This is a genomic window from Methylomonas albis (genome assembly GCF_014850955.1).
GTDB classification, from domain to species: domain Bacteria; phylum Pseudomonadota; class Gammaproteobacteria; order Methylococcales; family Methylomonadaceae; genus Methylomonas; species Methylomonas albis.
In genome coordinates this window covers 2,132,726-2,187,587 of record NZ_JACXSS010000001.1, presented here as the reverse complement: position 1 = coordinate 2,187,587, position 54,862 = coordinate 2,132,726, and the positions used below count along the sequence as shown (strand labels likewise).

The 54,862-nt window shown below is 53.7% G+C and carries 66 protein-coding genes and 2 pseudogenes (2 of these 68 cut by a window edge); 13 read left to right on the top strand and 55 right to left on the bottom strand.

What is annotated here, in order from left to right; genetic code table 11:
• The 38 genes from EBA_RS10040 to EBA_RS09855 form a co-directional block, all read right to left on the bottom strand.
• Nucleotides 1-768, bottom strand: partial view of a hypothetical protein gene (locus tag EBA_RS10040; RefSeq protein WP_192374597.1) — the 5' portion only. Its footprint begins 15 nt before the window's first position; the window shows 768 of its 783 coding nt (coding positions 1-768); it begins with the start codon at nucleotides 766-768; its stop codon lies off the left edge, out of view.
• 74 nt (nucleotides 769-842) lie between these two features.
• On the bottom strand, nucleotides 843-1,418 hold the full coding sequence (locus EBA_RS10035) for a hypothetical protein (protein WP_192374596.1): 576 nt from the start codon (nucleotides 1,416-1,418) through the stop codon (nucleotides 843-845).
• A 169-nt stretch (nucleotides 1,419-1,587) separates the two neighbouring features.
• A complete protein-coding gene (locus tag EBA_RS10030) occupies nucleotides 1,588-2,577 on the bottom strand; it encodes a hypothetical protein (RefSeq protein WP_192374595.1) in 990 nt (329 codons plus the stop codon).
• A 163-nt stretch (nucleotides 2,578-2,740) separates the two neighbouring features.
• A complete protein-coding gene (locus tag EBA_RS10025) occupies nucleotides 2,741-2,893 on the bottom strand; it encodes a hypothetical protein (RefSeq protein WP_192374594.1) in 153 nt (50 codons plus the stop codon).
• 13 nt (nucleotides 2,894-2,906) lie between these two features.
• Entirely contained in the window at nucleotides 2,907-4,040 is a 1,134-nt protein-coding gene (locus tag EBA_RS10020; RefSeq protein WP_192374593.1) for a methyltransferase, read from the bottom strand.
• 1 nt (nucleotide 4,041) lies between these two features.
• Nucleotides 4,042-4,653 (bottom strand): TetR/AcrR family transcriptional regulator, encoded by a 612-nt coding sequence (locus EBA_RS10015; RefSeq protein ID WP_192374592.1) that lies wholly within the window; start codon nucleotides 4,651-4,653, stop codon nucleotides 4,042-4,044.
• A 181-nt stretch (nucleotides 4,654-4,834) separates the two neighbouring features.
• A complete protein-coding gene (locus EBA_RS10010) occupies nucleotides 4,835-5,449 on the bottom strand; it encodes a hypothetical protein (protein WP_192374591.1) in 615 nt (204 codons plus the stop codon).
• Between the two features lie 4 nt (nucleotides 5,450-5,453).
• Nucleotides 5,454-5,825, bottom strand: coding sequence for a VOC family protein (locus tag EBA_RS10005; RefSeq protein WP_192374590.1), 372 nt, complete (start codon nucleotides 5,823-5,825; stop codon nucleotides 5,454-5,456).
• 69 nt (nucleotides 5,826-5,894) lie between these two features.
• Complete coding sequence (locus tag EBA_RS10000) at nucleotides 5,895-6,185, bottom strand: antibiotic biosynthesis monooxygenase family protein (protein ID WP_192374589.1); 291 nt, start codon at nucleotides 6,183-6,185, stop codon at nucleotides 5,895-5,897.
• 23 nt (nucleotides 6,186-6,208) lie between these two features.
• A complete protein-coding gene (locus EBA_RS09995) occupies nucleotides 6,209-6,853 on the bottom strand; it encodes a glutathione S-transferase family protein (protein ID WP_192374588.1) in 645 nt (214 codons plus the stop codon).
• Nucleotides 6,846-7,316, bottom strand: a complete 471-nt coding sequence (locus tag EBA_RS09990; RefSeq protein WP_225616089.1) for a protein tyrosine phosphatase family protein — start codon at nucleotides 7,314-7,316, stop codon at nucleotides 6,846-6,848. Before EBA_RS09990 ends, EBA_RS09995 begins: the two co-directional genes overlap by 8 nt.
• 71 nt (nucleotides 7,317-7,387) lie before the next feature.
• Nucleotides 7,388-7,837, bottom strand: coding sequence for a tautomerase family protein (locus EBA_RS09985; protein WP_225616087.1), 450 nt, complete (start codon nucleotides 7,835-7,837; stop codon nucleotides 7,388-7,390).
• Nucleotides 7,838-7,892: 55 nt separating this feature from the next.
• Entirely contained in the window at nucleotides 7,893-8,069 is a 177-nt protein-coding gene (locus EBA_RS09980; protein ID WP_192374587.1) for a hypothetical protein, read from the bottom strand.
• Nucleotides 8,070-8,176: 107 nt separating this feature from the next.
• Nucleotides 8,177-8,578, bottom strand: coding sequence for a GFA family protein (locus EBA_RS09975; protein ID WP_192374586.1), 402 nt, complete (start codon nucleotides 8,576-8,578; stop codon nucleotides 8,177-8,179).
• 95 nt (nucleotides 8,579-8,673) lie between these two features.
• Nucleotides 8,674-9,363 (bottom strand): glutathione S-transferase family protein, encoded by a 690-nt coding sequence (locus tag EBA_RS09970; RefSeq protein WP_192374585.1) that lies wholly within the window; start codon nucleotides 9,361-9,363, stop codon nucleotides 8,674-8,676.
• A 23-nt stretch (nucleotides 9,364-9,386) separates the two neighbouring features.
• Nucleotides 9,387-10,562 carry an alpha/beta fold hydrolase gene (locus tag EBA_RS09965; protein ID WP_225616085.1) on the bottom strand — a complete coding sequence of 392 codons (1,176 nt, stop codon included), beginning with the start codon at nucleotides 10,560-10,562 and terminating at the stop codon, nucleotides 9,387-9,389.
• Nucleotides 10,526-11,131 (bottom strand): DUF6624 domain-containing protein, encoded by a 606-nt coding sequence (locus EBA_RS09960; protein ID WP_192374584.1) that lies wholly within the window; start codon nucleotides 11,129-11,131, stop codon nucleotides 10,526-10,528. The genes EBA_RS09965 and EBA_RS09960 overlap by 37 nt, the downstream gene beginning before the upstream one ends.
• A 94-nt stretch (nucleotides 11,132-11,225) precedes the next feature.
• On the bottom strand, nucleotides 11,226-11,381 hold the full coding sequence (locus EBA_RS09955; RefSeq protein ID WP_192374583.1) for a hypothetical protein: 156 nt from the start codon (nucleotides 11,379-11,381) through the stop codon (nucleotides 11,226-11,228).
• 166 nt (nucleotides 11,382-11,547) lie between these two features.
• Nucleotides 11,548-12,021 (bottom strand): GNAT family N-acetyltransferase, encoded by a 474-nt coding sequence (locus EBA_RS09950; RefSeq protein ID WP_192374582.1) that lies wholly within the window; start codon nucleotides 12,019-12,021, stop codon nucleotides 11,548-11,550.
• Nucleotides 12,022-12,045: 24 nt separating this feature from the next.
• Nucleotides 12,046-12,678, bottom strand: a complete 633-nt coding sequence (locus EBA_RS09945; RefSeq protein ID WP_192374581.1) for an FMN-binding negative transcriptional regulator — start codon at nucleotides 12,676-12,678, stop codon at nucleotides 12,046-12,048.
• A 29-nt stretch (nucleotides 12,679-12,707) separates the two neighbouring features.
• On the bottom strand, nucleotides 12,708-13,097 hold the full coding sequence (locus EBA_RS09940) for a tautomerase family protein (RefSeq protein WP_192374580.1): 390 nt from the start codon (nucleotides 13,095-13,097) through the stop codon (nucleotides 12,708-12,710).
• 41 nt (nucleotides 13,098-13,138) lie between these two features.
• The gene (locus EBA_RS09935) at nucleotides 13,139-13,429 is read right to left on the bottom strand and encodes a DUF1330 domain-containing protein (RefSeq protein ID WP_192374579.1); all 291 of its coding nucleotides are present in this window, start codon (nucleotides 13,427-13,429) and stop codon (nucleotides 13,139-13,141) included.
• Nucleotides 13,426-14,115 (bottom strand): CTP synthase C-terminal region-related (seleno)protein, encoded by a 690-nt coding sequence (locus EBA_RS09930; RefSeq protein ID WP_192374578.1) that lies wholly within the window; start codon nucleotides 14,113-14,115, stop codon nucleotides 13,426-13,428. The genes EBA_RS09935 and EBA_RS09930 overlap by 4 nt, the downstream gene beginning before the upstream one ends.
• 19 nt (nucleotides 14,116-14,134) lie before the next feature.
• A complete protein-coding gene (locus EBA_RS09925; protein WP_192374577.1) occupies nucleotides 14,135-14,959 on the bottom strand; it encodes an alpha/beta fold hydrolase in 825 nt (274 codons plus the stop codon).
• A complete protein-coding gene (locus tag EBA_RS09920) occupies nucleotides 14,947-16,443 on the bottom strand; it encodes an amidase (RefSeq protein WP_192374576.1) in 1,497 nt (498 codons plus the stop codon). Before EBA_RS09920 ends, EBA_RS09925 begins: the two co-directional genes overlap by 13 nt.
• Complete coding sequence (gene lspA, locus EBA_RS09915) at nucleotides 16,440-16,931, bottom strand: signal peptidase II (protein ID WP_192374575.1); 492 nt, start codon at nucleotides 16,929-16,931, stop codon at nucleotides 16,440-16,442. Before lspA ends, EBA_RS09920 begins: the two co-directional genes overlap by 4 nt.
• A gap of 26 nt (nucleotides 16,932-16,957) precedes the next feature.
• On the bottom strand, nucleotides 16,958-17,359 hold the full coding sequence (locus EBA_RS09910; RefSeq protein WP_192374574.1) for a GFA family protein: 402 nt from the start codon (nucleotides 17,357-17,359) through the stop codon (nucleotides 16,958-16,960).
• A gap of 14 nt (nucleotides 17,360-17,373) precedes the next feature.
• Nucleotides 17,374-18,099, bottom strand: coding sequence for a class I SAM-dependent methyltransferase (locus tag EBA_RS09905; protein ID WP_192374573.1), 726 nt, complete (start codon nucleotides 18,097-18,099; stop codon nucleotides 17,374-17,376).
• Between the two features lie 84 nt (nucleotides 18,100-18,183).
• The gene (locus EBA_RS09900) at nucleotides 18,184-18,843 is read right to left on the bottom strand and encodes an HAD-IA family hydrolase (protein ID WP_192374572.1); all 660 of its coding nucleotides are present in this window, start codon (nucleotides 18,841-18,843) and stop codon (nucleotides 18,184-18,186) included.
• A gap of 107 nt (nucleotides 18,844-18,950) precedes the next feature.
• Nucleotides 18,951-19,517 (bottom strand): hypothetical protein, encoded by a 567-nt coding sequence (locus EBA_RS09895; protein ID WP_192374571.1) that lies wholly within the window; start codon nucleotides 19,515-19,517, stop codon nucleotides 18,951-18,953.
• Between the two features lie 41 nt (nucleotides 19,518-19,558).
• Nucleotides 19,559-20,041 (bottom strand): GNAT family N-acetyltransferase, encoded by a 483-nt coding sequence (locus tag EBA_RS09890; protein WP_192374570.1) that lies wholly within the window; start codon nucleotides 20,039-20,041, stop codon nucleotides 19,559-19,561.
• A gap of 40 nt (nucleotides 20,042-20,081) precedes the next feature.
• On the bottom strand, nucleotides 20,082-20,765 hold the full coding sequence (locus tag EBA_RS09885) for a class I SAM-dependent methyltransferase (RefSeq protein WP_192374569.1): 684 nt from the start codon (nucleotides 20,763-20,765) through the stop codon (nucleotides 20,082-20,084).
• Nucleotides 20,766-20,801: 36 nt separating this feature from the next.
• Nucleotides 20,802-21,203 (bottom strand): DUF4260 domain-containing protein, encoded by a 402-nt coding sequence (locus EBA_RS09880; protein ID WP_192374568.1) that lies wholly within the window; start codon nucleotides 21,201-21,203, stop codon nucleotides 20,802-20,804.
• 184 nt (nucleotides 21,204-21,387) lie between these two features.
• Nucleotides 21,388-22,191 carry a shikimate dehydrogenase family protein gene (locus EBA_RS09875; protein ID WP_192374567.1) on the bottom strand — a complete coding sequence of 268 codons (804 nt, stop codon included), beginning with the start codon at nucleotides 22,189-22,191 and terminating at the stop codon, nucleotides 21,388-21,390.
• Between the two features lie 39 nt (nucleotides 22,192-22,230).
• Nucleotides 22,231-22,791, bottom strand: a complete 561-nt coding sequence (locus EBA_RS09870; protein WP_192374566.1) for a histidine phosphatase family protein — start codon at nucleotides 22,789-22,791, stop codon at nucleotides 22,231-22,233.
• A gap of 13 nt (nucleotides 22,792-22,804) precedes the next feature.
• On the bottom strand, nucleotides 22,805-23,299 hold the full coding sequence (locus EBA_RS09865) for a GNAT family N-acetyltransferase (RefSeq protein WP_192374565.1): 495 nt from the start codon (nucleotides 23,297-23,299) through the stop codon (nucleotides 22,805-22,807).
• Entirely contained in the window at nucleotides 23,296-24,405 is a 1,110-nt protein-coding gene (locus tag EBA_RS09860; protein WP_192374564.1) for an NAD(P)H-dependent oxidoreductase, read from the bottom strand. Before EBA_RS09860 ends, EBA_RS09865 begins: the two co-directional genes overlap by 4 nt.
• Nucleotides 24,406-24,412: 7 nt before the next feature.
• A complete protein-coding gene (locus tag EBA_RS09855; protein ID WP_192374563.1) occupies nucleotides 24,413-24,844 on the bottom strand; it encodes a GNAT family N-acetyltransferase in 432 nt (143 codons plus the stop codon).
• 234 nt (nucleotides 24,845-25,078) lie between these two features.
• Here EBA_RS09855 and EBA_RS09850 point away from each other — a divergent pair, with 234 nt between their 5' ends.
• On the top strand, nucleotides 25,079-25,789 hold the full coding sequence (locus EBA_RS09850) for an autoinducer binding domain-containing protein (RefSeq protein ID WP_192374562.1): 711 nt from the start codon (nucleotides 25,079-25,081) through the stop codon (nucleotides 25,787-25,789).
• A gap of 96 nt (nucleotides 25,790-25,885) precedes the next feature.
• Here the strand turns inward: EBA_RS09850 and EBA_RS09845 are convergent, their stop codons facing one another.
• The 3 genes from EBA_RS09845 to EBA_RS09835 all read right to left on the bottom strand — a co-directional run bounded on the left by EBA_RS09845 (nucleotide 25,886) and on the right by EBA_RS09835 (nucleotide 27,503).
• Nucleotides 25,886-26,398, bottom strand: coding sequence for a GlcG/HbpS family heme-binding protein (locus tag EBA_RS09845; RefSeq protein ID WP_192374561.1), 513 nt, complete (start codon nucleotides 26,396-26,398; stop codon nucleotides 25,886-25,888).
• A 51-nt stretch (nucleotides 26,399-26,449) separates the two neighbouring features.
• Nucleotides 26,450-26,938, bottom strand: a complete 489-nt coding sequence (locus tag EBA_RS09840; RefSeq protein ID WP_192374560.1) for a cupin domain-containing protein — start codon at nucleotides 26,936-26,938, stop codon at nucleotides 26,450-26,452.
• A 148-nt stretch (nucleotides 26,939-27,086) separates the two neighbouring features.
• Entirely contained in the window at nucleotides 27,087-27,503 is a 417-nt protein-coding gene (locus EBA_RS09835; RefSeq protein ID WP_192374559.1) for a 4-oxalocrotonate tautomerase, read from the bottom strand.
• 129 nt (nucleotides 27,504-27,632) lie between these two features.
• On the opposite strand from EBA_RS09835, the gene EBA_RS09830 reads away from it, so the two are divergent.
• Nucleotides 27,633-28,247, top strand: coding sequence for a TetR/AcrR family transcriptional regulator (locus EBA_RS09830; RefSeq protein ID WP_192374558.1), 615 nt, complete (start codon nucleotides 27,633-27,635; stop codon nucleotides 28,245-28,247).
• Nucleotides 28,248-28,288: 41 nt separating this feature from the next.
• Here the strand turns inward: EBA_RS09830 and EBA_RS09825 are convergent, their stop codons facing one another.
• Entirely contained in the window at nucleotides 28,289-28,837 is a 549-nt protein-coding gene (locus EBA_RS09825; RefSeq protein ID WP_192374557.1) for an MAPEG family protein, read from the bottom strand.
• Between the two features lie 108 nt (nucleotides 28,838-28,945).
• Between EBA_RS09825 and EBA_RS09820 the strand changes: the two genes are divergently transcribed.
• A complete protein-coding gene (locus EBA_RS09820; RefSeq protein ID WP_192374556.1) occupies nucleotides 28,946-29,362 on the top strand; it encodes a winged helix-turn-helix transcriptional regulator in 417 nt (138 codons plus the stop codon).
• A gap of 186 nt (nucleotides 29,363-29,548) precedes the next feature.
• On the opposite strand, the gene EBA_RS09815 is transcribed toward EBA_RS09820, so the two are convergent.
• From EBA_RS09815 to EBA_RS09805, 3 genes are all read right to left on the bottom strand, one after another.
• On the bottom strand, nucleotides 29,549-30,469 hold the full coding sequence (locus EBA_RS09815) for an EamA family transporter (RefSeq protein WP_192374555.1): 921 nt from the start codon (nucleotides 30,467-30,469) through the stop codon (nucleotides 29,549-29,551).
• 273 nt (nucleotides 30,470-30,742) lie between these two features.
• A complete protein-coding gene (gene ada, locus EBA_RS09810) occupies nucleotides 30,743-31,834 on the bottom strand; it encodes a bifunctional DNA-binding transcriptional regulator/O6-methylguanine-DNA methyltransferase Ada (protein ID WP_225616083.1) in 1,092 nt (363 codons plus the stop codon).
• A 100-nt stretch (nucleotides 31,835-31,934) separates the two neighbouring features.
• Nucleotides 31,935-32,693, bottom strand: a complete 759-nt coding sequence (locus EBA_RS09805) for an SDR family NAD(P)-dependent oxidoreductase (protein WP_192374554.1) — start codon at nucleotides 32,691-32,693, stop codon at nucleotides 31,935-31,937.
• Here EBA_RS09805 and EBA_RS09800 point away from each other — a divergent pair.
• Nucleotides 32,692-33,165, top strand: coding sequence for a winged helix-turn-helix transcriptional regulator (locus EBA_RS09800; RefSeq protein WP_223146662.1), 474 nt, complete (start codon nucleotides 32,692-32,694; stop codon nucleotides 33,163-33,165). The two genes, EBA_RS09805 and EBA_RS09800, sit on opposite strands and share 2 nt — an antisense overlap.
• A gap of 183 nt (nucleotides 33,166-33,348) precedes the next feature.
• On the opposite strand, the gene EBA_RS09795 is transcribed toward EBA_RS09800, so the two are convergent.
• The gene (locus EBA_RS09795) at nucleotides 33,349-33,588 is read right to left on the bottom strand and encodes a hypothetical protein (protein WP_192374553.1); all 240 of its coding nucleotides are present in this window, start codon (nucleotides 33,586-33,588) and stop codon (nucleotides 33,349-33,351) included.
• 264 nt (nucleotides 33,589-33,852) lie between these two features.
• Between EBA_RS09795 and EBA_RS09790 the strand changes: the two genes are divergently transcribed.
• Both EBA_RS09790 and EBA_RS09785 read left to right on the top strand, forming a co-directional pair.
• Nucleotides 33,853-34,251 (top strand): YybH family protein, encoded by a 399-nt coding sequence (locus EBA_RS09790; protein WP_192374552.1) that lies wholly within the window; start codon nucleotides 33,853-33,855, stop codon nucleotides 34,249-34,251.
• Nucleotide 34,252: 1 nt separating this feature from the next.
• Nucleotides 34,253-34,738, top strand: coding sequence for an AAA family ATPase (locus tag EBA_RS09785; protein ID WP_192374551.1), 486 nt, complete (start codon nucleotides 34,253-34,255; stop codon nucleotides 34,736-34,738).
• A gap of 10 nt (nucleotides 34,739-34,748) precedes the next feature.
• Here the strand turns inward: EBA_RS09785 and EBA_RS09780 are convergent, their stop codons facing one another.
• The 3 genes from EBA_RS09780 to EBA_RS09770 all read right to left on the bottom strand — a co-directional run bounded on the left by EBA_RS09780 (nucleotide 34,749) and on the right by EBA_RS09770 (nucleotide 37,649).
• Nucleotides 34,749-35,120: a TfoX/Sxy family protein gene (locus EBA_RS09780; protein WP_192374550.1), complete on the bottom strand. Its 372-nt coding sequence runs from the start codon at nucleotides 35,118-35,120 to the stop codon at nucleotides 34,749-34,751.
• Between the two features lie 88 nt (nucleotides 35,121-35,208).
• Nucleotides 35,209-37,026 carry a serine hydrolase domain-containing protein gene (locus tag EBA_RS09775; RefSeq protein WP_225616081.1) on the bottom strand — a complete coding sequence of 606 codons (1,818 nt, stop codon included), beginning with the start codon at nucleotides 37,024-37,026 and terminating at the stop codon, nucleotides 35,209-35,211.
• A 155-nt stretch (nucleotides 37,027-37,181) separates the two neighbouring features.
• On the bottom strand, nucleotides 37,182-37,649 hold the full coding sequence (locus EBA_RS09770; RefSeq protein WP_192374549.1) for an Lrp/AsnC family transcriptional regulator: 468 nt from the start codon (nucleotides 37,647-37,649) through the stop codon (nucleotides 37,182-37,184).
• A 160-nt stretch (nucleotides 37,650-37,809) separates the two neighbouring features.
• On the opposite strand from EBA_RS09770, the gene leuA reads away from it, so the two are divergent.
• The 3 genes from leuA (at nucleotide 37,810) to EBA_RS09755 (ending at nucleotide 44,626) form a co-directional block, all read left to right on the top strand.
• Nucleotides 37,810-39,471 carry a 2-isopropylmalate synthase gene (leuA, locus tag EBA_RS09765; RefSeq protein WP_192374548.1) on the top strand — a complete coding sequence of 554 codons (1,662 nt, stop codon included), beginning with the start codon at nucleotides 37,810-37,812 and terminating at the stop codon, nucleotides 39,469-39,471.
• Between the two features lie 873 nt (nucleotides 39,472-40,344).
• On the top strand, nucleotides 40,345-41,508 hold the full coding sequence (locus EBA_RS09760) for a hypothetical protein (protein WP_192374547.1): 1,164 nt from the start codon (nucleotides 40,345-40,347) through the stop codon (nucleotides 41,506-41,508).
• A 4-nt stretch (nucleotides 41,509-41,512) separates the two neighbouring features.
• Complete coding sequence (locus tag EBA_RS09755; RefSeq protein WP_192374546.1) at nucleotides 41,513-44,626, top strand: tetratricopeptide repeat protein; 3,114 nt, start codon at nucleotides 41,513-41,515, stop codon at nucleotides 44,624-44,626.
• 85 nt (nucleotides 44,627-44,711) lie between these two features.
• Here EBA_RS09755 and EBA_RS09750 read toward each other — a convergent pair whose 3' ends face one another.
• The 4 genes from EBA_RS09750 to EBA_RS09735 all read right to left on the bottom strand — a co-directional run bounded on the left by EBA_RS09750 (nucleotide 44,712) and on the right by EBA_RS09735 (nucleotide 47,433).
• Nucleotides 44,712-45,203, bottom strand: a complete 492-nt coding sequence (locus EBA_RS09750) for a cupin domain-containing protein (RefSeq protein ID WP_192374545.1) — start codon at nucleotides 45,201-45,203, stop codon at nucleotides 44,712-44,714.
• Between the two features lie 34 nt (nucleotides 45,204-45,237).
• Nucleotides 45,238-45,738: a DinB family protein gene (locus tag EBA_RS09745; RefSeq protein WP_192374544.1), complete on the bottom strand. Its 501-nt coding sequence runs from the start codon at nucleotides 45,736-45,738 to the stop codon at nucleotides 45,238-45,240.
• 155 nt (nucleotides 45,739-45,893) lie between these two features.
• Nucleotides 45,894-46,478, bottom strand: coding sequence for an aminotransferase class IV (locus EBA_RS09740; protein ID WP_225616079.1), 585 nt, complete (start codon nucleotides 46,476-46,478; stop codon nucleotides 45,894-45,896).
• A 16-nt stretch (nucleotides 46,479-46,494) separates the two neighbouring features.
• Nucleotides 46,495-47,433 (bottom strand): DMT family transporter, encoded by a 939-nt coding sequence (locus tag EBA_RS09735; protein ID WP_192374543.1) that lies wholly within the window; start codon nucleotides 47,431-47,433, stop codon nucleotides 46,495-46,497.
• Between the two features lie 91 nt (nucleotides 47,434-47,524).
• Between EBA_RS09735 and EBA_RS09730 the strand changes: the two genes are divergently transcribed.
• The gene (locus EBA_RS09730; RefSeq protein WP_225616077.1) at nucleotides 47,525-48,994 is read left to right on the top strand and encodes an aminotransferase-like domain-containing protein; all 1,470 of its coding nucleotides are present in this window, start codon (nucleotides 47,525-47,527) and stop codon (nucleotides 48,992-48,994) included.
• Nucleotides 48,995-49,075: 81 nt separating this feature from the next.
• On the opposite strand, the gene EBA_RS09725 is transcribed toward EBA_RS09730, so the two are convergent.
• Together EBA_RS09725 and EBA_RS09720 are read right to left on the bottom strand one after the other, a co-directional pair.
• Nucleotides 49,076-49,885 (bottom strand): helix-turn-helix domain-containing protein, encoded by an 810-nt coding sequence (locus EBA_RS09725; RefSeq protein WP_324615377.1) that lies wholly within the window; start codon nucleotides 49,883-49,885, stop codon nucleotides 49,076-49,078.
• A complete protein-coding gene (locus tag EBA_RS09720; protein ID WP_192374541.1) occupies nucleotides 49,886-50,098 on the bottom strand; it encodes a hypothetical protein in 213 nt (70 codons plus the stop codon).
• A 187-nt stretch (nucleotides 50,099-50,285) separates the two neighbouring features.
• Between EBA_RS09720 and EBA_RS09715 the strand changes: the two are divergent.
• The 3 genes and pseudogenes from EBA_RS09715 to EBA_RS09705 form a co-directional block, all read left to right on the top strand.
• A pseudogene (locus EBA_RS09715) lies at nucleotides 50,286-50,519 on the top strand (ISNCY family transposase); the annotation flags it as partial.
• Nucleotides 50,520-50,802: 283 nt separating this feature from the next.
• Nucleotides 50,803-52,044: pseudogene (locus EBA_RS09710) on the top strand (ISNCY family transposase); the annotation flags it as partial.
• A gap of 879 nt (nucleotides 52,045-52,923) precedes the next feature.
• On the top strand, nucleotides 52,924-54,862 hold the 5' end (the start) of the coding sequence (locus EBA_RS09705) for a SpvB/TcaC N-terminal domain-containing protein (protein WP_192374538.1). 5,195 nt of this gene lie beyond the right edge of the window; 1,939 of the gene's 7,134 nt are visible here — the first part of the coding sequence; its start codon is at nucleotides 52,924-52,926; its stop codon lies off the right edge, out of view.

The window sequence follows — 54,862 nt, the reverse complement described above, 5'->3', positions numbered from 1 at the left end:
TTTCATGTCGCTGAAAAAAGCCTTGTCGCGGGCATACTGATCCGCGGGTGTCGAGGCTTTGGTGTATTCCAGCCACGCCAGGAATTTATCGACGCCCTCGCGGTAGCTGTCGATTTGGTCGGTCGGTGCCAAGGACTTGCCGGTTTGATCGTTGACGTTAATGCCGTACAGCATGGTATGCATTCGAAGTTGATACGTCATCATTTCACCTTCGTCCATGTTTTGCGTTGCCGTCAGCCAAGCTTGTTTGACTTGCTCCGGCGCATCAAGGGGTGGGAAGGTGACACTTTTTCCGGCACCGACCTCTTGAATACCGTCATGATCGAAATCCACCTGGTAGCCGTCCGGCAGCAACAGATTGTAAGCGCCTTCCTTGCTCATCGTCGCCGGGTTAATCGGATCAGCCAAGCAATGCGCCCGTTGTACGATACCTTGTTCTTGCGGCGTCAGGCTCTGTAAAAACGCCACGGGATCTTTCATGCCGCCTTGGCTATAGGCTCGATTCAAAATGGCGGCATACGCCGTTTGATCGTTGGCACTGGTTCCTCGGACGGCGGCCATTTCGGTGTAGGTCAGCCCCATCACGTCCGACAAACTGGTCGTGGATGGGCTTTGCTTGGCATCCGTCGATGGGTTGCTTGGCGAAGCGGATTGGTAATGGGCATACGCAGTTTTAAAGTCAGAGAAAAAATTCGCGTCCGGAATTTGTATCAAGTGGCGTTGCTGAATCGCGGTTGGCGTGACGTTATTGACGTTTTGTATGCTCATGGCGAACTCCTTGCAAATAGCAGGCTTCAATGAATATAGATGGTTGGCGTTTGCATAGATTCGGACGGCTCAAGTCAACCGGTCGCTGCAGGCCACATCATCACGGCTCGGAAGCGGTCGGGTTGCCGGCCTTGTAAATCGTACAAACGATTGACGCTTTCGCCGGCGCTGACGCCCGCGGCTTTAGCCTCGTCATAAAGCCGAACGGCTGCTTGCCTATACTTGCTGGCCTGTTGCGTGAAATAGGCTTTGCTCTCCTCGGTAACCAACTCGCCGCTAGTGAAATGCAACGGATCGCTGGGCGAAGCACCCAAGCTAAGCAAGCCGCCTCCGCCTTGACCATCCGACAACTCGTCGTGCGCCAGGTCGTAGGCGAGTTTCGCAAAATCACTTGAATCGGGGTTGGCCAATGCGCTGCTGCGCAGAAAGTTTATTCCGGCAGTTTTTTCGGCGATGATCTGCCGGAACGTGGTATCTGCTCGAGTTGCGCTATCGGCTGTCAACGCTAGCCGGCCGGCTGTGCTGATCGTAACGGTGTCTTGCGTAGCCGTCTGGCTGGGCTGGCTATCCTGCGATTGCGCACCGCGCCGGGCGCTGAGCGTGGTGTAATTGGATGCGAAATTGGATACGGCAGGGATGGTCGAAGTCATGGTCATTTTCTGGCAAAGCGGCATGCTCTTAGGATAAGCAATGCTTATGCCATCTAACAATTACCCCAATTACCGCAGCGGCGAAGGAACTTCAGCATCAGACCATCGAAAAAACGGCAATAATTTGCCGGAAGAGGCAAAAACCTAACGTTGACCTGTTGCCGGGATGCTAGGCTCGCATGTCGATCGCTGTCGTTTCGGCAAGCAATTGCTTTAGCACGGTGGAGGCGGTATTTGGATCTCGCTGCATGTTGGCGATGCCGGACAAACGAGACATCTGCTCTATGAGATTGAGATTACCGTCGGCCGAATGCAGTAATGCCAGTTGATAGGCTTCCATGATTTGTTTACGCTCTGTTTTACTGAGATGCTGCCAAGGCTGATCAGTGGTATTTTTTTGGCCGCTGGCCCCGGTCTGCCATTTTGCGCCTTGGTAGGGATGATCAATACGGTACAAGGCCTGAGCCAGGCCTGGATCGGATGGCGTAAAGACTTGCTCGGTTCGGGCTGCCGCATTATCCGCCGATGGATTATCTTGTGAGGTCAATGCAGGAACGAATTTTACCAACGCGGCAAAGCTAACGGCATGTGTCAAACCGCTGATTTGCGGGTTCAGCAAATAGGCCAGAAAGCCTTTATCGATGTCGGTCGATTCGACCGAGGGATCGGTCAATATCCGCTTGACTTGCTCGGCGTCTTGGGAATTGTATTTGCCTACCCAAGGATTGCCTTCCGCATCATAAATACCCGATTGTCCGGCTATTTCCTCGGTGTTATTACCCGTGACCTGTAGGAAACGATAGTTTGCCAAATCAAAAGCCAAATTATCGACTTGTTCCAAATCCATGCCGCTGGATTGCGCATAGTCATAGGCGCGCTCCATCAGTTTTCTATCCGCCTGTGTGAGGAAACTGGCGGAATTGCCACTCAGATTATTCATAGTAAATGCCGTTGCCACCTCGGGACTGGCATTCGGATCGTTAGTATGGAACAACCTCGACAACAATAATGCGTGACCGCTAAAAGTCGCCTTGTCAGTGGTGCTTTTGGATATTACCGCACTATTGTTGCCTTGTATTTCATTCGCTTGCGAAGCCATTCGTTTCTGCGAAATGGCCGAAGGAGATAGCGTGGTGTTCGATGCATTGATACTGGTCATATTCATTTCTCCTATTTCGAGAAAAACTCTAGATCCATAGCTTAGCGGCATACGGTTATTTTTTTTAACACTTAAAAGAGGCGATAGCGAAAACTCATATAGCCCACAGCAAGTCAACGCTATGCGGGGGCCGGCAAAGGGATGTTTGTGCGAATAGTGTCATTTACGCCCCTTTTGCTGTTTGTTCAATATGATCAGCCAGCCTTACCGGTAAAATCCGCAGCAACCAGCCGAACATCCAGTTCGCCGTCCCGTCGTAAAACGACGCAGCCTGCCGGGATTGATCCGGATACCAGTGTAAGCGAACTCTCGCCACGCGGATTCCAGAGTCATACCGGGCTGGCGCAGTGAGCCGCTCGCAGCACCAAAATTTTCCCGAACGTTCGCAAGCTCACCACCTCTTGAAGTACCAATCCGCTGGCATCGAACAGCCGCCGCCATTCGGCCAGCGTCCTTTCCCGGCCGCGCGTGTTGACGAACATCTGCATGTCAAACGAGGCCGTGGCGATGTCGGCCCGGCTGTCAGGCATTACCATCTCCAACACGGCAATGGTAGCATCGCTATCTGTGACGGCTTGCGCGACGTTGCGCAGCACGGCGACGCAGGTGTCGTCGTCGAAGCCGTGCAGCACCGCGCTCAGCAGGTAAATGTCCTTGTCGCTGTGCGCCTTGGGCACCGCTTGCAGCAGGTCGCAGGCTTCGAAGCTCATGCGTTGCAGCGCGGCGCCCACGCCTTTTTCCTTCCAGAACTGCGCCGCGCCGCGAATAACCTGTTCGCGGTCGGCCACCAGCGCCGTCAGGTGCGGATGGCGTTTGAGAATAGCGAGCGATTTTGCCCCCTTGGAGCTGCCAACGTCGATGATGCGCTCGAAGCGCGACCAATCGAAATCGGTAACAAAGCTGCCCCCGGCCAAGGCTTCCACGCTATCCATCGCCTGCGCAAACAGCTGGTCGAATTCCGGATTAGCGTCCAAGTAATCGTAAAATGCCTCCCCGTGCGCCGATTCGAACGGCACGCCGCCGTTACGCACGCCCTGCTCCAGTGTCTCGAACCACGGCCGGCTCATTTCCGGCGAGTTGTGCATCAGCACCATCGCCCGCACGCTTTGGGAATGATCCGGGCGCAGGCAGGACGAAAGCGGGTTGTTTTTGAAGCGCCTGTCGGCCGCTTCCTCGAACACGCCTATCGCCGCCAGCATGCGCAGCAAACGGTAGAGTGCATCGGCGTCGGCGGCGACGCGTTCGGCCAGGGTTTCGGCGCTTAATTCGTCGTCGGCCAGCGTGCCGGCGATGTCCAGCCGCGCGGCGACATACAGCGCCCGCGATTGCCAATAGGCCGAACCGATCTGCATCAGGCGGAACGGCGGCGGCACGAATTTGTTGGGCAGATTTTGCAGCCAAGCGCCGAATCGAGCGAGTCCGGCGAAACGGCGCACCGCGCCAGCATTCTTTTGCAATGTCATGTCACGCTCCTAGCTGTGCGGCAGCCATGCCAGCTGCCAATAGTTTGCCGTTGAGCGCGGCAAGTTCGTCGAGGAAGGCTTCGTCCATCTGCCCGCCCATCTGTTCCTCGAAAATATCTTTCAGCAGCATCGGCATCATGGCAAGGCTGACGAAAGCCATGCGCGCCGCGTCGGGATTGATCGCCTTATCGACCTGCCCGCTTGCCTTCAGTTGTTCCAGCCGCCGTGCGCCACCGCTGCGGCCGCGTTCCAGTAATTGCAGGATGAAACGCCGGCCCGGCCCGTGGTTAAGGGCCAACACTTTGAGGATGAGTTTGGGGAATTCGGGATGCTTGCGCATGGTGTCGTAATACAGGCGCAGAAAGCCCGCTAGGCCCCCGGCCTCGGACAGCGTATCGCTGTCGAGCATGTCCAGGAGGGGCTTGAGCGTCTCGCGTATCATTTCTTCGTAGAGACCTTCCTTATTGCCGAAGTAATAGCGGATCATCGAGATGTTGACGCCCGCCTGGTCGGCGATGGCGCGGGTGGTGACCTTGTGGTATTCGTCGGCGAGGAAACAGTCCAGCGCCGCCTTGAGCAGACGCGCGTAAACCGGGTCGCGAATATCGTTCATCGTAAAAACTCCTGCAAGCCATGAAGGCGGCAGGTTAGCACCGGCGCCGCAGTTGCCCTAGCAAATTTGCCAATCAAGATGCGGGGTTTGATTGAAGCGCAATTGAAGGAAGTCGATATGCCTGTCGCCGCCACGCGTCATGCTTTCTGCGTTTATTTCTACGGGACGGCCACGTTCGCAGTCAGCGCAGCAAGCGCACTCCGAGTAGCATACAGCCCACGGCAAAGGTAAAAATCCCGGCGACAGACACAAATACCGAAATCATCGGCCCCAGCGCATAAACCACGGCGCCAACGAAGATCAATGCCGCTGCCGACTTGGGATAGATCGCCGAACGGTAGATAGCCAGGCAAAACAGCACGATGCCGATCAATATGGTCACGGAAGCCGAAACTCTAAACGCCAACACCGCCGGATCGTTTTTGATGACGGCGTCGCGCAGCAGAAAGGCCGTTTCTGGATAGCGGGCGATGACGGGATAAAGAAACAGCTCCCAAGTCACCTTGCAGACTTGCAGCAAATAAGCCGCCTCGACGAACAAAAAACCGACGGCGCCCTGCACGCCGGCCGTGTCACGCATCTTGGCATAAACCGCATAGAATCCGACCTGCAAGGCTAACACGCCAGCGAAGGCGACCAGCGCTAAAGGCACCCAGCCTGGACTGCGCACCATCTCGGCATAGTCGATGCCTCCTGTTCCTAACGGCAATAATATTGGGAACAAGACCGCATAGGCGCTGAGCAATAGCGATCCCACGATGATGGCGATGCCGCCGAGTTTTTCGAAAATATGCATAGTGTTAGAAGCCTGTATCAGCTGAAATCAGTTCAATTCGGTTACCGAATGGATCGGACGTGAAACAGCGAGTAACGTCACGAATCGAAGTATCCTTCCGCACCTCGCAGCCCGCGTCTGCGAGCTTTTTCAAGAGTTTTTCGTAACCCTCGATCAACAATGCCGGATGCGATTTCTTAGCGGGATTGAAATTCCTATCGATCCCAAGGTGGATCTGCAAGCTTCCACATTGAAACCACACGCCTCCACGCAAAGCAATTTGGGCAGGTTTGGGAATCTCACTCAATTCAAGAAGCCCTCCGTAGAACGCACGAGCTATTGATTCTGCTTCTGGAGGTATAGCTAGCTGCACGTGGTCGATACCAACTACTCTCATAATGCTAAACCTTTCTCCGTGTTCCTTCGAATAAAGAAATAAATAATTTTCCGTTATCTACCACGAGTTCTACATCACCAACGAGTAATGTTCTACCATTGGAAACGGCTCATAGAAGTGATGCAGTAAGGCACGCCATTCGTCGTATTGGACGGAACCTCGAAAGCCTTCGGTATGATCCTCCAGCGAATCCCAATTGACCAACAATACATATCGGTTGGGATGTTCGATGCAGCGCTGTAATTGATGCGAAACATAGCCTTTCATTGAGGCGATAATGCCTGACGCCTGACGAAAGCTGGCCTCAAACTCCAACTCCCGTCCGGCGATGACGTTGAGTATTGCAATTTCCAAAATCATTTTTTCTCTACTTGCCAGCGTCATTAAAACGTTTGCCGAGCATACAGCTCATCGAACGACGTCATGATATGCTCGCGGAAAGCTTTACGTTCGCACAGAGTAGAGTACCATCTGCGAACATTCGGAATTTCCGGCGTCGGAATCCCCATTTCAAAATATCGATAAAGCGAGGTGGCGACGGGAATATCGCCCATACTGAACGCATCGCCCGCCACGAAAGCCTGTTCGGCAAGATGCGTATCCAAGAGGGCAAAATGTTTTTGGCAGCGCAACGAGGCATGCTGAATTTTCTTCTGATCCCGCAGTGCTTCCGGGGTCCGGTAAAATCCCCAAAACAAATCCAGAAAATCGGGCTGCAGTGTTGCCAGCTCCCAGTCCATCCAGCGCTCCGCCAACGAGCGTTTTGCCGGCGCTTCGGCCCACAAATTACCGCGACTGTAATTGGCGCACAAATAGCGGACAATGCTGTTGGACTCCCAGACTGTCAGGTCACCATCGACCAATACCGGAATACGGCCATGCGGATTCATCGCCAGAAAATCGGGCTGATCGAGACCGCCCGCGCTGCCGCCGGCATCGATATGTTGATATGCCAAACCTAGCTCACCAATAGTCCATAACACCTTTTGCACATTGTACGCGCTGCGTCTTCCCCAAATTTTAATCATGCGCCGATGGCCCTTTAATGTGTTGAATAGCCTGGTCAATGAATGCTTGCCAGACGGGATTCGGCGTCCAGATTTCGCTCATCGGATAAGATGCAGCCCCCTCCTCTTCCGCCAGGCACAACCGGCGATAGAGATAAATAAAAGCGGACGCCCGTTTATTTTTTGCGCAATGCACCCAGACCTTATGTCGTTTAAATGCCTTGAGGACAGCAAAGAATTGTTCCAGCTGGCTAAGCCTGGGGTGTTCCCACGCCACGGGAATTTGAATATAAGTGATGCCTTGGTTCGCAACCAATTCGGCTTCGCCTGGCAATGCGTTGCTGGCCGTTGGCGGCGCCAAGTTGATCACTGCCTCTATGCCAATCGCCGGCAGTGTGGCTATGTCGCTCTCTGACAGCTGTGCGGAACACCAAAGCCAGTCGAATACATGATAAACGTTTTCAGCTTCAATGGGGTTATTCAATAGCGAAAGTCGCCTGTATACGTAACACGTTGAAGTAATTCGCTGAGGTTTGGATCGGCGTTGAGGATTTGTTACACGTCAACTTTAAAACCCAGATCAACATCGCAACCCGCTAGCCCGCCTCGAATACCCCAATTCTCTGTGGGGATTTCTCTCAGCAAAATCTTCACATGATCAGGAGGTATGCCAAATGGCTCGAGATTGGTCACTATGGCTTTGTACAGATTTCGCTTGGCATCAAGCGAGCGGCCTGCAAAGGCGTCTATGCTGATATGGGTATAAAAATCCGCTTGCTCTCTCGCAGGCGGATAGGCGAAGCGATGCGGTTCATGCACAATAAGTCGAACATTCTTATCACCCGGGACAATTTTGAACGCTTCGCGTAAAGCCATGTGCACGGCTTCCATCAGGGCAATTCCTTGCGCTGGCGTATATTGGCGACGGACTTCAATCAGCACACTTGGCATTTCTACTCCTTGGCTTTTCAGCGATTTGGCAACCGACGTCTTGTCTGGTTGCAATGATTGATCAAAAGGGTAACGATACCCTTCCAAAAAACGAGACGAAAGACCATTATCAAATCGTCGACGATGAATCCGATTTGGCGGAAGGCCGCTTGATAAGAATCCGAATCCAAATCCAAGTCTCCAAGCTTGCACCAATCGCAAATCCAATGTTGCCGACGCCAGAATAGCCGCCCAGATAACACGCCACGGCTAACACTAAAATTGTTGTGGTGATGATGTGTTTCATATCCTAGTTCTCCTCCGTATTACGCTTAACGAACAACAATAACCTTTTAGCCGACTTACGACGGCCTTGCTTTCAGCATTTTCAAACGCCATGGCGATAAGACTTAATTATCTCTGCCTATCAGCAGGATGATTTATACCATCACCGGTTCGCACTTCCCCCAGTTCAAAGGGATTAACACCTTCCAGGCAGGCGACGTTGTAACCGTACAAGCTAGGCGCGGATCGGCGTTGGTGGTGGGTATAAATTCCGCAAATCGAGCAAAAATAATGCTTGGCGCTCATGGTGTTGAATTGGTAAAGCTTCAAGAACTCTTGACCTTTAACGACCTTTAATCCCGAAAGCGGCACCGACGCCATAATTGCGCCTTTGCGCCGACATAACGAACAATCGCAACGGCGCGGATCGACGATGCCGTCGGGAAGATCGAGTTCGAGTTCCACCGCACCGCAATGGCAGGTGGCGCTGTGTTTGGCGTTGATGATGGTGTTGCCTACTTTTTTGATCATGTCGTCTTGCCTGTTGGTTTTTTGGGATGGTTCTAATGCCTTCGGCTGGGCCGATTCGCGTCTTTCAAGAACTTGCTAAATTCGTGCAGCCGAAGTTATTGACCAACGACGCGAAAGTCGTTCAGCCAAGTTCCGGCGTTTCGGGCCATCTGGTCATGCTCTTCGTCGCGCCATGTCTCGTTGAGTGCCGAGGCATACCAGTCACGCATGGCCGGCAAGGATAGCAAATGGTCGACATACGAGCGCGCAGGCGGATCCATTTCCAAGCCGTAGGTTTGGACGCGAAACGCGACGGGCGCGAAGAAAGCGTCCACGGCGGTAAACACCGGCCCGGCCAGGTAGGGTCCTCCAAAGCGAGTTAGGCCCTCTTGCCATAATTCATTCAGCCGCGTCAGATCCTTTGCCAAGGCCTGCGAAGGCGATGCCAAGCGAATCCGTAATCCGCAATTCATGGTGCAACACTCCCGCAACGCCTGAAACCCGGAGTGCATTTCTGCAACCGCGCAACGTGCCCAGGTACGAGCCATTGCATCGGCCGGCCAAACCGCCGGGCTTCGCTCCGCCAAGTATTCTGTAATGGCCAACGAATCCCAAACGACGGTTTCGCCGTCGATCAGACAGGGCACTTTTCCGGTTGGCGAAAAATGGCGGAAGGCGTTGGCTTGATTCGTTCCGGCAAACGGGACGAGCTTTTCGATAAACGGAATGCCGAGTTCGCGCATCAGTATCCAGGGCCGTAGCGACCATGACGAGTAATTTTTATTGGCGATGTAGAGTTCGAACATGAGCGATAGCTCTCCTTGGTTTGTTAACCATCTATTTTGCCGGTCGGTATAAGCCCGGCGGAAGAATGGTGTTGGCGGTTGCTACCCGATGTCAAATTGAACGCTTTCACGAATTCGCGCACCACGCCGACAAATTCATCGGCTCGATCCTGCATGATGAAATGGCCGCTGTTGCTGACGATGATATGCCGCGAATGGCTGGACAGTCGGGCCAAGTCATCTTGTTCGGCCTGTTGAATTTCGGCAAGCGCCTTTTCCGTTTCGACATCTTTGCCCGATCTCACCGCTTCGCGCGCGACTATAGCCAAATTCACCAGGTTGCCGGCGGTTAGAACCAATAACGGGAGATTGCTTAAACTGCCTGGCGGCGGAGTCGCTGGATCGAGCCCTTGGCGCATCACGGCAATTTCATTGACCACCGCATGAGCGGTATCGGTGCGGTTTTGTATTGCGGTTTTCGCGGCCAGGATTTCAGCCGGTAGCGGAGATGGCCTGCGGTCAGCGTCTACGATGCCCAGCAGCCTGACGATACCAAGCCGCGACAACGGTTCCGCAATTGCAATTTGCAGGGCTTGTTTCCGATAATCCCAGACGGCGTAGGGATACTGATGCATGGGGCTTTGTTCATGCGTCGAATCCACGAGGACGATACCTTGCGTCTGCTCGGGAAACCGGTGATAGAAAGCACGCACGTAAATTCCGCCCCGCGAATGGCCGATCAGCACAAACGGTGGCGCAATGCCGCCGTTGTGCAATAAGGCCTTCAGGTTTTCAGCCACTTCTTCCGGCTGGATGGCGGCGTCGACGGGGTCGCTCCAGCCCAGGCCTGGGCGGTCGTAGGCGCAAACGCGCATAGTCTGGGCAAGCTTGGCGTGAACCGGATACCAGCTCAACACGTTTTCGCCTAGGCCCGCTTCGAGAATCAACGTTGGCGAACCGGAACCCAGGCAGTAAAGATGGAGATTCAAGCCGTTGACCGCAATCATCTGCCCTGGCGGTGGGAATGCGGCCAGGTCGGCTACGGTTGTTCCGGTTTGGTAAACGGCTCCCGCAAGTGCGGTGAGACTGACGATGGCCGAGCCGAAAAAACAGTAGCGTAAACACCGCCGAAAAGTTGGATGGTTCATGCCATGCGAACAATGCCCAAGCCGGTTGCTGGGTTTCAACTTGCGATCCTCCAGCCCACGGAATAAAGCCATGTTTGATATTGCTGATCCAAATCGGGCGGTGTCGGCATATTCTCGCGAGCGCTTTGCGCGGTTAAGTCGGCGGTTCGTTCCTCGAGGGTATTCAAGCCGACCGCAAGCCGTCTATCGTTGACGGATTCCGGATGCTCAATCGGATAAGGTTCGAGTTGCCCGTTTTGACTCGGTTGAAATTGGGTTCCGTAAATTTGCGGCTTTCCTTCGTACATGCGAATACGGTCTTCCAGAAACGCCGCTTGCCAAGGCATCACGTCGTTGCTGGCGGCGGCTTGCTTCAGCAAAGTCAGGCAATGCCGCATCAATGGCGGATTGCCGATGGCATGTTGCGCGATCAACCAAGCGGCCCACGCCCCCTCCTCGCCGACAAGATGGTTTCCGGGCCAACCATATTCTTCGATAATGTCCGCAAGACGAGCGGCATTACCGATATGTACGGCTTCCATGCGCGGATGGTAGAGAGCTCGGCCCAGCGAGCCATCGGCGACCAACGCCTCGCGTACCGACAGGTCGTTTTTTGCCATCGCCACCAGTTCCTGGCTTAAGGTTTCGTTTGAGTGATGCATCGGGGCTCTGTTTTAGCAATTAGTAAGAGGCACTTCAGCTGGTGCCGACCGGTCAACTATCCGTCTGTCAATCAGCGTCCAACATGAAGCAGCTTTAAGCGGACGGACGTTTGATCAACAGCCGAATCCAAAACCACGTCTCGAAGCCTGCACCAACGATGAAAGCGGCGTTACCGATACCGGAATAACCGGCCAGATAACACGCCACAGCCAACACTAAAATCGTTGCGGTGATGATGTGATGTTTCATAGAACTCTTCTCCTACCTAATAAGTGTAAGGAACAACATTAACCAGCATCCCGGCTAATTCTGTACCAGTCCGCATCAATGAATCGTTGAAGGGACCTTGCCAGCAACTGACCACGATAAAAATTTCCCGATTCAAACCAAATCCATCATATAAACCATTCCCGACTTAGTCGTTTAAAGGTTCAATGGCCGGTATCGGCAAATGATAGACATAAAACTGTTCGTCACGCGTCCAACCGGTTCTTCGATAAAGTGCCTGTGCCTCGGTGTTGATTACTGCCGTCGACAAGCTCAGGCGGACTGCCCCTAAGGCGGCTGCATATTCGACTGCCGCAGCCATGAGCCGACCGGCAATACCTTGTCTACGAAATCCGGCATCGACAAATAGATCGTTGAGAATGTAGGTTCGAGCCAGCGAGACGGACGAAAAGCTGGGGTAAAGCTGAACAAAGCCGGTGGCTCTATTGTCCTGCTCGGCCAGGAACAATACCGATTCGCCGTGTTCGAATCGATCCCGCAAAAACGATTTCGCCGCATGCGGATCGCTAGATTTACCGTAAAACCGGCGGTAAGCGTCGAATAACGGAACGAGTGCATCCAGGTCGGACAGCGTGGCTTGGCGAACGGAAAATGGCTTCATGACGGCCTCCATCAATAGTTGGCGTTAGTGTTTAGCAGCATCAGCCACCAAATCGGCCATAGCCTGCTGGCCCGATTCGCGCAACGCTTCGATCACGCAGCTGCGGTTTTCCGGCGGCTGGTTTTGGCTAACTTTCCACTTGCCTTGCAGCCGAGTTACGCTAATTTCGATACCGACAATCTGCGTGAGCAAGCGTTCGGTAAAATCAGCCGGCGCGTCCGCTACCGACCAAGGTTCTGGGAAACCGGCTTCGAACTCATCCGTCATGGCCTGCAATTGCCGGCGAATCCAGGCCGGGTCGTCGATAATCCGTAGCTTGCCGTAAGCATGCACGGCGGCGTAGTTCCAGGTGGGCACCACCTTGCCGGTTTGCGGTTTGCTCGCATACCAGGACGGCGAGATGTAAGCATTTTCGGCTTGAAACACCGCCAGTACTTCGGTTTGCGGATCAAAGTCCGTCCATAGCGGATTCGAGCGGGCGATGTGGCCCCGCAAGCCGCCGTAAGACGAACCGTCCTCCTCCACCCAATGCAGCGGAATGTGGTTGGCGTTCAGGCCGCTGGCGGACAAGGTAACCAAGGTCGTCAGCGGATAGTCGCGCATCAAGGCTTGCATAACCTCGATTCTGGGTTCGTCGAAATGTTTGGGGATATACATTGATGCTTGCCGTTTAAATGCTGATGCCGCTAGACATTGATTTTGTAATTCAAGACCACTTCGTCGCCGTGCATGCCGCGGAATCCCCAATTGCAGGCGGAACTTTCATAGATACAAATTTCGATGTCCTGGTGGGCGATGCCGATTTTTTCCTGAATGCGGTCGAACAGTAAACGAATGAGTTTTTTCTTGGTGGCGACTTCCCGCCCCGTGATCATGCTGATCTCGATGATTGTATAGGCGTCGGTCCTGCCGATGGGTGCGAACAGGTCGTCTTTTTCCAGCGGAAAGAATCTGTGCGCCCTCTTGTCTTGCGGAAACTGCAAGGCTTCCACCACGCAGTCATGAATCACATCGGACAATTGCCGCTTGATGGGATTGAGATGGTCTTTAATTCCGTAGATTTTGATTTGTGCCATTTGATAATCTAACCGTTGTTATGTTGGGCTTTACTGGTGCGTTACAAACATCCATCCACTAAAACGAGTTTACTGGTGGTCGTTTGATGGCGTAATAAAAATAGCGCTTGCGCTTCGGGGTCTTGAAGAAAGCCATTCGCTTGTTCTCGTGATGGAAACTCGATGACAACGACCCGTTCAGGCTGCCAATCACCCTCAATCACGGTAGGCTGTTCGCCTCGAACCACGTACCTTCCGGCATGTTTTTCTATCAATGCCGGTATTTTCAAGATGTATTCTTGGAATCGATCGAAATCATGAACCGTTAGATCCAAAATGAGATAAGCATTCATAGTTTTGCCACGGCTCTTAAAAAAGCCTCAACCAAAGGATGCGGCTGCTCCGGCGTGGATCGGGCTTGCGGCACGAACAGCGTACCGATGAAAAAGGGATGATCCGGCCATTCGATGACCCGAATTTCGCCTTCGGCATCGGCGGCGGTGATACGCAACGGGCCTTGTTTCAATACCTCAATAAATTCCGGGTTGATGCCGAAATTGCAGTAATACTGTTCGGTTGCGGTCAACGCACCGTAGATGTCGGCGACGCGCGAGCCGGGTTCGAAAGTCAGCGGCAACTGCCGCCCAGCCAGAGAACAAGCCAGCTTCGAAATGAAAAGATCGGAGGCATAGGGATCGTACTCGGCATGCTGCGCGTCTTTAAATCCCAGCACATTGCGGGCGTATTCCAAAATCATGTGTTGAAAACCGCCGCAAGTGCCAAAGCATGGAATGCCGTTTTCACGGGCGTAACGAATCGCCGCCAGGGTTTTGTCCAGATTCCGGTACGGGCTGCCGGGCGCCACCCAGATGCCGGCGTAACGTTCGAACAGGGTTTGGTCGATGTCTTCAGTTGAAATCCAGTCGGCGTTAATATCCAAACCGGAAGCCGCTTTGACATGCTCGATGGCGGCATTGGTCGCCAGATGCGGTGGAAATGTCGGCGTATATTCGCCGAGCAAGGCGATTGATAAAGTCATGGCTGGGTCAGTTTCTTGGTTAATTTAGGGTTTCGATTGATCGACAGATCGCCTGTGCGGTTCGATACAGACAAGAATAATGGGAAAGTCCGTCCAGTACCGTGATTTTCGAACAGCCCGGTAACGCCGATGCCAAATAATCCGCCATGGGAAGCGGCGACCAATTGTCTTCCGCGCCGTGCCAGATCTGAGTATCGACGTTGATATCGGCCAGCGCCGCTTTCCAGGGCTGCACGTAGGCAATGACGTCGCGAGCGTAACCTAGCGTATCGCTCTTGAAACAAGTTTTGAGCGTTCGGGTCATGGTGGTCCGAAATGCCTGATCGGCCAGCAACACTTGGTCTTCGCCGGACGCGCTGGAAAATAACATTCGCAACAATAGGCGGGGAAATCTATTCGCCAGCCACCCTTGCATCCGAGCCAACCACAGAAATGCGGAGCGATGATTTTGAGCCAGCCGGAAAACGGCTTTTCCCGCCGCCGCGTCGATAAAGTTGCCGGCATCCGGCGGCGCAGCGGCGGAAACCAAATGCAAACTGCGCCCTTTGCCGTTCATTGCCCGGCAAACTTGCAAGGCAATGAAAGCGCCGATTGAAAAGCCGATAAAATCGACGGGTTTATCGCCAACCTTCTTGGCAATCTCATCGGCAATGCATTGATAGTAAGCATCGCCTTGCAAGCGAGGGGCTATGGTCGAGCGGTCGTAACAAATGATGGTAAGCCGATGTTGTTTGGCAAGATGATCAAAAATTTCGCATTCGTCCGGCGAACCCGGCGTGCCGTGGAAATAAATCACCGGCTGGCCGTCGGCGGCGCCGAATTGGCTGAATTTTACGGATGGCATAACGGCGGTATCCTGTGTTTCCAAGGCTCGATCTGTTCAAGCTGGGCGGCCAGTTGCAACAATAGCCGGTCGTGACCGGCGGCGGCCATGAACTGCGCGCCGTGCGGCAAGCCGTCGCCGCTCCAATACAGCGGCACCGACATGGCCGGTTGGCCGGTGATGTTGGCAAGCGGCGTGAACGGCGTTTGCTGCACGGCTTTGCTGATGATCGCATCCAGCAAGCGGTCGGAGAATAGCTTGTCGGCCAATCCGGTTGCCAGCAGTCCGAGCATCAGCCATCGTTCCACAACATTGGGATCGAGGGCGTCAGACGCCAACGGCGGCTTGGCTACCGTCGGCGTCAGGATAATGTCGTAGCGGCGATGAAAATCCGCCAACCGTGCGGCGATCCGTTGCCAGACAACCAAGGCCTGCTGCAGCTGTTCGTCGCTCACGCCTTTGCCGATGGCTGCTAGCAGCCGGGTGTTCAACTCGATGGCCAGTTCGGGCTCGGTCAGCTCCAGCAGTTGCGCCATGTTGGCGACATCCCGCGTGGTATAGTAAAAAATCACGGTTAGAAAGGCGCGCATCAATTCGCGGCCGTCGAAATTCCAGACCGCCTCCTCCACCACATGGCCGAGTGCTTCGCAGTGTTTGGCGGCTTTGGCTGCAGCGGAGAGACAGTCGCGGTGTATTAAGGTTTCGACAGGCGCTTGCTTGATCAGCGCAATTTTCAGCCGTTTCGCTGGCTGCGTGGCGGCAGATAGATAAGACTGGGGCGGCGGCTTGGTCGCGGAGTAAGCTTGGTCGGTGTTGCCGGACACCCAATCCAGATAGGCGGCGCTGTCGCGGACGCTGATCGTGCAGACATGGCTGACCACAGCCCCGCCCCACGCCTTCGATAAATCTTCGAAGCGGTTCAAGCCTCGGGACGGTTTGAAACCGAAAATGCCGCAATAGGAAGCCGGCAGCCGGATCGATCCACCGCCGTCGCTGGCATAGGCCATAGGCACGATGCGTGTGGCCACAGCAGCGGCGCTACCGCCGCTGGAGCCGCCCGAATTGAGGCTTAAATCCCAGGGGTTGCAGGTGCTACAGAACACGGCGTTGTTGGCCAGCCCCGATGCGCCTAGCTCGGAGTTGTTGGTCTTGCCAAAGGTAATCAAACCGGCGGCATTGAGCCGGGCGGCCATTTCGCTATCGGCAGCGGGACGATAATCCTTCATCGCCACGCTGCCGTTCGACATAGTGACGCCAGCGAAACGCAGCATCAAATCCTTGACCAGAAACGGCACGCCGGTAAACGGTCCACGATTGCCTAGGTTTTTCACCAGCGATTCCGCCAATTCATCCATCGGCGTGACGACGGCATTCAGTAACGGATTGAACTCAGCCAAACGCACCTGAGCAGCCTTCAGCAATTCCCCAGCCGTAACCTCGCCGGATTGCACCAACTGCGCCAGCCCCAAGGCATCGTATTGCGGATATTCGCTGAACGGATTCATTGCTCATGCAGCCGTTTGTTAGCACGGGGAATGCCGGTAAACAACATCAACGCGCCAACGACCACCACCACATCGGCGACATTGAACACGCCGGTGCGGATTGGCCCAATGCCGATGTTGATGAAATCCACCACATATCCGCTGTATATCAATCTATCGATCAGATTACCCAATCCACCTGCCAACAACAGCGCATATGCCAGGATCAAGGCCGGCGAGGCCGATTTTGAAAACAGCGTAAGGAATAGCAAAGCCATTAACATCCCGGCGATACCAAACGAAAATATGCCGTCGCGCACGGTTTCCGGCAATGAGGAACCCAGTCCCAAAAATGCACCGTGGTTGTGGGCCAACTGTAAGCGCACAGTATCTCCCCAAAATGACCAGACGTCGGTCTCGGATAAAAACGATTGGGCTACCGACTTGGTGACCTGGTCGCAACCGACGCAGGACACCAACACAATAAAGACCAGGAGTGCGCGTTTCATCATGCTCATTTCGGTGTTTCCTCAAGTTAGACGTGTTCTTTTAATTCAAGACTTGGATCTACAAAGTCCCAGGGCGGATGGCTTGCGTGCCAAAAAACCGTTTGCGGCTTAAACAAACCAGGATTGTCTAAGGAGGCAGCATGGAAAAACAGCATGCCCGGATAACCCGACGATTTCTTTAAAACCGGATTGCCGCAAGTCGGACAAAAGCCGCTAGTAACGGTATTGCCGCTATCGGCAGTCAGTTCGTAAAATTTCAGCTCTCCTGAAATCATTGTGTCTTTTGCCAATGCCACAAATTCGGCCGAATGGCCTGTGCCGGTGATTCGTTGACACTGCCTGCATTGGCATAAAAAAGACAAACGCGGCTCGGATTTCACTGCGTATTGAACCGCGCCGCACATGCAACCGCCTTTAAATTCGCTCATACAATCTCTCGAAGTTAGGGTTTAATCGCTATGATGGTCGTCATGCGGTTGACGACTTCGTTAAACGTCACCCTTAAGCCAAAATCGGCAAGGATTTTCGCGACATCGTCTGGAGAGACACGGACTTTATAGTAGGAACTCACTGTTTGCTGCCAGCCGTTCTCCGTTTTAATCTGCAACAAATCCGTCACCCGCACCCGGTCTGCCTCATAATCCAGGCAGCAGGTCAGTATTTTGGTGTCGTCACTTTTTACGGGGATAAAGCGTTGATCGCCCGTGAGTGGCGTTGAATAATCTCGAAAAGATAAAACCAGTTTTCCGCTTTCAATTAACGATTCGCAGCAATCGATAATCAATTGCCTGATGTCATCCAAGCTTTCGAGATGCGTCAATGTGTCGCCGCAACAAGCAATCAGTTCAGGTTTGGGATCGGCATATTCTTTCACCTGACGAATATCGTCATTAAAGCCGATAACGGAAAGCCTCTGCGAGTTGTCGATCAATTCGGATAACAGCTGTTGGTTAAAATCGATTGCTTTTACCGTATATCCCAATTTGGCCAAGGACACGCTTTGTACACCATGCCCTGCCCCCAGGTCTAAGGCGATTGAGGTACTCTGTGGCGACAGGTTGTTTGCCGCCAAGAATTGTTGAAATTCTTTTTGCCTGGCGTCGAAGTCTCCAACCATCCATGCATAAATGTCGGCAAGATGCTGATCATAGTGTTCTTTTGCAGTCATACTTTTTTCCTGTGGTCTTTCATTCGGGCGAAATTTTCACATGATTTATGCGGTTGCCTATAACTGACTCTGCAGTCTGAATGGCTAACGGTTGAACTGGATTGTATTCGCAAATTGCTCGAGTAGTTGCGGCAGCTGGGACATGTCATCGAATACAACATGACCCGCGGCCTGATACGAATTGGTCACGCCGGTCTGTACGTAGCAAAGCGGTGTCATACCTGCCGCTAATGCGGCCTCAACCCCCACTTTACTATCCTCAATCACCGCGCACTGATCAGGCACAAAGCCCATCGCTTTGGCGGCATATTGGAATAAGCCCGGATCGGGTTTCCAAGAACCTATCTCATAGGAACTGAATAGATTGTCAGCAAAATAAGCAGCGAGGCCGCTGACTTCCAGGGTCTGACGGATTTTCGCAAGCGGTCCGCTGGAGGCAATGCACTTTGACGCGTTCAGGGTGGCGAGCATGTCCAACACACCCGGCATGGGTTGCAAATCACACGCGAAAAGTTCCGCAACACGCTGGCGATACTGCTGTTCAAACGAATCTTGCAGCGTTAGGCCAAGGCGGTTTTCAAGATCAATCATAATCGAGCTTAGTTTTTGGCCGCGATAGCGTTCGGTCAAGGTTTCCAGTGAATCATTCAATTGCGGAAGCAGATCGAGAAAGGCTTGATTGCCCAGTCCCTCGCTGTCGACCAACGTACCGTCCAAATCGAAGATGACACAAATATTGTTCATAGCGAGAAGCTGGTTACGCGTCTCAAGCGGACCAAGACCGACGATATGTCCGATGTTTGCGGCTTGGACGGATTGGAAATCGGGAATGACTAAGCCTCGACGCCATTTTAAAGTGCCCCGCCCAGCGATTCCTTGAGTGGCATATCGGCATGGCGTTTATGCCAGTCATTGAACTGTCGACGGTAGGATTCAAAGGGTTGATGCAATTCCCTACGCGGATCGTTGCTCAGCGCGTAGGCCATGCCTTCGGTCAGCCACTGCTCACCGCTTAGCAGCACCAAGCTGCCGAATTGATCGGCTTGCCAATGATGGATGAGCTCATGCGCCACGTAGTGTGGCTGCCAACCTCGCGGCGCGATGGCGATAGCAAAACTGCCCAAGGTGAATCCTGCCTTGTTTGATAGGCCGAATACGGACCGGCATTGCTCCGTGCTACAAAAGATGATCTTCGGCTCGCCGATAGACAAGCCCCATTGCGTGGCAAGATAAATTTTCGAGTCGTGGAGTAGTGATTCCGCCTTCGCAAGCTGAGAAAAATCGTCCATGCATAGGTTTTGTGCGTTGCAACGGACGCCGAATGCTTCAGGGACCAGTACCCGAACAGGCTTGAAAAAAGCCAACGCGGAAATCGGCACTAACAGGAAAATCACGGCTATCCATCTACTGTATTTCATCAATCTTCCTCCATGGCAACTAACGCAAAGCGCATGCGTGTTTAGTGATTGGTAGCTAAATTCTGTCTCATTTTCCGACCGCCGACCGGCATAAGACCATTTTGCTGATAAAAACTTAATGTCCGCTCGAATTCCGGGAGTGGCGGTGTGCATAACTCCATACACGACCAACCGCGCTGCCGACCAAGATTTTTGACTTGCTCAATCAGCAGCGCGCCGACACCCGAACGGCGAAACTCTGGAATAACGTAAAACTCTTGAATAACGCCTACCTTGCCGCCGGCATATAAGGCATAGGTTTCGGTCATGGTCGAAACGGCAACGGGAACATTATCCGACCAGCCGACAATAGCCGCATAGTGCCCCGCCGATAACAGCTCGGCACAGCGCTGAACCGTACCCGCCAAGTCAATATCAAAATGCTGCGCATGCGTGCGCTCACAAATTTCCTGGGTAAGCCGGACGACCAGCGAACTTATAATTTCTGGGTGGGCTGGCGTTGCTTGTATAAACTCCAATGTCATTTGCTCACTCACCTGTGGTCGTTGCTTTATTCCTGGCTCGTTATTTAGGCTTGATGACCAACATCTGATTACCGCCGCGTTGAAATTCGTAATCAACCTTAACGATCTGTACGTCAAATCCTCGGCTGGCAAATTCGTCGCAGACCAGGGAAAGATAAGGCGAAATTGCCCCATCCAGCGCCAGCAGCGGGAATATCCGCACCTCCCGGGCTACACGCAACATTTCCTGTAGCGCCTGAAAATGAAATTCTGCCGACAAGTGTGCGCTGTACAAAAACAAAAAATGCGACGACAAGGCCATATCGAATTGTCTGTCTTCAAAAGGCAGCACAGGTAACTCTCCGGCAACGTATCGGCCTTGTTGCTTGCCCAACTCGAAATCGGCGAGGAAAGAATCCATGGCCGACAGGCGGATTTTTCCGAGCGCCTTTATCGATGGTATGGCATCCCAGATGTAGTCGTTTTGATTGATACGCATCTGAGCCATCACAGTTTCGTAGGTCTCGGCAATCCGGCTTTTGATCTGCTCGACATCAAACATGTAGACAGGGTCAAATGAAACGGCATGTCCGCCACGATTGGTCAGTTCAGCATTGAATCCGGCCGGCCTGTCACCGCACCCCAAAATATGACTACCCAGATCGGCCTCGGTCAGGCTAAACATGCTGACATATTCCGCGTATGATCGTCCCCAGGGTACGACCTTGTCGAGTGTAAAAGCCATCCTATGTTCCTTACCTGTTTCGGGTCTTAAGCCCGGTTATTGCGCTTCTGAATGTTTGGCAGCCAATCGCCCGATGCGGCCAAGATGGGTAAAACCGAATCCCGCCGAATACTTGAGTCCATAACCTAGCGCCCGGTCAAAACCGATATGGGCGCACCAAATTAAACCGGCACATTGAAGGGTCGGAGACGGAACCGTAAAACCGATCACCAAGCAGGCAATGGCACCGAGGTATGAGTGTGCGGTGTTATAGCTAATGGCGCCAACCTTGGCGCCGGCGAAATAACCGAACAAAGAGATATCGGGCACCAGGAAATAGAGAGCAAAAGTACTCCAGTCCAGATCGAGTTTTGCGTAAGCGATGCAGGCGGCAACCAGCATGCAAAATCCCTCCAGTCGCAATAAAACACGAACGGTACCTGTTGTTTCACCTAGCATTTAGACTCCAGCAGTTTCTACATAGAAACTGATTATTTTGGGTTAATTACAACTCAGGTTGAGGTCTTCTAACAACTGTCAGTATTGACAGGTTATGGGCGCACAGCTTACTTATGATTCGGCTATCGCTGCAACCGCAGCCGGATTTTCGACATATCGACAAATTCTCTTGGCCCATTGCATCTCACTCGGCTCCCATGAACGCCAACATCAGATGCATTTGCGCGGCCAACATGGGAACGCCGGTATGGATGGCTTTCCCTTGGCCGGACGCTTTCTGGAGTAACGGCGTCATTTCCGGTGCGATGACGCATTCGGCTACCAGATCGCAATGCCGAATCATCGGTTTGGCTATCGGTAGCTCATCATTTGGCTTCATGCCGAGAGAAGTGGCGTTGATAGCGACATCGTAGTGGCAATTCGAACGCACCTCTGTCGATATGTCCACTTGCGGATAGGCATGGCAGACTCTCGGTGACAGCGCACTGGCTCTTTCCGGTGTTCGATTTTGGATGCAAAGTGAAGCGCAGCCGTGTTTGGCAAGGGCAAAAGCAATTGCCGATGCAGCGCCTCCGGCGCCGACCAGAAGGATGTGCGTGCCTTTCACGCTGTAGCCGGCGCCGGCTAATCCGGCAACAAAACCTTCGCCGTCCAGCATTGTGCCAATCAGGCGGCCGTCACCGTTCCGGCGAATGACATTCACGGCACCGACCAGGCGTGCCTCCGGCGTCAGTTCATCAACCAAGTGGGCGGCAATGACTTTGTGTGGCATGGAGACGACTGCGCCCCCGAAGTTTTTCAACGCGCGCAGGCCGGCAATGAATGCGGGAAAGCCTTGTGCCGATACTTGCATGGGAAGCATGATAAAGGCACCCCATAGCCCGCTTTCACCCAGTAATGCGTTTGCCATAGCCGGCGTTCTGGCCTGGCTGACCGGGTCGGCGATGACGCCGAGTATCTTGGTGTTGCCGGTAATCGATGCGAGCATATTTTTGAATGTGGCTTAAACGGATTGTTCCTTTGCGGGTCATGTTGCACGATAGCGATATACCCCATATTCCCAATAGCCGCCGCCCGGCTTCGCGGGACCAACCCAATTTCGGGCTAACAACGCCTGGGCTATGAAGTAATTAACGAAACCATGCCCCGCCAACAAGACGCTTTGATGCTCATGCGCCATGTCTATTAATGTCGATGCCGCAACTTGCGCCCGCCTTTTTGCCATTAACAACGACTCTCCGTTTCGCGAGAATCCAATCACCGACAGACATCGCAACAGCACGCCCCAGGCATCGACCGACATCGTCAACGCCCCCTGTTTGAAATGAGGGGTAGCGATTTCCCGGAACACCGGGTCGCTCAGCAAAATATCGCTAAATCCTAGTGCCTTGGCCGATTCCAAAGAACGGATAAAGTCGCTACAAACGGCGACATGGCAAGCCGATGCGCGCAGCTTGGCGTGTTCCGGCGGTTCGTCCGCGATACCGGATAAATCATAACGGCTGATAATCTCGCCAATTTCTCGCGCCTTGGCTTTGCCTTTCAGCTCGAATCTCGGTTTACCGTGTCGGATTAAAGTAATTTCCATCAGCAGATCTAAGCTACGAAACGGTGTTTAGTACTGAGATTAGCAATTGCATGGGTACAAATGCCACACCTTTATCCTCGATCTTTGACCCCTGCGGCCGAAAGCCCAGCCGTGCGTAAAACGGCACAGAGGGTAGCGAGGCATTCACTGTGAAGATTTCCGACGGGCTTGCGGCCAATGACAACTCGATGGCTCGCAAGGCCAATGTCGTGCCGATGCCTTGGTATTGACAGGCAGGCGCAACAAACAGATGAAACAAATGCCGGGCGTCGCGGACGGCAACGACGCCGGCCAGCTTACCGTTTCGCAAACCGACGAGATAAAGGAAATTAGCATCGGCGATGTAGCACCCAATCGCTTGCGGGCTGATGCTCGAATAAAACAACTCGGCACCGTCTCCAGTTGGGGAAATCGTACAACGGTTGGCAACGCTGCCAATCAGTTGGCTAACGCACTCGGCATCGGTCGCTACAGCGGGACGGATGATTAACGACGAGTTCGTGGTCATTGCTCGGTAGCGGCAACATCCGGCAAGTTGTGATAAACCTGCTCGACGGTTTGGTATTCGGTTAAGGCTTTGACGACGGTCGGCAAGGGTTCCGCATGGATGCCGGGCAAGTCTTGTTCCAAGGGATTCACAATCGGGAACGCCAATTTTTCCAGCGGCGGGCAAAACTCCGCGTTTACGCCTGGCTTATTGCCGCGCGCATCGATCCGGTACCAACCATGTTGCGGCAGGTAAACCGCGTTCAAACCGTGCAGGCAAAAAGGCGGCTGGTCGCCGTCTAGCGTCAAGCGCTGGTAACACAGTCCGGCCGGAATGGCGTTGGCGCGCAGCAGCGCCGCCAGCAAATGGCTTTTAGCGCAACAATAGCCGGTGCCGTGGATCAATACCTCGAAGGCTTTACAGGTCACTGGGTTCAGCCGGTAGTCCCAGCTATGTTTGATTTCGTCGCGAACGAATTCGAAACAGCGTTTGGCGATTTCTTCCTCAGCGGCGGCGCCCTCCGCCAGCTTGGCGGCTTGGGCGACGATAGCCGGGTGTTGGCTGTCGATATAGACACTGCTGCCCAAGAAAGGCTTCATGTCCGGCAACAGCTTTACCGTGCGTTGGATTTTGGTTAATACCCCGCTCAGTAATGAAACGATTTCCGGCGCAGCCAGCATATCCGTTTCGGAGATGTTCGCACTCGGCAAAGGCAAGGTGATCGATGCCGTTTCGATCAGCGTGGCCGACATGGTGACCAAGGTTTCCCGGAGCGCGGTATCGGCATGATGGGCGCGCGGCGTCGCGTTCAATACCGCCACCGGCTTGTCAACAAAACCCTCGAAGGCCACCAGCCAATCCAGCGCATTTTTGATAGTGCCGGTAACGCCGTGCGCATATTCCGGGCTGGCGATCAGCAAGGCATCCGCCGCAGCCACTTCGTTGCGCAATTGCCGGGCGACAGCTGGCGGCGCGTTTTCCAAATCCGGATTGTATAAGGGCAAGTTGCCAAGCCCGGAAAACAGACGGACTTCAATCGAGGCCGGTGCCAACTGTTTTACGGCCCGCAGCACTGCGGAATTGATGGACGCCGCCCGCAAGCTGCCGGATAAGGCCAGAATTTTCATGGCAAAGCTAGGTATTGAAGCTCAGGGAAAAGTGATGGCTGCTCAGTTGAAAGCCCTTGTTAAGATACAAGCGATGGGCGATAAAGCGCTGATGGCCGGAATCCAGATGCACGCCTCGGCAACCGTGGGCTTGGGCATGGGCTATCAGCCAATCGAGCAAAGCGCCGGCAAAACCTTGCGAAGTCTCGCCGCTGAGCGTGGCCAAATCGTCGACGTACAGTATTTTGCCCCAGGCCAAAAACTCGGCCAAACGAAAACCCGCCACGCTTTTAACGGCGCCCTGCTGTCTAACAGCCAGAATTTGGTAGGACTGCAGTTGCTGGCGGCGAACCTGGGCTAGAAACTGTTCTTGCTTGAGGTACAGGCGCAACTCGCTGAACACCGGAAAACAGGCTTGAATTTCCGCCTCGGTATCGGCAATGAAAATATCGAAAGTCATGGCTACGGCTTAATAATCAAAAAACGGGGCTGTTGGCTTACAACATAATACCGGGTGCAGTTTAAACGCCTACCCGCTTTGCCGGATTAGACGCTATTTACAACGGCCTAACAACTGTCAATATTGACAGCTTATATCGCCATTCTGCTTTGCTGGTAAATAGTCCGGACATTTTGTTTCCGTGTGCTCAGGCTTTGGGATAAGCTTTCGAACAGATTTAACGACGGTAAGCCCATGAAAGCCTGGCAAGAAATTCAACTTCACGCATTGCAGACCAGCGATAGTGAGCATCAGCTTTTCCAAACCATTGCGGCGTTGGGTGCAGAATTGGGTTTTGATTATTGCGCCTACGGCCTCCGGTTGGCGCTGCCGTTGAGCAAGCCGAAGATCGTGAAAGTGAGTAATTATCCATCGGCTTGGCAAGCGCAATATCAAGCTAAAAATTATTGCGCGGTCGATCCCACCGTCAAACACGCCCTGCGCTCGTCGCTGCCCATCCTGTGGACGGACGGTTTGTTCGCCTCAACGGCGGCGTTTTGGGAGGAAGCCCGTTCGTTCGGCTTGCGTTACGGTTGGGCGCAATCCATGCGGGATGTCCCAGGCGCAACCGGCATGCTCACTTTGGCGCGAGCCGATGAGCCGCTGAGCGAAACCGAGCTGGCGGACAAGGCTTTTAAAATGGCTTGGTTGACCCAAACTGCGCATATAGCCCTATCGCGCCGCTTATTACCCAAATTGCTGCCGGAAGCGGACGCGAAACTATCGAACCGCGAGATTGCGGTGCTACGCTGGACGGCAGATGGCAAAACTTCCGGCGAAATTGCCAATACCATGAAAATTACCGAGCGGACCGTTAATTTCCATATCAGCAATGCCGCGACGAAATTAAATGCCAGCAACAAAACCGCGGCGGCCATTAAAGCGGCGATGCTCGGTTTTTTGTAAATGCTTTTCGAAAGCCGCCGATTGACAACTGTGACTACCCGATTGACACCAATTTCGATCACGCGTCCAAGCAATGAGTTATTTTGAATAGGATGACTATTCGGGCAATCTACGGCTGATTTTGTCAATACCCGCTTGCGCACAGGCTTCATCTTTATCGCCACCCGGCGCACCGCTGACCCCAATCGCACCTATTATATTTTCTTGCACTTTTATCGCTAATGCGCCGGGCAGTGGCGTGACATTGGGGATGGTGAGTACGGCATTATAAAATGCCGGGTTTTTGCTCATTAGGTCGGCGACTTGACCACTGGTTTCTAAATGATAGTTAGGGCCAAACGTCACGATAGTGTAGGCTTTTCGATAGGCTGTCTCGAAGGTATGCGGCGTACTCTTGTCGCTTTTTAGCTGAACTCTTGGCTGACCGAACATATCGACAAACGCCACCGAGACGTTATATCCCAAAGCTTCGCAGGAGCGAACCGTTTCGCTGGCAGCTTCGACCGCTAAAGTAAGCGGAAGCATATAACTATTTTCCGCAGCATGCACATCGGCTTGCAATAGCAAAAGTATCGAAATTACCTGCAAACCTTTTCGTTGTTTATTCATAGCGTACTTCCGGTGACGTGATGTCCGAAATGCCCAATAAGTGTTTTGGCATTAAGGAACCATCAAAAATGGTTGGCCTTTTTGGGTGGTATAAGCGATTAAATACTTCAGCGGATTGATCCTGTCGGCATTGCGAAAAATCAGGTGTTGAGCGTTCGCCTTGTCTTGGTAGCTATCCCCAGCTCTGAAGGTTAGTATTGGCTCGTCAACGTACTGCGATTCCGCTATACCCTCAAGAATGTAATTGAAACCCACTGAGGGGTGATGGTGAGCTGGCAAGCCCACTCCCGGCGGATAGGTGGTCATGACCAAACGAAATTCGTTGCCTTCATTATCTTCATGGCTTTGCAGGATAGTCCGCACGATACCATCGGCGGAGATTGTCGTCTTATCCTGCGATGTGATTTGTGCGAACAACGGCGTCGCGGAGAATGCGCCTACCGCACCGACCATCCCAGCCAGCAACAGCCGTCGTTTGATATCGCATTCGATGTTAGGTGTCATGACTTCGATCGCTTTCGAGGTAGAACCGTTTGACATATATTTTCCTTTTATCAATGTGCGTTTACTGGACGCTGGTGTGATGTTTTGAGCTTTGCGGGCGGCTTTTTGGCATGGAGCGTCTGCGGAGTTAGTAAACATTGTTACTCGCGGGCCATTAGGGATCGACCCGCGAATTTATCTAAATTTAGCCTGTGGAAAGTGCCTCACCTAACTGTTTATTGGTCAACGCCTGACCAGCGATTCCCCAGGCGCCATCAACAGCATGGACGACATTGGCCCAAATTTGGTGTTTAGGCAGGCGGCCGCCCGAGAGTTCATGAATAATGTCGGTGGCTTCTTCGATATGTCCCTGCTGAATTTCGGGTGTGTTAAACGCAAATGACGGCACCTTCCATTCGATAAAGGCGACATCACTTTCTTGCAATCCTGAGTAGGTTTGTTGTTTGGGCAGCAGATGGATAGCGCCAACGACATTCGGCGTCATCACCTTATTGCAGGACAGCCCGTGCCATTTCAACATTGAATCGCAAATTCTGCGAAAAGCGAGCCTTTCGGTTCCCGCGGGTAATACACCTTCTGTGAGTGTAAGAGTAAGCGGCATGTCGGTTTCCTGTTGTTTGGGGTTACGCGTAGCGGAAGCTACGCGACGAACATTAAATAACGATCGCTACACAATAATATATAACGATCGTTATGTTGTCAAAGGTTCTGATTACATCCATTTGATACAATGCCAATCCAAAATAGCATTGGATATACCCGCGTGAGATATACAGCAGACCAAAAACAACAAACCTGCCAGCGCATTATTGAGGCGGCCGGGCGTTGCTTTCGAAAAGGCGGCTACAGTGGCATCGGCGTCGATGGCTTGGCAAAGGAAGCCGGCGTGACGTCAGGGGCGTTCTACGGACACTTCAGTTCCAAAGCCGATGCGTTTAAAGCGGCGATCATTGCAGGAATGGAGGATTTGAAATCCGGGATCGGCATTTTTCAGCAGAAATATGGCGAAAACTGGTGGGAAGAATTTGCAACGTATTACATGGGTCCAAAACGCACCTGCGATCTGGGCGACAGCTGCATACTTCAAAGTGTGACGCCGGAAGTCTGTCGCTCCGAGGAAGCAATTCGCGCCGCATTTGAGTCGGAGCTGCTAGAGATAGTCAAACTTGCGGCAGAAGGTACGCCCAAAACAACCGATCAAGCGGCTATTGATAATGCGTGGTCTAACTTTGCAATGTTGATTGGCGGCGTAACGTTAGCGCGCGCGGTTGCAGACGAAAAAATCGCCAATGAAATTGCAACGGCCGTTCAGCAAGCGGTGATCACCCGGCAAAAGAGTACTTAAATTCAATGGTATTCGTCCGGTCGTCTGGCTTTCATCTAAGCTTAGCCCAACCCAACCGCCGTCACAAAGCGAAACCAAAGCGTGCCCAGAACGATGCAGCTTGAAGCCCACGTCGCGAAGCGATACGGCACCCAGTTTACGGCCATATAAATGACGGCATGGGCATACCTGAGTACAACAAAAGCCCAGGCCAGCGCGATTTGAACATTGTCGGCGTTTTTCTCGACAAGCATCAATAGACAAATCACATAAAAAAGCGCGGGTACTTGCATTAGATTGTTGAACGTTCGAGCCGGACGCTCGAATCGATCGTCAACTGGCACATCCGCCTTGTAATCCGCGAAATACCTGATCGACGCATGCCCTCGAATAACGGCAATATTGCGTGCGACGACCATCATCAGCCATACCAAAGCCGTCAGCGTAAAGAGCGTGGCCATGGGAGACACAAGCAGCTCCGGTGGAACAGCCCGATGTTCACCGGCTAATAGCCAAAATAACCATGCTGCGACTGATCCGACTATGATGCAAGGAGCCGTGTAAATCCGCGGCAACGAGATATTGGTGACAGTAGAATTTATTGGCGACATATACGATCTCCTGATGAATGTGGTTTGCGGAATCAGCTTCGATTGATATACTTGCAACATGCAACCAATTATCCTGATTCAATTGCAAAACGCAAGTAAATAAGCCAAATGTCCGAATCTCAGCTCAAAAATAGATGTCCAATTGATTATGCCCTTGAAGTATTCGGAGACCGGTGGACGCTGATCGTACTCCGCGATCTGATGCTAAGCGGCAAACGGCACTACCGGGAGTTGATGACTTCGAAAGAAGGAATCGCAACCAATATTCTGGCTTCGCGACTGAAAAAAATGGAAGCGGACGGACTCGTTATCCGCAAGCACAAGCCCGAAGACAAGCGCCAAGTGTTTTATGAACTGACGGACAAAGCGCTCGATCTGGTGCCGGTACTACTCGAAATTAGCCGCTGGAGCGTGATTTACGACCAGCATACCGCAGCCCCTCCGGAACTCATGCGCCGCTACCAAGAAGAGCCGCAGCAGCTGATCGCCGATTTGCAGCAAGCGGCGCGAATTCGGCAATCCTGATCGTTTTGCAACAAAGCAGATACCAGCAATCAGCCAGACCGGCAACAATCGGGACAGCTTGTTAATTCGACGCTTCAAGACACAAAAACTACCAAATCGACCGTTTGATTATAAGCAAGCGGCCTAAACGTATTTCGGCTATTGCCTCCGCCAGGACTCAAAAAGGCTCACTCGTGTTGAGGTGCATCATTTACTCGCGCCTCGATCCGCTGCCGGCTTGGCCCTGGAAAGTTGAGAGCTGTTCATGAATATGATAGCCCCGATGATGATCGCCGATGCACTCAGGATACGCGGCGTGAGCGGTTCTTGCGCGAACCAGTTGCCTAAAAACACCGCCACCAGCGGATTGACGTAGGCGTATGTCGCCACTAGCGGGATCGGCGCATTTTGCAGGAGCCAGGCGTAGGATGCGAAACCGACCATCGAACCGAATCCGATCAGATAGGCCAAAGCCAGCCACGAATCGGTCGAGACTTGGGCAATACTAAAGAGCTGCCAGTTTTCGCTTAGGACACTGACAAGCAACAAGGCAAAGCCGCCGGCCAGCATTTCCGCTCCGGTTGTCATCAGCGCCGTTTTCGGTAGATCTGCGGTCTTGCTGTAGATTGAACCAAGAGCCCAAAGCAAACTAGCGAGCAGTAGCGCTGCCACGCCAGACATGTTTAACGGCATACCGTCCGCAAACACCGACGGACCGACCAGCAGGTAAATCCCCATGAAGCCTATGACCAACCCAACCAGTACGCGTAGCGTGGGTCTGACGCCGTTAGGTCTGAGCGCGTCGGCAATCACCAGAAACATGGGCACGGCACCGATTATTAGCGCGGCGACGCCGGACGGGACGGTTTGTTCGGCCCAACAGACCAAGCCATTTCCGCCCAGCAATAACATAATGCCGACAACAGCAGCCGAACGCCACTGCCTTAAGGTCGGCGCGGCATCGCCGGCCAGACGCCGCCAAGCCAGCAAAATGGCGCCGGAGACGAGGAAACGCAATCCGGCCGATAAAAATGGCGGCAATGTTTCGACGACGAAGCGGATCATCAAATAAGTCGATCCCCATACCAGATAAACCGCCAACAACGCGGCCCAAACCTTAGCTTTCATTCTTTTAACGCCTTTTTGATTTCAGTTGCTACTTGCCCCTCCGCCAGCCAAGGGCATAACGACCAGAACGAATAATTTTTGTTGTTCTAATTGAGGTTAGCACCATAGGAAAGCCTATCGGTTGGAGAGTCGGCTACCAGCGGTAAAAACCGGAGCGTCAAACGGGCCCCAGATGCCTCTTATTCTGAAACGGCCACTCTATCGCTGGCGTGAATATGTATTATGCCCGGTAACAAGTAGGAATCGGCAACATACACAAGAAAATACCGCTGCTCATATTTGACTTTCCCGGCGCAGCAATTCGGCTTTGCGCTCAACGCCCCAACGATAGCCAGACAAGCCGCCGTCCGAGCGAATCACGCGATGGCACGGTATTGCTACGGCCAAGGAATTGGCCGCGCAGGCGCCAGCCACCGCGCGCACGGCCTTCGGAGCGCCTATGCGTTGCGCAATATCGGTGTAACTTACTTTCTCGCCCACTGGAATTTGCCGCAATGCTTGCCAAACCCGTTGTTGAAATACGGTGCCGCGAATGTCCAGCGGTAAATCCAGGCCGATAGCCGGCGCCTCGACAAAACCGACTACTTTGGCGACCCATTGTTCGAACTCGCTATCGCCGCCAAGCAGCTCGGCCTGAGGAAAACAATCTTGTAAATCCCGTGCCAAGCGGTCCGGATCGTCGCCCAACGCAATGGCACAAATTCCGATGGCGCTGGCCGCCACCAGAATGGACCCCAACGAGCATTCGCCCAGGGCAAAACGAATTCGGCTATGAGTACCGCCGGCCCGATAATCGGATGGCGTCATGCCTAACAACTGCGGCGATTGCTCGTAAAACCGGCTGTTTGACTCGTAACCGGCCGCGTAAATGGCGGCGGTTACCGATTGACTTTTTGCCAGTTGCTTCCGAACCCGGTTAAGGAGCTGGGCTGCTGCGTAGGCTTTAGGCGTCAAACCGGTGACGGCTTTAAAAATCCTGTGAAAATGAAAAGGACTGAGTCCGGCAACGACCGCCAACTCGGTAAGACTAGGCTCGGTTTCCGCAGTGTCCAGCAAGCGGCAGATCTCCAAAACTTTAGCGACATGCTGTTCGCGCAAGGCAGGTTGATTCGGTTTGCAACGCCGGCAGGGGCGGAATCCGGCCGCCTCCGCTTCGTCCCGGCTAAGATGGAACAGCACATTTTCCGGTTTGGCGGTACGCGCCGGACAGGACGGCCGGCAATAGACGCCGGTGGTTTTTACCGAGTAGAAAAACCTGCCGTCGGCGGCTTGATCACGGGCGAGCACGGCTTGCCAACGAGGGTCGTTCTCGGTTGGCAAAGCGTCAGGTTTAATCGGGTTTAGCATATCGGCTCCGGATTTCATTCATTCTCACCGTTAATTTACCCAAATCACAGCGCTTGAACACTCCGAGTCTTGCTTTCAAATTAAACATCGAAGAACAGATTGAATACAAAGGAGTCGGTTAATTACGCCCAGCGGTAACGCCTCCGTCTAGCGGCAACACAACGCCTGTTATCCAACCACTGAGCTCCTCGTCGGCAAGAAACAATATTGCTGCTGTCGTATCTTTAACTTGCCCGTTTCGGCCAATAGGATGAAAAGTATTAAAACTTTGCAGTTGCTCTATAGTCAGTAATTCATCAAAGAGCGGCGTTTCAACCAGAGCAGTCGCAATGCAATTGACACGAATTTTATGTGGGGCATATTCTATCGCTAAATTCTTGGTGAACGCATGAACACCCCCTTTCCATGTTGCCGCGCCGCAGCATGGCGTTGCAGCGATCGCATGGTTTGCCCACATCGAACCTATATTTATCACTGTACCTGAACCGCGTTCCAGCATCTCCTTAATGGCATATTGGGAGGTAATAAAATAAGCGCGTAGCAGCTGTAAATAACCATCTAGCTCTTCTTCCGTGTGTAAAAGAAACGGTTTAGCTGCAAAAACCCCCGCGTTATTAATCAAAATATCAACGCCACCGAATTTCAAAATGGCCATTTTAATAAGCTCAGCACTCGTTTCAGTTTTTCGTATATCCCCTGCTACATAGGCAATATTTTGCGAGGTTGGATCCAAGGTTGAAGCTAACGCCGCCAATTTATCTTCACGCCGGCCATTAATGACAACCTTTGCACCCGCATCCAAAAAACCCCGCGCCGCGTCTGCACCCATACCTGTTCCACCACCAGTGATCAATACCACTTTACCTGTTAAACTCATGTTTAGTTCCTCACTTGTCGTTTTGTATTTTAGAAATTTGCCGGCTACAATCCTGGCATTACAGGCCCTTGGCAACAAGCGGGCACTTTTTTGTGAGGTAGGCACTTTTATGACAGATATGGCATCAAACCGGGAGAAAATAAGTAATATCCCTGATGTAGCCGTGACTATTTCTGCTGTCTATGGCTGCAAATGGTCATTAAAAATCCTGGACGCTATTCAGAACGGAATTTGTAGGCCGGGAGCAATTGAAAAGGCATTGCCGGGACTGACTACTCGCGTCCAAAGTTACTACTTTTCTAGGATGATAGAACTGGGGGTAATCGGTAAAACGGCTTATCCTGAGATTCCGCCACGCGTAGAGTATTATCTAACCGACTTCGGCAAACGCATTTTGGAAATATTGCAACACATAAAAGCCGTGCAAAGAGATATTGAATCTGAATTCAGGGCGTCACAGCTAGAAACATAACTGCTGGTTGGTTAGGACCGTAGGACGTGCTGAACAGCGTGAAGCACATCGTTCGCGAACTGAGTGGTTCATAAACTCACCACAGCGTACCCGGCGTTAGGCTGAAAAGTTGCAATTGGCACGTTCGTTTCACCTGATGAGTTTTCGTCGGTCGGCATGCGAACGATTGGCTATGTCAGGATTTCACGCTTTCGCCAGCTCGATGAGCTTGCAAACCGTTCGCCAATTGCGGCCCGTCATCGCCACACCGAGACGCTTTTCGGCCTGGGCCGCCAGTTTCGAGCGGCCGATACCTTCAGGCGCATGCAGGTAGAAAACCTGATCGATCAGGCTAAACCGTTCGCTGTCTTTCTTGATGATGGCCAGCGCGTCGGGAAAGGGATAGGCCCGCACGGCCTGTTCCAGTTCCGCTAGTTCCAGCAATACCAACTGCGGCTCGATCCGTTAGCGTTGTTTTATTGCACGCAGATCCGAATTTCTAAAAATGCTCAGCTAGTTTATCGTTTGATCGGCGCTATGGCTTCTGTTAACATCCCATCATGACTAACGTGCTCCCAACCCTGCTGGCTATTATTACCACCATTACACCAATGGTGGGTTAGCACGTTTACTTTCTACTGCAACCCGCCCTGAGGCGGGTTTTTTATTGCCTGTCTCTTGGTGACTTACCCTACTTAGGAGATCGATATGGCATACCATCCACTTAAACAAGTTATCGAAGCTGCTGACAAAGCAATCACTGAAGAGGACTTCGATACCTTGATGGCTTTCTACGCAGACGATGCAACGCTTGTCATCAAGCCAGGCTTGATTGCTACAGGCAAGGAACAAATCCATAAGGCGTTCCTCGCGATTGCCGAATATTTCAATCATAGTCTTGTGGCCAAACAAGGCGCGATTCATGTCATTCAGAGCGGGAATACGGCTCTAGTGATCATGGAAACCGTTCTGGAAACGGCGGATGCTGCCGGTGTAACGAGTTGCATGTCAAGGCGCGCCACCTATGTCTTTCGGGAAGACCCTGTCGGCAAGTGGCTTTGTGTTATCGATAATTCGTATGGCACTGACTTACTGGGAGCCATATAAAATGCCAAAGCTACTGCCAACATTGCATCTGCTCTGCGGAAAAATCGCCTCCGGTAAATCGACATTGGCAAAAGAACTGGCCAAGACACCAGGCACGGTTATTATTAGCGAGGATGTATGGCTTGCACATCTTTATCCAGACAACATCAAGTCTGTTGCAGACTATGTCAAGCATTCTTCGAGTTTACGTGGAGCAATTGGGCCGCATGTGACCGATTTACTTCGTATAGGTGTCTCTGTGGTATTGGATTTTCCAGCCAACACCGTGGGAAATAGAAAATGGATGAGGTCTATTATTGACAGAGCCGAATCAAAGCATATGTTGCATTTTCTTGATGTGTCGGACGACAAATGCTTGACACGTTTACGTGCGAGAAACGCGTCTGGCACTCACGCTTTTGTAGTGGCTGATACCGAATTTGACCTAATCACGAGTTACTTCGTAGCCCCTCAGCAGGAAGAAGGTTTCAACATTATTCGATATTAGGTATTCTGGATCAGTCTAAATGACGTATCACCGCCGTATCCGTTTTGCTTTTGCGTTTTTTACGTTGGGCTCTACGCGCGGCATCGTACGAGCGGCGCGCCCAGATAGCGGCTAACTCCCGCTCCTCCATGAATTCCGCCGGCGCCTGGTAATAGGACATTTTCGCCAGCTTGCCTTCCCGCTGATAGACGAATGGCGCAAGCCCCTGTTCCTCGAAAAATTTAACATTCTCGGCATCCGCCTTGAGATACAGAGTATCGTCCGCCACCAGCGCGAACATCAAGCCATCGTGGTAGACGCCATAGCCCCCAAACATCTTACGGATCTGAATGGTGCCGAACAGTTCGAACATTTCCGGCAAATAAGCAATAAATTCACTCATCGGCATACCTTATTGCTGGATGATGGCAAGCTTGGGCACACTCATAAAACCCGTTTTGACTGGCAACCGCTAATCCTAAAGGTTTTACTCATTTCTTCCGCAATAAATACCCGGAATAGGCCACAAACTCTTGACCATTAATCGTCTCCAGCCGCACGGTTTCCTGCATGCCGCGTCCCAATCCAAGAATGACGGCGGCGTTTTCCGATACCGGTGCAATCGGGAGGGTCAGGTTATTCAGGTCGAATGCGGGAATGGAATACTCCAGCATCAAAAAGCCGTCCCGCTCGCGTAAAGCGCATTTTTCCGGAACCATCGCCTCGTCTTCGGCAAGATTGACAATTTCGTATTCGCCCAGACGGCTACGCATAGCCGCAGGAATCGGTACGGGTTGGATTTTCTCGCCCAATACAAAGGTTTGACCGTGCCAATGGACTAACGCCAAATCATGGCCGTCGACATGCCGTATCGATACACCGACTTCGGCCAGTTGCTTGGGTTGTATTGGAATCAAACCCAACAGTTTGTAGCGAATGCCGAATTTGCCGTCGTCCCTGCCGACCAAATCCAGGCTTTTGCCGTTCAGTTCGGTGACCAGAGTGTCGCCATCCGCGGTTAACTTGATGTAACCCAGCGCGGTTGCATATTGCCCGGCTGCCGTGTGCTGCTGTTGCGCGGTTAAACCGCGGGTTTCGATTTCAGGTGTTTCGGCGTCCTCCGGCAGCGGCTGACCGGTTTTTATCGCAATCGCCAGTTTTAGGGCCTTATCGGTGACTTTGTCGATCAAATCGCCGGTGGGCGGGGAGTTCGCCAACACCACTACGCCCAATTTATGTTCCGGCAGCACCGTCAACAGGCTACGGTGAAAAAGCGTTGCTCCGCCGTGTGCGGCCACATCGCCGATACCGGGCTTGCTGGTCAAGAACCAGCCCAAACCGGTTTTGTTGCCCACATCCAGCGCCACGTCCTGGTTTTGCTGGCGCAGCATTTCATGTAGGGTTTCCGGCTTGAGTATTTGCCGGCCATTGGCTTTGCCGTCCGCCAAGACCATGGCGATAAAACGGCTTAGATCCAAAACATTGGCATTTAAGCCGCCGGCCGGCATATCGCGCAGTGCCACTTCGGCCTTTTCCTGATCATTCTTATAGGCTTTGGAAGTCAGTTCTCCCGCTATGCCCGGCGCAAATGCCGCATGCGTCATGCCCAGTGGTTTTAATAGCTGCCGGTTGGCATAAGGACTGAAATCCTCGCCGGTCAGCCTTTCCAACATCGTCCCTAATAAGGTGATGCCCAGATTCGAATAGGCCCAGATGCGATTGGGCGGATAGGCGGCATATTCGTCTTTCAGCCGGTCGACAAGCTGACTGAACGGCGCCGGGTTGTTAGTCCACATGCCATTGCCTCTATCACCCGGCAAACCGGAATGATGGCTCATGATGTTGCGCGGCGTTATTGGCCCGGCATCCGGGAAGCGACTTTTGATCGCAAAATTCGGCAGATAGGTTTGTAGCGGCTGATCTATATCCAGCTTGCCTTGCTCGGCCAGTTGCATGACCAGCGTATCGGTGAAGAGCTTGGAGATGGAGCCGGTTCGATAAACCGTTTCCGGTGTCGCGGCAATCCGGTTGTCTTGATCGGCATAACCGAAACCTTGCACCCAAACGACCTGCTGATCGTCCACCACGGCAATACTCAGGCCTTCCACGTCCTGTTCGGACATTTCCTGCTCGATCAGCCAAGTCAGATGGGCTTTGAGGTAACTGTAATCGCCGCGTACCACGGCATCTGGTTTTAGCGGCGGCGAACCGGCGCAAGCGCTAAGCAAAAGCAATATCGCGCTTAAATAAGTCAAATAGGTTTTCATCTGATCCTTGAAGGGGTGGTCATCGATTAGTTCGGCCAGCAAGATTACAAGCCGTGTGTTTGGTGCTTTGAGGCTGTTACCGGAGCTGATTTTGGTGGGTGGATGGTATTAGGCGAGCTGATTGTAGTCAAACGTTTTAACAGAGCCGCCTTGAGCCTACGCGAAGGCAGCCTCTACCAGTATTGGGTTCTGGACGATCATGCTCCGACCGGAAATGCCGTTTTATCCACTACCCGCCGCAACACAAAGCTGGTATGTACCCCGCTGACACCGGCAATGCCGGTGATGCGTTTCAGCAGCAACTCCTGGTAGGCGTCCAAGTCCTTGACCGCGACCTTGAGCTGGTAGTCGGCGGCTTGGCCGGTGATCAGCAGGCATTCCATCACTTCCGGAATCCCGGCAACTGCCGCCTCGAAGGCGCTGAAACGTTCCGGCGTGTGTTGGTCCATCGAGATGTGGATCAAGGCCATCAGCGTCAAACCCAAGGCCTTGGCATCTAGCAGCGCCCGGTAACCGACGATCAGGCCGCCCTCCTCCAATGCACGCACCCGCCGCAAGCACGGCGAAGGCGACAGGCCGATGCGGTCGGCCAGTTCCTGATTGCTGATGCGGCCATCGGTTTGCATGATGTTCAAGATTTGCCTGTCGTATCTATCCAGTTCCATAAAATGCCCGCCATTCTTTTATCAAAACAATAAAACAAAAAACTACCCAACATTACGGCAATATTCTATCAAACCATGATCTTTTATTGGACATAAACGCAATCGGCTGGCGGACGGTTTAGCCTATTCTACCGCCTACAGTTTTGAGGAGTTAAAAACCATGTTGACCGATCCTTCCCACAAATACCGCCCGTTCCCGCCGATAGCGCTTGCCGACCGCCGATGGCCCAACCGCACGATCAGCCAAGCGCCGATCTGGATGAGCACCGACTTGCGCGACGGCAACCAAGCCTTGTTCGAACCAATGAACGCCGAACGCAAACTGCGGCTGTTTCGCACCTTGTGCGGCATCGGTTTCAAGGAAATCGAAGTGGCGTTTCCGTCGGCCTCGCAAACCGATTTCGATTTCGTGCGCCGCTTGATAGACGAGGCCTTGATACCCGACGACGTCAGCATCGAAGTGCTCAGCCACGCCCGCGAACCGTTGCTCCGCCGAACCGTCGAAGCCTTGCACGGCGCGCGCTCGGCCATCGTACATATCGTCAACGCCACCTCCCTACCGTTTCGCGAGCTGGTATTGGGCATGAGCCGGTCCGAGGTATTGGCGATGGCCGTCGATGCGGTTCGTTTGGTCAAGCAATTGACCGCCGACCAGCCGCAAACCCAGTGGCGCTTGCAATACAGCCTGGAAACCTTCACCGCCACCGAGCCGGATTTCGCCGTCGAGGTGTGCGATGCGGTCAGCGCCGCCTGGGGCGCGACACCCGATAACAAGATCATCCTCAATTTGCCGGCGTCGGTGGAAACGGCGACACCGAACGTCTACGCCGACCAAATCGAATGGATGCACCGTCATATCGCCCGCCGCGACAGCGTTATCCTCAGCGTGCATCCGCACAACGACCGTGGCACGGCGGTGGCCGCCGCCGAATTGGCGTTGATGGCCGGCGCCGAGCGGGTCGAGGGTTGCTTGTTCGGCAACGGCGAGCGCACCGGCAACGTGGACTTGGTGACGCTGGCCTTGAATCTTTATACCCAGGGCGTGGCGCCGGGCTTGGATTTTTCCGACATCGATAAGGTGGTGGGCGATTTCGAGGCTTGCACCGGCTTGAGCGTACCACCCCGCCAACCCTATGCCGGCGAGTTGGTGTTCACCGCATTTTCCGGCTCGCACCAGGACGCCATCAAGAAAGGCTTTGCCGCCAGGCAGCCCGATAGCGTCTGGAACGTGCCGTATCTGCCGTTCGATCCGGCCGACGTCGGCCGCGGCTACGACGCGGTGATCCGCATCAACAGCCAGTCCGGTAAAGGCGGCATCGCCCACTTGTTGGAAAGCCATTACGGCGTGGTGCTGCCGCGCCGTTTGCAGATCGAGTTTTCGCGAGTGGTTCAACAACACGCCGACCGCCACGGCGGCGAAATCGGCGCTGAATCGTTGTGGCAGTTGTTTGCCCAGACTTATCTGGATTTGGCAAAGCCATTGAGTTATCGAGGCCATCAATTGTTCGAGCACTCCCAAGGTCAAGGCATACAACTGCAAATCGAATGGGACGGTCAACCGCAGACATTAACCGGCGTAGGTAACGGCCCGATAGCCGCCGCCGTCCATGCTTTGCACGGCCTAGGCGGCGCAGTGTCGGTACGCAATTACGAGGAACGCTCAGTCGGCAGCGGCGGCGATGCCCAGGCCTGCGCCTTTGTCGAACTGGCGGCAGCGAACGGAACCACGGCCTATGGCGTCGGCATGGACGCCAACATCGTTACGGCATCGATCAAGGCGTTGATCAGCGGTTGCAATCGCTTGGCCACGGGTGCGATTTAAACTGAGGAGGAGTCAAAAAAGACGCGAAGCAGGAAAATGCCAAAGGCATGGTTTTTAAATCCCTTCATGCCGCCCCGAGCATCGCAGCTTTTGTCGAGATTTGCCCGACGGGGCGCGACAGAGATGCCGCGCGTTTTTCGCAGGGGCTGGGATGCCCCTTCGAAAAACCCTCGACAAAAGCGAGAAGCGCAGGACATTGGCGGCATGTAGGGTGTCTTTCTTTTGGATACTTTTCTTTGGACAAGCACAAATTCGTCTGGAACGAATTTGAACAGCCGATAGGCTGGCCCGCAGGGCGAAAACCATGGATGGTTTTCGTAGCGAAAGTATCGCGGCTGTCGGTCCGCGAACCGACCTCTAAAATAGGTTTCGCGTAGCGTTTCATCCTGGCTGCCCTATACGCACCGGGTTTCCGAGGCATACCGGGATGCCTTTATCGAAGCGGTTTGTGACGGTTATCTCGATCAAGTGCTCTTGTGCGCGGACGGCAAAGCTCATGTGGCGATGGTCTTGCTTGAGGTTGAAGCGGAGAAATTGGCGAAACGTTAGCCCGCGTAGCCTGGAATAGCGAAGCGTATTCCGAGAATGGGAGGCCTTTTTCCGTACGAATATGCTTCCAAATTCGTACGGTCCTTATGCTCAAACGCTTAGCTGATTGTGTTAGTTCGGCCAAGAACGGCCAAATGAAATGAACCCGCCAATGGCAAATGTCCAGCGAGCGTAGGATGTGGTGAGTTTACGAACCGCACCAATCGCGAACGATGCGGTGCAGGCTGTTTATCTACGGACCTTTAACCTCTCAATATTAAAATAAATTTATTTTAAAACAATTATGTTTTAAAATAAAAAACAACCTCCACAGAAGTAACCTCTATGACTTTAGATTTCGATACCGCCCCATACGGCCGCCGTTGCGAGACCGATTACATTTTCAATCGCTTTGATAACGGTAAAAACCTGCTAATGCCTGGCCCAAGACGTCTGGGTAAAACATTTGTACTGGAAAGACTGGAAGAACGCGGCCCGGAAAAAGGCTACATCGCAGTACGTTTCGACGTTTCCCATTGCCGGGACGAAGCCGCGTTTTTCAACAAACTATGCCAAGCGATAGAGAACAAAAGAGACCATGGCGAAACCTTGCTGGATAACGTCAAACAACGCTTGGATCAAGTAATCAAGGGTTCCTCGAGCGGCTCCGGCCCCTGGTATCAAAGCGCACTAAACGTGAATTGGGAAACCTTCGCCGAACACTTAATCGCCACACTAGCCGAAGACCAGCAAAACCGCTGGGCGATATTGATCGACGAGTTACCGATATTTTTGTTGCATTTGGAATCGGTGCCCAACGGCTTGGCGCAAGTTAAAAGCATTGCCTACCGCTTGCGGGAATTTCGCGAACGCTTTCCAACACTACGCTGGCTGATTACCGGCTCCATCGGTATAGAACCTTTGGCTCGGCGCGGCGAATACATCGGCGCTTTCAACAATTTGGAGCCTTACGAATTACTGCCGTTAACGCCTCAGGCCGCGCAAACCTTGTTGCAAGACAGCGCCAAAGCAGGCTATTTTCAACATCGCCGAGAAGTTAGCGACTGCGAGGCACAAGCCATCGTTGCCGCCTCGGGATGGCTGTCTGCCTTTTATCTGGAAGCCTTTGGCAAACAACTACAAGATGCTCCCGCCAAAGATGCCGAAACCGCTAACCAACGAGTTAGCGAAGCACGCAAACGCTTGCTGGAACCCGCCAATCGCAATTACTTCGAAAGCTGGCCCGAACATGTCCGCAAAAACTTTACCGATCCGATAAGAGGGCGGCTGTTCGCTATCCTGGAACACCTGGCCGAGGCTGAAGCCGGCTTATCCATCGACGGTCTGTTACCGCTGATCGGCGATAACGCACTGCAGAAAAAAGATCTGCAACGCCTGCTGAATACTTTGGCGGAAGACGGCTTTCTTGTCTGCGATTTCGACACCGACCGCCACCGTTTCCGCATGGAACTGTTACGGCTGTGGTGGCTGCGCTATTTGCCGGAGTAAAGACATGACAGAACTCGATGTCATCGCACTATACGGCCCCGGCAACCTGAAAGCGGAAGACTTGGTCGCCGGTTTCGTCGCCCGAGAAACAACGCTGGAATATTTTTTAGGCGAACTGCGCCAGCAAACCGCTACCCATGCCAGCCCGCGCCACCATTTGATCATTGGCCAGCGCGGCATGGGCAAAACCACGCTGCTGCATCGCATCGCCATCGCCGTCGGCGAGCACGAAGACTTAAGCCAAGCTTTCGTGCCACTGACTTTTCGCGAGGAGCAATACAACGTCATTAACCTGCACGTATTCTGGCGCAACGTGATCGAAGCCTTGCTGGAGTGGCTGGAACAAAACGGCCATGACGAACAAGCCAAGAATTTGGAACGACAACTGGACGATGTCGAGCAGGCCTATGAACAAAACCGCAAAGACCAAGCCAACGGCGACTCGGCTTGGCGGATGTTCAAAGCAGCTTGCGCAACACTGGGCAAGCGCCCCGTGTTGTTTTTGGACAACCTGGATTTGATCCTAGATGCCCTGAAAAAACACGACTGGGGCTTGCGCGACATCTTGCAGCAAAGCGGCTGCCCAATTGTGGTCGGCGCGGCGGCGGTTTATCCGAAAAGCCTGTCCGACCGCAAGGCGGCATTTTTCGACTTTTTCCGCCTGACCACCCTGGCGCGCTTAGAAAGCCACGAAGTCCGCGCCTGCTTGCAACGCTTGGCGCAAAAACGCGGCGAAGCCGGCGGCAAGGTTGTCGAGCTGTTGCGCCGCGATCCCGGCCGCATTAATGCCTTGACCGAAATGACCGGCGGCAATCCGCGCACCTTGGCGGTGTTGTACTTATTGTTGGAAAGTCAGGCTGGCGAGGACGCCTTCGCCGACCTGGAAAAACTGCTGGATCGGATGACGCCGCTGTATAAAGCCCGCACCGAGGAAGCCGCGCCGCAGGCCCGCGCGGTGCTGGACGCGGTGGCATTGAATTGGGATCCGATCACCGCCAACGGCATTGCCAAAGTCTCGGGACTGGAAGTCACCGTGGTCAACGCCCAACTCAAACGCCTGGAAAACGACGGCTTTCTGGAAAAAGTCCCGGTCAGCGGCAGCGGCCGCTCCGGGTACCAAATGATCGAGCGCTTCTTCAATATTTGGTATTTGATGCGCCACGGCAGTCGCCGCTTGAAGCAGAAAGTTTGCTGGCTAACCGCGTTTTTGCGCGGCTTTTATACGCCCGGCGACCGCGAGGACTTAGCGCGCGGTTTTTTGCGCAACGGTAACCACAAAGGCCGCGCCGACCTGATGTTGGCGCTATCGGAAAGCGTCGAAGACCCGGTTTACCGTAAGGCTTTGAGTCAAGCGGCTGGGCGGGATTTGCTGCAACAATCCCCCCCCCGCAAACGCATCGAGCAGTTGGTGGATTTGCGCGACATTGCGCCGGAGCTGGCCGACATGGCGGAACTGGAACGCAAGGCTCAGGCAGTGCAACGGGAATGGCCTGAAGGTTGGGATGCCAGAAACTTTTGGGAATTGTTGGGTGGGACGCTGGAAATCAGCGGAGACATAAAGCGTTCGATTATCGAACATCTGTTAGAGTTGGGTAATTTAAACGACTTGATTGATCTGTTAAATTCGGAGTATCTTGAAATAAGCAAGAAGCCTGGTATGTCTTCGCTCGCCATGGATACTTTCAAATCCGCTGTCCGTGATGGAAGCATTAGTCATCGCTACGATTTAGAAGGTATGGCAGCGGCAGCCTTGCAACAGAATAAGCCCGAGATTGCCGCAATTGGTTGTCTAGTGAATTTAAATGATTCAGGCAATCCGGAAGAAGTACAAGCCATCAGAAAACGGTTTAGTGATGGAGAGAATCAATTGTGGGAGCTTGTGGATGCACACCCTGATTTTTGTGGATCCGACACCGCCGAGCGAGGTTATGCCCGAGGACGATATTTAGCGGAATTGGGGTTTTTAAATGAAGCCGAAGCAACACTACGCAAAGCCGGAGAAACGGGAGAAGACAAGGAATTTCGCTCAGAAGCGTGGTATCAACTCGGATATTATTTGTATACCTGGGAGCGTTACCAAGACGCCGAGACCGCATGCCGCCGTGCGATAGAAATTGATCCTGCAAACGCAAATGCCTGGAATGGCCTAGGAAATTTATTAAAAGAACACTTCGGTCGTTTCGACGAATCCGAGGCGGCCTATCGCCAAGCAATAGCCCTTGACCCAAATGATGCCTCCATCCCCTGGAATGGCTTAGGGACGCTATTGCAAAATCAGCTACAGCGCTATGACGAGGCTGAACTGGCTTACAGAAGGTCGATTGAACTCGATCCTAATCTAGCTCATCCCTGGAATAATCTGGGTACGTTGCTACATTACCATTTAGAACGGTTCCAGGAAGCCGAAGAAGCCTATCGAAAAGCAATTGCTTTAAATGAAGACGCTGCAATTTATTGGCGGAATCTTGCCAATTTACTGGAAGAGCCTCTTGAACGATATGAAGAGGCGGAATCAGCATACCGACAAGTGATCGTTCTTGACCCTGAGAACCCGGGAGTTTGGAGCGATATAGCCAATCTATTAACGAATACAGGTCGCTATGACAAAGCGGAGCAAGCTTATCAGCGTTGTATAGAATTACTTGAGCCGGAGTTGAAAAATTATTCTCACGGCATGCTGGCTTATTTATATTGGTTCAACCTAAATCGCCCGAACGATGCCCGGCGACATGCTGAATTAGGAGGTCAAGTAACTGAAAGTCACCTTGCAAATTTATTGGATGCCGCTCGGTTTTTAGTGGAAGACAAACCCGGCCCCGCTTTCAACTCGATTGACGAGGCTTTAGCAAAGGGAAATGACGACTTTTGGTTGCATTACGGCAAACCCATTCAACGTGTTCTGAGTTATACCATCGCCAAAGGCTACGGCCCCAAATTCCTGGAATTCATGCAAGCCGCCGGATACCCGGATCGCTACGCACCATTGTACTGGGCCTTCCTGGCGGCCTTGGAGGGCCAGGATATTTTGCTGAACGTCAACCCGGAAGTGCGGCGCACCGCAGAGCGGATTTACCGAGGCTTGGCTGACCCTACCAAGCCAAGCCGCAAACTCCCGTAGCGCGAGGGAGCGGATGTGTCGAAATTTGAAATACAAAAGGTATAACAGGAATCGCCCATCTTGGCAGCGAAAAATTCCAAAGCATTCAATACGGCGTACCGTCTTTGTGGACGAAGCTGAAGCGATTGTCGACAAACCCTGCCTGCAAGTCGTCGTCCGGGTAGACGACTTGATCACCCACGTTACGGTCGCCGATTTCCAGATACAGCACGTCGTCATTCGATTCGTTGACCAGCCTATGGGCATCGCCGCTGCCGGCTTTGAAGCCGGCGCACATGCCGGGCGACAACGGCGTGGGGCCGGCGTCGGTGTAAAGGGTTGGACAGCCTTGCAAGATGTAGATGAATTCGTCCTGCTGGCTATGCGCATGGCGTAAAGCAGATATTGCCGCCGGCGCCAATCGCGTCAGATTGACGCCAAAATTTTGCAGGCCGAACAAATCACCCAACGCCCGCTTTTCCCGGCCTGCCAGCCGGGCGCCATGCAGGTCCAAAATGGCTTGCGGATATAAGGATTTTCTTGCGCGTGGAGGCACTTGATCCGCTATCGCGGCGATTGGGAAAACTGGCTCAGTCATTGGGAACGATCCGAAGAGGGAAAAAACGCCTAGCTTAGTCGACAAACGGCGCGCAGATGAAGTCGATGGCGCCGTAGTCGCAACCGCATTGGCTCAGCAACGCGGTGATTTGGCCGCGATGGTGGGTTTTGTGGTTCAACAAGGTGTTCAACATAATCGCGACGTTCAGTTCCTTGTCCTGTCCGGTGGACAGGCTGCGGAAGGCGATGCGCCGTTGCAAGTCGTCGGTTTGCAAACCTTTAATCCAATCCAGCAAAGCTTGGTCACAATCGGTTTGCGCCGCCCGCAATTCGGCGAAATCGGCGTACAGTTCCAAATCCAGGCTTTGATACGGCACCGGCTGGCCTTGCAAGCGAGCCAGCCAAACGCGGTCGCCCAGCAGCAGATGATTCCAGGTGCCGTGGATGGAATGAAAAAATACGCCTCGATCCCGTTTGCGGTCATCGTCGGTCAAAGTCGCGCAGGTGTCGTACAAACACTGATTGACCCATTGGCTGTAACGCGCCAGCAATTGCAAATTTTCAAACAAAGTCATGAGATGCCTCCGCATTCGTGGTCTATGGTCCGCCGAAAGGCCTGTTGCAAGCGTTGGAATACCGGTCCTGGGCAACTAGGCAAGGATCGGCAGTCGATACTAGCCACCGCAATCAATTCCGCGCCGGTGCCGGTCAGGAAACATTCGTCGGCAGCTTACAAATCATACACGCCCAACGGCTGCTCACTGGTTTCGATGCCGTCGGCCTGCGCCAACTGTAACACCAATTCTCGGGTGATACCTTCCAGCGCACCTTCGCTGCATGGCGGCGTCAGCAAACGGCCGTTGCGGACGATGAAGATATTATCGGCGGCGCCTTCGGCCACCCGGCCTTGGCCGTTGAGCAGTATCGCTTCGCCGTCGATGGCGATGGCGATGGCGATGGCGATGGCGATGGCGATGACATTGGGCCGGGTACAGCTTTGGGGATTCAAGCCCATCTGGCCGGCGCCGCGCGTGACCATCAAGCGGATATAGCCGTCGTCGGCAAACGATCCGATCAAGCGTTCGATGACGGTCGTCAATTCGTCAGTGGAAAGCGGTATTTCCAGGGCAATCGCCCGCGCCGACAATTGCAGCCGCTGCAAATGTTGCGGCAGTCTAAAGGCGCGGCGCTGGTAAAAGCGTATGCCTTCGAACACGCCGTCGCCGTAGAGTAAACCGTGGTCGTTGACCGGGATAAGCGCTTGGCTAGTGGGCAACAGTTGGTCATTCAGCCAGGTTAGCGAATGAGTACTCATCAAAATTCTCCTGATGTTAACGTTGGTTTTGGGGTTTTCTGCCGGCCAAGACGCAAGCAACGACTACAGAGACTGTTACCAGTTGTTCAATCTCGACGCTTTCGCCGATCAACACTGAACCGGCCGCCATGCTCAGAAACGGCTGCAGTAATTGCAGTTGGCCGATCCGCGCGGTGCCACCCAGCGCCAGACCGCGATACCAGGCAAAAAAGGCTAGATACATGCTGACCACGCTGACGTAGGCAAAGCCTAACAAGCTGGGCCAGCGGATCAGATCAAAGCGCGGCGGCGCGGCTTCCACCACCCACGGTAGCAATAGCGGCGCGGTCATCAGCAATGCCCAGCTGATGGTTTGCCAAGCACCTAGCTGTTTCGACAGCCGCGCACCTTCGGCATAACCATAGGCCGCGCAGGCAATGGCCGCCAGCAGATACAGATCCGCTTGTTGCAATACCTCCGCTCCGGACAGATAGACGAAGACCAAAATGGCCGTGCTGCCCAATGCCGTTGCCAACCAGAATTGCCATGCCGGCCGTTCGCCCGACAACAGCACGCCGAAACCGGCGGTCAACAACGGCGTCAAGCCAACCACCACGGCACCATGCACCGCCGACACTTGTCGCAAGGCCAATGCCGACAGCAGCGGAAAGCCGATCACGACCCCGCCGGCGGTCGCGGCCAACCTCAGCCATTGCCAACCCTTGGGCAAGCGCCCCCCTCGCCACCACAAGGCCAATGCTGCCAACAACGATGCGACAACCGCGCGGCCCAAACCGACGAATACCGGATCGAGTTCCGCCACCGCCAGCCGGGTCGCCGGCAAGGTCAAGCTGAAGCCGAGGATGCCGGCGCAGCCGAACCAATAACCGCGCGTCAGCTCGGAGGTTTGGGAAGTCGTACTAGGGGTTAGGTCGCCAGCGGCAAATGCGGCGCGGCGCAACAAGCGGAGTTTCATAATCTTGCCCTGTTTGATCGGAGACGCTACTTTAGGCTATGATCGGGCAATCGATACAGATGCAAACTCTGTAAATTATATCGATACAATTTTGAGCAAAATTGAATTGTATCGATCACCAAACGCCGAAACTGTATTGCTCGTCGCCATGAATCTTCGCTACGAAAACCTCGCTGAACACTTACTCAACGCCATCGCCCAGAATCTGTACCGGCCGGGGGAACGCCTGCCCAGCGTGCGCCAGCTCAGCCAGCAGCATCAAGTCAGCACCGCGACGGCTGTCAGCGCCTTGCGCTTGCTGGAGGATCAGGGTCATCTTGAAGCCAGGCAACGCTCGGGCTATTACGTCAGGCCGCGCCCGCGCAGTTCGTTGCAGGAACCAGCGATGTCGGCGCCGCCTCGCGAACCAACGCTGGTGACGGGTCAGGAGTTGGTGTTGCGTCTGGTCAAGGCCGCCAACGATCCGAGAATTGTGCAACTGGGCGCGGCGGTGCCGTCGGCGTCGTTTTTGCCGACGCAAAAAATGGCCCAGCTGTCGGCCAACGTCGCCCGCCGTTACAGCCAGCGCATTGCCAATTACGAGTTTCCGCCAGGCGCGCCGGAATTGCGCCGGCAAATCGCCCGACTCATGTCGGAACTGGGCTGTCCGGTCGATCCTAATGACATCCTGATCACCAACGGCTGCCAGGAAGCGATAACGCTGGCCTTGAGGGCGGTTACAAAGCCGGGCGACATCGTCGCCGTCGAATCGCCGACCTACTACGGTTTGTTGCAAGTCATCGAATCGTTGTCGCTACGCGCGATCGAAATTCCGACCCATCCGCGCGACGGCATCGCGCTTGACGCCTTGCAACTGGCCTGCGAGCAATGGCCGATCAAGGCCTGCATCGCGGTGCCCAACTACAGCAACCCCTTGGGCTATTGCATGAGCGACGATCGCAAACGCGCGCTGGTAGAGTTGGTCAACCGCCATAAAATCGCGCTGATCGAAGACGATATATACGGCGACTTGGGTTTCGGCCCGCAACGGCCGTCGTTGACGAAAAGCTGGGACAGCGAAGGCCGGGTGTTGTATTGCTCGTCGTTTTCCAAATCGCTGTGCCCCGGTTTACGGGTGGGTTGGCTGGTGGCGGGACCGTACCTGGAGCAAACCGAGTACCTGAAATACGTCGGCAACTTGGCGACGCCGACCCACGCGCAATTGACGGTCGCGGAAATGCTGGCCAAGGGCGGCTACGAACGCCATCTGCGGCAGGCGCGCAATCAATACCGGCAAGCCGTGGAGAGAATGACGGCAGCCATCGGCGCTTATTTTCCGCCGGGCACCCGCGTGACCCAGCCGGAGGGCGGCTTCGTGATCTGGGTGGAGTTGCCGGAAACTGTCGACGCCACGGCGCTGAGCCGGCGAGCATTGGAGCGAGGCATCAGCATCGCGCCCGGTCCAATGTTCTCGGCGACGCAAAAATACCGCAATTTCATCCGCCTGAATTGCGCGGTGGATTGGGACGAACGGGGCAATCAGGCCTTGGTTAAATTGGGACAGATGGTTGGTGGGCAATGACCAGGATTTTACTGCCCTGCCCTCCGATTCAAAGTGGCCGCATCGAACAGGACTTTGCGCCAGGACTGTCTGGTTCTAAGTCTACGTTGCGGTTTTCAACTCGCTTGGCGACACACCGTATCGCTTTTTAAATACCCGGCTGAAATGCGACAAGTCGTTAAAACCCCAACGAAAGGCAATCTGCGAGATAGTCAATCCCGTGGTTTGCCGTTGTGTGATCGCTTGATGGCAGCGCTCCAAGCGGCGCTGCAAAATATAGCGCATCAGTGACTGCTGTTCCTGTTCGAACAGCGCATTGATGTAACGCGGCGACAGGCCGACTGCCTGGGCAATGCCGGTTGCATTCAGAGCCGGGTCAGCCAATCGCTGTTCAACATGGCGTTTGATTTCCAGCAAGGTAACGGCCTGGGTACGCGATGACTGGATAGCGTTGGGCCGAATCTCGGCCAACGCCAATGCCAGCAAGTCCAATGAAGTATCGCACACGGTATGGAGCACCGACTCGCTGAGTTGCGGTAAGCGCGCAGACCATGATTTCAAGAAGTCTGCCGCCACCATGGCTGCGCCGTGTTGCTGAGTCAAGCCGATGGCGGTACACAAATCAGGCCGGGAAAATCGAGCCCGCAACATTGCTCGCGGAACGGCAAAGATCAGTTTGGAAAAGTCGCCGCTACAACGGATACGGTGTGGCTGGGTGGCATCGTAGAGCAACATCTCGCCGGGATTTAAGGTCGCGGTACGGCCATTCTGTTCCAACGCATATTGCCCGGATAGCAACACCGTCACAAAGTAAGCATCCTGATCGGGCCGGTCAATGTCACGCGGTTGTTTTTGCAAAGACATGGCATCGCAACGTACCCGCGATAGTTGCAGCTGATCGAATTGGGCAATTTACGTTTCCGCTGCAAAGTCGTTGGCTAATTTCGAGGTAATATCGACTTGAGTGTATTGGCGGCAAATCACTTCCCGCCACCAGTCGCGGCGTTGCCGTTGCGGAATATCCTCGGTGGAAAATACTCGCATCGGTGCTATGCCGATCGTTTGCAGCGAGCCGGAGTTAGTTAGTGCTTGCCCGAAAATAAAATAGGCAATAAGAATCAACAAGCTAGGCCCTGTTTCCAAAACGAAGAGGGTGGCGGAACTAGGGAAACGGCGTTGCAAAAAGCGGTTTTGCGCCCATTTGCGTCACTCAGGGCAAAATCTTCGCGCTGCCGCTCAGCAAAAACTCCCCAGTATTAGAGTCGCTTGGTATCATTGCTCTATCATGTGAATGCCAACCGGGAGAGCAACGATGCGAGTTGTGAAAGCGGAACAAATGAGCGTGGGTGAAGTGGACATTGCAGAGATTGTCTTCGATAAAAAATCACGGGACGACATTCCCAAGGTGTTATGCGGGTTACAGCACCTGTATCTGAACCAGCCACTGCGCGAAGCGCTGTTTGCCTTGCTGGAATCCGAACTGCTGCCGAAAATCGACAAGGCTTTGGGACGCCCCGGCATGCCGTTGTGGAATATTTTTGTCTGTCAAGAGCGCCAGCATTTTTCGGTAAAGCTGAAATGGGTCCCATCCGATTTCAGCGCGAAAAATTTGCTGGCAGTTTATGCCTTCGGCGGCCCCGATTCGTCCGCGTCACCTCGTTTCGACCCAACAGGGGGTCGAAACATCGGCTCTCGCATGACTTGACGCCCTGTCGCGATGCCTTGCAGGTTTTCTCCGCTTCGCTGCAAAAACCCGCCCAGCACTACGGCTATCGGGGACTAAAAATCTTCACTTCGCTATCGCTCCGTTTCCAAGATTTTCAGCGGCGGTGCTGCGGCTGGATTTGAACGCGGATTCTGATCGCCTGCACGAATTGGTCAACCAGCACGTGACGCTCAGGCAAATGCTCGGGCACGGACCATTCAACGAGCATCAATACAGCTATCAAAGCCTCGTGGACAACCTCAGGCTGTTCACGCCGGAATTGCTGGACAAAATCAATACGCTGGTGGTGCAGGAGGGCCACGTCCTGGTAAAAAAGGGCGGCGCAGCCCTGCGTGGGCGGTGCGACTCCTTTGTGGTTGAGACGAACGTGCATTATCCGACCGACATGACCTTGCTACTGGACGCGCTGCGTAAGATATTGACCTTAATCGGACGCGGGTGTGAGGCCGCGGGCCCCCGCGACTTTCGGCAATACCGGCACAGCATCAAGACCTTCAAGCGCCTGGTGCGCGCTGCGCAAATGAAAAAGCGCTGCAAAGCGAAGGAGGCCGAAGGGACTACCCTTGATCCTGCGCAACAAGCCCATCAAACTCTGCTGGAAAGCGCCCGAAAACAGCTGGACAAAGTCGGGCGTACACTGACCCTCTTGCAGCACGTTCGGCCCGATGCGCTATGCCTGGAGGAAATACAAGGCTTTATCGTCCATGCCGAGCGCCAGATCGAGCAGATCGAACGGCGCGTGATTCATGGCGAAGTTATCCCGCATGCCGAAAAAGTGTTCTCCCTATTCCAGCCGCATACCGAATGGATCAGTAAAGGCAAAGCCGGCGTGCCCGTCGAACTGGGTGTGCGCGTAGGCGTGGTGGAAGACCAGTACCGATTCATCCTGCACCACCGGGTGATGGCAGGCGAAACGGACGACAAGGTTGCGGTCGCCATCATCCGGGATGCCCAGCACAAGTTTCCGGACCTTCGGGCCTGCAGCTTTGACAAAGGCTTTCATTCGCCCGCCAACCAACAGGATCTGGCAAAGCAGTTGGATCAGGTGGTGCTGCCGCGCAAAGGCAAGCTTTCCCAAGAACGCCGGGCTATCGAACACAGTGTGATGTTCAAACAAGCGCGCCGCCACCATGCAGCCGTCGAATCGGCCATCAATGCATTGGAAGTACACGGTCTAGACCAATGCCCCGACCACGGCATCGCCGGTTTTAAGCGCTACGTTGCATTGGCCGTTGTGGCACGCAACATCTATCGTATCGGCGACATCCTCTGGCAGCAAGAGCAAGCGCGCGAAAAACGACGACGAGCGGCGAAACAAGGTTGGCAGAATAAATCCGCTGCGTAACCGATTTGGCAACCGGAACAACCATGGGCTGCGATGCTCAGGCGAAAGTACGCAAAAAGGACAGGAATTTGCGCGGCTTTCACCTCAAGCACTGGGAAACCGGCTCGTTTGGCAGGAGGACAATGTCGCACAGAGCCGGATTCCCCAAAGTCAGACGGATGACAGCGCTGAAAATGATGCTTTTCGGACTAGCACTAATTAGTATGTATTAGCCGAAGTCGCGGCGGTAAGTGTCGGAACGGCGCAATTCCACAGCCGTGTTTACTTAAACTGCGTCGATTCCGAATGTTTATCGTCAGACTCTTTAACTACGTTATCTAAATGCCGATGGACCATAAAACGTTGTAGCGTGTCGGTTTACGTAACACCCGAGTGGTAATCGTAAAGCTCCACGTCAGCTTCGTCCTCGGTTTGTAATGACACTTTTAGCGTTGTGCTTTCATGATGTTCCGCAATAGCAGCGCACTCAAAACGGTAAATATGAAGAGTTTTATGGCATTGTTAACTGTTGTCATAATGATCACTCCTATCCAGTAGCACTGGATCCAGGCCATTACACGACTTTGCAAATTTACTATAGTTCCGAAATCCACCGCTTAATCACAGCAAGCCCACACCCCCATAAGACGCTCACTCGGCATCATCGACAAAATCGTAAAGATTTCTGGTGGCAAACCGCGGGCTAGCAACAAGAAGAATCCACAACACCTCATAGCCGAACACTGCCGGCAAGTTCTGAACTACCCTCCGCGCGGAGGGCGAAACGCTCTAACGTCCCCTGTAAACTAATACTCAACGCAAATCGGTGGCGCCACATGAGCCTGTATCAAGCGCTGCAAGCGATTTTTTAACCCAAAAATCAATTCTGGTGCTAAGCATATGAGCAACAAGTCCGGCACATCCAGCCAAATCATTGGCCTGCCGCAAGGCGGCGGGGCCTTACACGGCATCGGCGAGAAGTTTTCGCCAGACCTGCACACCGGCACCGGAAATTTTAGCGTGCCGATTGCGTTGCCGGCTGGCCGCAACGGCTTCCAACCTGATCTAAGCCTGGTTTATAGCTCCGGCAACGGTAACGGCCCATTCGGGCTGGGCTGGAGTTTGAGCGTACCGGGCGTGGTGCGCAAAACCTCGGACGGCCTCCCCCGCTACGACGATCAGCAAGATACCTTCGTATTGTCCGGCGCCGAGGATTTGGTGGCGGTCGATGTGCAGACTACGTTAACGCGCTACCGCCCTCGCACCGAAGGCCTGTTCGCGCGCATCATTCATCACCGCGATGCAGCGCAAAACTACTGGAAAGTGGAAAGCAAGGATGGCCTCAGCAGTTTTTACGGTACGCCTGCAACTGCCGGTCTTGACCCAGCGGCGCTCGCCGATCCGGACCATGTCGAACGGGTGTTTGCCTGGAAACTTAGCCGCACGGTAGACGTGTTCGGCAACCGCATTGACTACCTCTACGAGCGCGACGCCCAGCAAACCGATGGTCCGCATCGCTGGGATCAATTGTATTTAGCGGAAGTACGCTATGCGGATTACGGCGATCCGGCCAATCCGCAGTTCCTGGTCCGGGTGAAGTTTGTTTACGAACAACGTCCGGACCCTTTTTCCGAATACCGAGCGGGTTTTGAAATCCGCACCGTGCGCCGCTGTAAGCAAATTCTGGTTTACACGCAAGCAGAACAAGAGCGCTTGACCCGCACTTATCATCTGGATTACCTAGACCAACAAACCGGCGCTGATTTGCCGCTGAACAAGGCGTCGTTGCTGCACCAAGTGCGCGTGGAAGGCCACGATGGCGCGAACTCGGAATTTCTGCCGCCACTGGAATTCGCTTACAGCGGCTTCATCCCGCACCAACAAAAATTTATCGCGATAAACGGCGCACTCCCAGCAGGTTCATTGGCACGTCCGGAATTTGAACTGGCCGATTTGTTCGGCAACGGTCTGCCGGATATTCTGGAGATGAACGGCGTGGTGCGTTATTGGCGCAATCTCGGCAACGGCCAATTCGATCAACCCAAGCTGATGACCGAAGCGCCGACGGGCATGCAACTTGCCGATCCCGGCGTACAAATGATCGATGCCGACGGCGACGGCCGTATCGACTTGCTCGTACATCACGAGGGATTGTCCGGTTATTTTCCGTTGCGCTTCGATGGCCTCTGGGATCGCAAGTCATTTCAGCGCTACGAATTCGCGCCCAGCTTCGATCTTGCCGATCCGAACGTTAAACTTGTCGACCTGACCGGTGATGGCGTCACCGACGCCATCCGCTCCGGAGCCCGACTGGAATGCTTTTTCAACGATGCCAAAAAAGGCTGGCACAACAGCCGCTGGGTGGAACGTCAAGCACTGGAAGATTTTCCCAACCTCAACTTCTCCGATCCGCGGATCAAATGGGGCGACTTCAGCGGCGATGGTCTGCAAGACGTGGCGCTGGTTCACGATGGTCACGTCGAATACTGGCCCAATCTGGGTTACGGCGCCTGGGGTAAGCGCGTGCTGATGCGCAACAACCCGCGCCTACCCTACGGCTACGACCCCAAACGTATCCTGATCGACGACATCGACGGCGACGGTCTGGCGGATATGGTTTATGTCGATGATCGCAAAGTGCTGCTATGGATCAACCAAGGCGGCAATGGCTGGAGCGAGGTTATTGAAATTGCCGGCACGCCGCCGGTGTCTGATATGGATGCGGTACGGCTGGTAGATCTATTGGGCAGCGGCAATCGCGGCCTGCTGTGGAGTAAAGACGCCGATGGTACGAATCGACCGCGGATGCATTTTCTGGATTTCAGCGGCGGCAGCAAAC

Coding starts and splice junctions, on each gene's coding strand:
- EBA_RS10035 (WP_192374596.1), bottom strand. CDS start 1,418: ATGACTTCGACCATCCCTGCCGTATCCAATTTCGCATCCAATTACACC.
- EBA_RS10030 (WP_192374595.1), bottom strand. CDS start 2,577: ATGACCAGTATCAATGCATCGAACACCACGCTATCTCCTTCGGCCATT.
- EBA_RS10020 (WP_192374593.1), bottom strand. CDS start 4,040: ATGACATTGCAAAAGAATGCTGGCGCGGTGCGCCGTTTCGCCGGACTC.
- EBA_RS10015 (WP_192374592.1), bottom strand. CDS start 4,653: ATGAACGATATTCGCGACCCGGTTTACGCGCGTCTGCTCAAGGCGGCG.
- EBA_RS10010 (WP_192374591.1), bottom strand. CDS start 5,449: ATGCATATTTTCGAAAAACTCGGCGGCATCGCCATCATCGTGGGATCG.
- EBA_RS10005 (WP_192374590.1), bottom strand. CDS start 5,825: ATGAGAGTAGTTGGTATCGACCACGTGCAGCTAGCTATACCTCCAGAA.
- EBA_RS10000 (WP_192374589.1), bottom strand. CDS start 6,185: ATGATTTTGGAAATTGCAATACTCAACGTCATCGCCGGACGGGAGTTG.
- EBA_RS09995 (WP_192374588.1), bottom strand. CDS start 6,853: ATGATTAAAATTTGGGGAAGACGCAGCGCGTACAATGTGCAAAAGGTG.
- EBA_RS09980 (WP_192374587.1), bottom strand. CDS start 8,069: ATGAAACACATCATCACCACAACAATTTTAGTGTTAGCCGTGGCGTGT.
- EBA_RS09975 (WP_192374586.1), bottom strand. CDS start 8,578: ATGATCAAAAAAGTAGGCAACACCATCATCAACGCCAAACACAGCGCC.
- EBA_RS09970 (WP_192374585.1), bottom strand. CDS start 9,363: ATGTTCGAACTCTACATCGCCAATAAAAATTACTCGTCATGGTCGCTA.
- EBA_RS09965 (WP_225616085.1), bottom strand. CDS start 10,562: ATGGCTTTATTCCGTGGGCTGGAGGATCGCAAGTTGAAACCCAGCAAC.
- EBA_RS09960 (WP_192374584.1), bottom strand. CDS start 11,131: ATGCATCACTCAAACGAAACCTTAAGCCAGGAACTGGTGGCGATGGCA.
- EBA_RS09955 (WP_192374583.1), bottom strand. CDS start 11,381: ATGAAACATCACATCATCACCGCAACGATTTTAGTGTTGGCTGTGGCG.
- EBA_RS09950 (WP_192374582.1), bottom strand. CDS start 12,021: ATGAAGCCATTTTCCGTTCGCCAAGCCACGCTGTCCGACCTGGATGCA.
- EBA_RS09945 (WP_192374581.1), bottom strand. CDS start 12,678: ATGTATATCCCCAAACATTTCGACGAACCCAGAATCGAGGTTATGCAA.
- EBA_RS09940 (WP_192374580.1), bottom strand. CDS start 13,097: ATGGCACAAATCAAAATCTACGGAATTAAAGACCATCTCAATCCCATC.
- EBA_RS09935 (WP_192374579.1), bottom strand. CDS start 13,429: ATGAATGCTTATCTCATTTTGGATCTAACGGTTCATGATTTCGATCGA.
- EBA_RS09930 (WP_192374578.1), bottom strand. CDS start 14,115: ATGACTTTATCAATCGCCTTGCTCGGCGAATATACGCCGACATTTCCA.
- EBA_RS09925 (WP_192374577.1), bottom strand. CDS start 14,959: ATGCCATCCGTAAAATTCAGCCAATTCGGCGCCGCCGACGGCCAGCCG.
- EBA_RS09920 (WP_192374576.1), bottom strand. CDS start 16,443: ATGAATCCGTTCAGCGAATATCCGCAATACGATGCCTTGGGGCTGGCG.
- lspA (WP_192374575.1), bottom strand. CDS start 16,931: ATGAAACGCGCACTCCTGGTCTTTATTGTGTTGGTGTCCTGCGTCGGT.
- EBA_RS09910 (WP_192374574.1), bottom strand. CDS start 17,359: ATGAGCGAATTTAAAGGCGGTTGCATGTGCGGCGCGGTTCAATACGCA.
- EBA_RS09905 (WP_192374573.1), bottom strand. CDS start 18,099: ATGACTGCAAAAGAACACTATGATCAGCATCTTGCCGACATTTATGCA.
- EBA_RS09900 (WP_192374572.1), bottom strand. CDS start 18,843: ATGAACAATATTTGTGTCATCTTCGATTTGGACGGTACGTTGGTCGAC.
- EBA_RS09895 (WP_192374571.1), bottom strand. CDS start 19,517: ATGAAATACAGTAGATGGATAGCCGTGATTTTCCTGTTAGTGCCGATT.
- EBA_RS09890 (WP_192374570.1), bottom strand. CDS start 20,041: ATGACATTGGAGTTTATACAAGCAACGCCAGCCCACCCAGAAATTATA.
- EBA_RS09885 (WP_192374569.1), bottom strand. CDS start 20,765: ATGGCTTTTACACTCGACAAGGTCGTACCCTGGGGACGATCATACGCG.
- EBA_RS09880 (WP_192374568.1), bottom strand. CDS start 21,203: ATGCTAGGTGAAACAACAGGTACCGTTCGTGTTTTATTGCGACTGGAG.
- EBA_RS09875 (WP_192374567.1), bottom strand. CDS start 22,191: ATGCTCGCATCGATTACCGGCAACACCAAGATACTCGGCGTCATCGCC.
- EBA_RS09870 (WP_192374566.1), bottom strand. CDS start 22,791: ATGGAAATTACTTTAATCCGACACGGTAAACCGAGATTCGAGCTGAAA.
- EBA_RS09865 (WP_192374565.1), bottom strand. CDS start 23,299: ATGACCACGAACTCGTCGTTAATCATCCGTCCCGCTGTAGCGACCGAT.
- EBA_RS09860 (WP_192374564.1), bottom strand. CDS start 24,405: ATGAAAATTCTGGCCTTATCCGGCAGCTTGCGGGCGGCGTCCATCAAT.
- EBA_RS09855 (WP_192374563.1), bottom strand. CDS start 24,844: ATGACTTTCGATATTTTCATTGCCGATACCGAGGCGGAAATTCAAGCC.
- EBA_RS09850 (WP_192374562.1), top strand. CDS start 25,079: ATGAAAGCCTGGCAAGAAATTCAACTTCACGCATTGCAGACCAGCGAT.
- EBA_RS09845 (WP_192374561.1), bottom strand. CDS start 26,398: ATGAATAAACAACGAAAAGGTTTGCAGGTAATTTCGATACTTTTGCTA.
- EBA_RS09840 (WP_192374560.1), bottom strand. CDS start 26,938: ATGTCAAACGGTTCTACCTCGAAAGCGATCGAAGTCATGACACCTAAC.
- EBA_RS09835 (WP_192374559.1), bottom strand. CDS start 27,503: ATGCCGCTTACTCTTACACTCACAGAAGGTGTATTACCCGCGGGAACC.
- EBA_RS09830 (WP_192374558.1), top strand. CDS start 27,633: ATGCCAATCCAAAATAGCATTGGATATACCCGCGTGAGATATACAGCA.
- EBA_RS09825 (WP_192374557.1), bottom strand. CDS start 28,837: ATGTCGCCAATAAATTCTACTGTCACCAATATCTCGTTGCCGCGGATT.
- EBA_RS09820 (WP_192374556.1), top strand. CDS start 28,946: ATGTCCGAATCTCAGCTCAAAAATAGATGTCCAATTGATTATGCCCTT.
- EBA_RS09815 (WP_192374555.1), bottom strand. CDS start 30,469: ATGAAAGCTAAGGTTTGGGCCGCGTTGTTGGCGGTTTATCTGGTATGG.
- ada (WP_225616083.1), bottom strand. CDS start 31,834: ATGAAATCCGGAGCCGATATGCTAAACCCGATTAAACCTGACGCTTTG.
- EBA_RS09800 (WP_223146662.1), top strand. CDS start 32,692: ATGTTTAGTTCCTCACTTGTCGTTTTGTATTTTAGAAATTTGCCGGCT.
- EBA_RS09805 (WP_192374554.1), bottom strand. CDS start 32,693: ATGAGTTTAACAGGTAAAGTGGTATTGATCACTGGTGGTGGAACAGGT.
- EBA_RS09790 (WP_192374552.1), top strand. CDS start 33,853: ATGGCATACCATCCACTTAAACAAGTTATCGAAGCTGCTGACAAAGCA.
- EBA_RS09785 (WP_192374551.1), top strand. CDS start 34,253: ATGCCAAAGCTACTGCCAACATTGCATCTGCTCTGCGGAAAAATCGCC.
- EBA_RS09780 (WP_192374550.1), bottom strand. CDS start 35,120: ATGAGTGAATTTATTGCTTATTTGCCGGAAATGTTCGAACTGTTCGGC.
- EBA_RS09770 (WP_192374549.1), bottom strand. CDS start 37,649: ATGGAACTGGATAGATACGACAGGCAAATCTTGAACATCATGCAAACC.
- leuA (WP_192374548.1), top strand. CDS start 37,810: ATGTTGACCGATCCTTCCCACAAATACCGCCCGTTCCCGCCGATAGCG.
- EBA_RS09760 (WP_192374547.1), top strand. CDS start 40,345: ATGACTTTAGATTTCGATACCGCCCCATACGGCCGCCGTTGCGAGACC.
- EBA_RS09755 (WP_192374546.1), top strand. CDS start 41,513: ATGACAGAACTCGATGTCATCGCACTATACGGCCCCGGCAACCTGAAA.
- EBA_RS09750 (WP_192374545.1), bottom strand. CDS start 45,203: ATGACTGAGCCAGTTTTCCCAATCGCCGCGATAGCGGATCAAGTGCCT.
- EBA_RS09745 (WP_192374544.1), bottom strand. CDS start 45,738: ATGACTTTGTTTGAAAATTTGCAATTGCTGGCGCGTTACAGCCAATGG.
- EBA_RS09740 (WP_225616079.1), bottom strand. CDS start 46,478: ATGAGTACTCATTCGCTAACCTGGCTGAATGACCAACTGTTGCCCACT.
- EBA_RS09735 (WP_192374543.1), bottom strand. CDS start 47,433: ATGAAACTCCGCTTGTTGCGCCGCGCCGCATTTGCCGCTGGCGACCTA.